Annotated in this window: 57 protein-coding genes (2 of these 57 only partly in view); 23 read left to right on the forward strand and 34 right to left on the reverse strand. The window is 61.7% G+C overall.

Annotated elements, in window-relative coordinates; all coding sequences use genetic code 11:
* The 4 genes from BM160_RS00820 to BM160_RS00835 all read left to right on the forward strand — a co-directional run.
* Window positions 1-550: the 3' portion of an EamA family transporter gene (locus BM160_RS00820; RefSeq protein WP_091998878.1), read on the forward strand. The gene continues 332 nt to the left of window position 1, outside the view; the window shows 550 of its 882 coding nt (coding positions 333-882); its start codon lies off the left edge, out of view; it ends in the stop codon at window positions 548-550.
* A gap of 11 nt (window positions 551-561) precedes the next feature.
* Window positions 562-1,380: a DUF429 domain-containing protein gene (locus BM160_RS00825; protein WP_091998881.1), complete on the forward strand. Its 819-nt coding sequence runs from the start codon at window positions 562-564 to the stop codon at window positions 1,378-1,380.
* 239 nt (window positions 1,381-1,619) lie between these two features.
* Window positions 1,620-2,159, forward strand: coding sequence for a thermonuclease family protein (locus BM160_RS00830; protein WP_091998885.1), 540 nt, complete (start codon window positions 1,620-1,622; stop codon window positions 2,157-2,159).
* 83 nt (window positions 2,160-2,242) lie between these two features.
* Complete coding sequence (locus BM160_RS00835; protein ID WP_369821732.1) at window positions 2,243-2,857, forward strand: BON domain-containing protein; 615 nt, start codon at window positions 2,243-2,245, stop codon at window positions 2,855-2,857.
* Between the two features lie 129 nt (window positions 2,858-2,986).
* On the opposite strand, the gene BM160_RS00840 is transcribed toward BM160_RS00835, so the two are convergent.
* From BM160_RS00840 to BM160_RS00855, 4 genes are all read right to left on the reverse strand, one after another.
* A complete protein-coding gene (locus tag BM160_RS00840; protein WP_091998893.1) occupies window positions 2,987-3,301 on the reverse strand; it encodes a BON domain-containing protein in 315 nt (104 codons plus the stop codon).
* A 133-nt stretch (window positions 3,302-3,434) separates the two neighbouring features.
* Complete coding sequence (locus BM160_RS00845) at window positions 3,435-3,764, reverse strand: DUF883 family protein (RefSeq protein ID WP_091998896.1); 330 nt, start codon at window positions 3,762-3,764, stop codon at window positions 3,435-3,437.
* Between the two features lie 85 nt (window positions 3,765-3,849).
* A complete protein-coding gene (locus BM160_RS00850) occupies window positions 3,850-4,014 on the reverse strand; it encodes a DUF1328 domain-containing protein (RefSeq protein WP_091998900.1) in 165 nt (54 codons plus the stop codon).
* Window positions 4,015-4,224: 210 nt separating this feature from the next.
* The gene (locus tag BM160_RS00855) at window positions 4,225-5,565 is read right to left on the reverse strand and encodes a sensor histidine kinase (protein WP_255368505.1); all 1,341 of its coding nucleotides are present in this window, start codon (window positions 5,563-5,565) and stop codon (window positions 4,225-4,227) included.
* A 130-nt stretch (window positions 5,566-5,695) separates the two neighbouring features.
* Here BM160_RS00855 and BM160_RS00860 point away from each other — a divergent pair, with 130 nt between their 5' ends.
* Window positions 5,696-6,328, forward strand: a complete 633-nt coding sequence (locus BM160_RS00860; protein WP_091998908.1) for a response regulator — start codon at window positions 5,696-5,698, stop codon at window positions 6,326-6,328.
* Between the two features lie 2 nt (window positions 6,329-6,330).
* Here the strand turns inward: BM160_RS00860 and BM160_RS00865 are convergent, their stop codons facing one another.
* From BM160_RS00865 to gpmA, 4 genes are all read right to left on the reverse strand, one after another.
* Complete coding sequence (locus tag BM160_RS00865) at window positions 6,331-6,711, reverse strand: response regulator (protein ID WP_091998911.1); 381 nt, start codon at window positions 6,709-6,711, stop codon at window positions 6,331-6,333.
* A 153-nt stretch (window positions 6,712-6,864) separates the two neighbouring features.
* Window positions 6,865-7,614, reverse strand: coding sequence for a HesA/MoeB/ThiF family protein (locus tag BM160_RS00870; protein ID WP_091998915.1), 750 nt, complete (start codon window positions 7,612-7,614; stop codon window positions 6,865-6,867).
* A 101-nt stretch (window positions 7,615-7,715) separates the two neighbouring features.
* The gene (locus tag BM160_RS00875) at window positions 7,716-9,155 is read right to left on the reverse strand and encodes a S41 family peptidase (protein ID WP_091998918.1); all 1,440 of its coding nucleotides are present in this window, start codon (window positions 9,153-9,155) and stop codon (window positions 7,716-7,718) included.
* A gap of 184 nt (window positions 9,156-9,339) precedes the next feature.
* Window positions 9,340-10,083, reverse strand: a complete 744-nt coding sequence (gene gpmA / locus BM160_RS00880; RefSeq protein WP_091998921.1) for a 2,3-diphosphoglycerate-dependent phosphoglycerate mutase — start codon at window positions 10,081-10,083, stop codon at window positions 9,340-9,342.
* A 120-nt stretch (window positions 10,084-10,203) separates the two neighbouring features.
* Between gpmA and BM160_RS00885 the strand changes: the two genes are divergently transcribed.
* The 5 genes from BM160_RS00885 (at window position 10,204) to BM160_RS00905 (ending at window position 13,519) form a co-directional block, all read left to right on the forward strand.
* Window positions 10,204-10,614 (forward strand): rhodanese-like domain-containing protein, encoded by a 411-nt coding sequence (locus BM160_RS00885; RefSeq protein ID WP_091998926.1) that lies wholly within the window; start codon window positions 10,204-10,206, stop codon window positions 10,612-10,614.
* A gap of 107 nt (window positions 10,615-10,721) precedes the next feature.
* Window positions 10,722-10,991, forward strand: a complete 270-nt coding sequence (gene grxC / locus BM160_RS00890; protein WP_091999403.1) for a glutaredoxin 3 — start codon at window positions 10,722-10,724, stop codon at window positions 10,989-10,991.
* A gap of 135 nt (window positions 10,992-11,126) precedes the next feature.
* Window positions 11,127-11,594: a protein-export chaperone SecB gene (gene secB, locus BM160_RS00895; RefSeq protein ID WP_091998929.1), complete on the forward strand. Its 468-nt coding sequence runs from the start codon at window positions 11,127-11,129 to the stop codon at window positions 11,592-11,594.
* 40 nt (window positions 11,595-11,634) lie between these two features.
* On the forward strand, window positions 11,635-12,654 hold the full coding sequence (locus BM160_RS00900) for an NAD(P)H-dependent glycerol-3-phosphate dehydrogenase (RefSeq protein ID WP_091998932.1): 1,020 nt from the start codon (window positions 11,635-11,637) through the stop codon (window positions 12,652-12,654).
* Window positions 12,655-12,823: 169 nt separating this feature from the next.
* Entirely contained in the window at window positions 12,824-13,519 is a 696-nt protein-coding gene (locus BM160_RS00905) for a hypothetical protein (RefSeq protein ID WP_091998935.1), read from the forward strand.
* 47 nt (window positions 13,520-13,566) lie between these two features.
* Here BM160_RS00905 and BM160_RS00910 read toward each other — a convergent pair whose 3' ends face one another.
* The 4 genes from BM160_RS00910 to argE all read right to left on the reverse strand — a co-directional run bounded on the left by BM160_RS00910 (window position 13,567) and on the right by argE (window position 18,179).
* Window positions 13,567-14,571, reverse strand: a complete 1,005-nt coding sequence (locus BM160_RS00910; RefSeq protein ID WP_091998938.1) for an ornithine cyclodeaminase family protein — start codon at window positions 14,569-14,571, stop codon at window positions 13,567-13,569.
* Window positions 14,568-15,572 (reverse strand): threonine/serine dehydratase, encoded by a 1,005-nt coding sequence (locus BM160_RS00915; protein ID WP_091998940.1) that lies wholly within the window; start codon window positions 15,570-15,572, stop codon window positions 14,568-14,570. Before BM160_RS00915 ends, BM160_RS00910 begins: the two co-directional genes overlap by 4 nt.
* 36 nt (window positions 15,573-15,608) lie before the next feature.
* Entirely contained in the window at window positions 15,609-16,895 is a 1,287-nt protein-coding gene (locus BM160_RS00920) for an MFS transporter (protein WP_091998942.1), read from the reverse strand.
* A gap of 90 nt (window positions 16,896-16,985) precedes the next feature.
* Window positions 16,986-18,179 carry an acetylornithine deacetylase gene (gene argE / locus BM160_RS00925; protein ID WP_255368508.1) on the reverse strand — a complete coding sequence of 398 codons (1,194 nt, stop codon included), beginning with the start codon at window positions 18,177-18,179 and terminating at the stop codon, window positions 16,986-16,988.
* A 46-nt stretch (window positions 18,180-18,225) separates the two neighbouring features.
* Here argE and BM160_RS00930 point away from each other — a divergent pair, with 46 nt between their 5' ends.
* Complete coding sequence (locus BM160_RS00930) at window positions 18,226-18,882, forward strand: helix-turn-helix domain-containing protein (RefSeq protein ID WP_255368509.1); 657 nt, start codon at window positions 18,226-18,228, stop codon at window positions 18,880-18,882.
* 91 nt (window positions 18,883-18,973) lie between these two features.
* Here the strand turns inward: BM160_RS00930 and BM160_RS00935 are convergent, their stop codons facing one another.
* From BM160_RS00935 to panD, 14 genes are all read right to left on the reverse strand, one after another.
* Window positions 18,974-19,303, reverse strand: coding sequence for a cupin domain-containing protein (locus tag BM160_RS00935; RefSeq protein WP_091998949.1), 330 nt, complete (start codon window positions 19,301-19,303; stop codon window positions 18,974-18,976).
* 268 nt (window positions 19,304-19,571) lie between these two features.
* Window positions 19,572-20,384 carry an SRPBCC family protein gene (locus BM160_RS00940; protein WP_177218869.1) on the reverse strand — a complete coding sequence of 271 codons (813 nt, stop codon included), beginning with the start codon at window positions 20,382-20,384 and terminating at the stop codon, window positions 19,572-19,574.
* Between the two features lie 12 nt (window positions 20,385-20,396).
* Entirely contained in the window at window positions 20,397-22,760 is a 2,364-nt protein-coding gene (locus BM160_RS00945) for a xanthine dehydrogenase family protein molybdopterin-binding subunit (RefSeq protein WP_091998953.1), read from the reverse strand.
* Window positions 22,744-23,253, reverse strand: a complete 510-nt coding sequence (locus BM160_RS00950) for a (2Fe-2S)-binding protein (RefSeq protein WP_091998957.1) — start codon at window positions 23,251-23,253, stop codon at window positions 22,744-22,746. Before BM160_RS00950 ends, BM160_RS00945 begins: the two co-directional genes overlap by 17 nt.
* A gap of 1 nt (window position 23,254) precedes the next feature.
* Window positions 23,255-24,118: an FAD binding domain-containing protein gene (locus BM160_RS00955; RefSeq protein WP_091998960.1), complete on the reverse strand. Its 864-nt coding sequence runs from the start codon at window positions 24,116-24,118 to the stop codon at window positions 23,255-23,257.
* Between the two features lie 12 nt (window positions 24,119-24,130).
* Window positions 24,131-25,126: an ABC transporter substrate-binding protein gene (locus tag BM160_RS00960; RefSeq protein ID WP_091998963.1), complete on the reverse strand. Its 996-nt coding sequence runs from the start codon at window positions 25,124-25,126 to the stop codon at window positions 24,131-24,133.
* Window positions 25,127-25,137: 11 nt separating this feature from the next.
* Window positions 25,138-26,127, reverse strand: coding sequence for a tripartite tricarboxylate transporter substrate binding protein (locus BM160_RS00965; protein WP_091998966.1), 990 nt, complete (start codon window positions 26,125-26,127; stop codon window positions 25,138-25,140).
* Between the two features lie 666 nt (window positions 26,128-26,793).
* A complete protein-coding gene (gene panC / locus BM160_RS00970) occupies window positions 26,794-27,642 on the reverse strand; it encodes a pantoate--beta-alanine ligase (protein WP_091998971.1) in 849 nt (282 codons plus the stop codon).
* 32 nt (window positions 27,643-27,674) lie between these two features.
* Complete coding sequence (gene panB, locus BM160_RS00975; RefSeq protein WP_091998974.1) at window positions 27,675-28,580, reverse strand: 3-methyl-2-oxobutanoate hydroxymethyltransferase; 906 nt, start codon at window positions 28,578-28,580, stop codon at window positions 27,675-27,677.
* A gap of 68 nt (window positions 28,581-28,648) precedes the next feature.
* Entirely contained in the window at window positions 28,649-29,668 is a 1,020-nt protein-coding gene (gene bioB / locus BM160_RS00980) for a biotin synthase BioB (protein ID WP_255368512.1), read from the reverse strand.
* Window positions 29,669-29,729: 61 nt separating this feature from the next.
* Entirely contained in the window at window positions 29,730-30,926 is a 1,197-nt protein-coding gene (bioF, locus tag BM160_RS00985; RefSeq protein ID WP_091998979.1) for an 8-amino-7-oxononanoate synthase, read from the reverse strand.
* Window positions 30,923-31,615: a dethiobiotin synthase gene (gene bioD, locus BM160_RS00990; protein WP_091998983.1), complete on the reverse strand. Its 693-nt coding sequence runs from the start codon at window positions 31,613-31,615 to the stop codon at window positions 30,923-30,925. The genes bioF and bioD overlap by 4 nt, the downstream gene beginning before the upstream one ends.
* A gap of 14 nt (window positions 31,616-31,629) precedes the next feature.
* A complete protein-coding gene (bioA, locus tag BM160_RS00995) occupies window positions 31,630-32,964 on the reverse strand; it encodes an adenosylmethionine--8-amino-7-oxononanoate transaminase (protein ID WP_091998986.1) in 1,335 nt (444 codons plus the stop codon).
* 72 nt (window positions 32,965-33,036) lie between these two features.
* Window positions 33,037-33,417: an aspartate 1-decarboxylase gene (panD, locus tag BM160_RS01000; protein ID WP_091998988.1), complete on the reverse strand. Its 381-nt coding sequence runs from the start codon at window positions 33,415-33,417 to the stop codon at window positions 33,037-33,039.
* Window positions 33,418-33,579: 162 nt separating this feature from the next.
* On the opposite strand from panD, the gene nadC reads away from it, so the two are divergent.
* The 3 genes from nadC to pabB all read left to right on the forward strand — a co-directional run bounded on the left by nadC (window position 33,580) and on the right by pabB (window position 37,377).
* Complete coding sequence (nadC, locus tag BM160_RS01005) at window positions 33,580-34,455, forward strand: carboxylating nicotinate-nucleotide diphosphorylase (RefSeq protein WP_091998990.1); 876 nt, start codon at window positions 33,580-33,582, stop codon at window positions 34,453-34,455.
* Complete coding sequence (nadA, locus tag BM160_RS01010; protein ID WP_091998993.1) at window positions 34,455-35,561, forward strand: quinolinate synthase NadA; 1,107 nt, start codon at window positions 34,455-34,457, stop codon at window positions 35,559-35,561. The genes nadC and nadA overlap by 1 nt, the downstream gene beginning before the upstream one ends.
* Window positions 35,562-35,628: 67 nt before the next feature.
* The gene (gene pabB, locus BM160_RS01015; protein WP_091998996.1) at window positions 35,629-37,377 is read left to right on the forward strand and encodes an aminodeoxychorismate synthase component I; all 1,749 of its coding nucleotides are present in this window, start codon (window positions 35,629-35,631) and stop codon (window positions 37,375-37,377) included.
* Window positions 37,378-37,466: 89 nt separating this feature from the next.
* Here pabB and BM160_RS01020 read toward each other — a convergent pair whose 3' ends face one another.
* Window positions 37,467-38,255 (reverse strand): IclR family transcriptional regulator, encoded by a 789-nt coding sequence (locus BM160_RS01020; RefSeq protein ID WP_091998999.1) that lies wholly within the window; start codon window positions 38,253-38,255, stop codon window positions 37,467-37,469.
* A gap of 176 nt (window positions 38,256-38,431) precedes the next feature.
* On the opposite strand from BM160_RS01020, the gene BM160_RS01025 reads away from it, so the two are divergent.
* The 5 genes from BM160_RS01025 to pssA all read left to right on the forward strand — a co-directional run bounded on the left by BM160_RS01025 (window position 38,432) and on the right by pssA (window position 43,863).
* The gene (locus BM160_RS01025; RefSeq protein ID WP_091999002.1) at window positions 38,432-40,141 is read left to right on the forward strand and encodes an FAD-dependent oxidoreductase; all 1,710 of its coding nucleotides are present in this window, start codon (window positions 38,432-38,434) and stop codon (window positions 40,139-40,141) included.
* A gap of 57 nt (window positions 40,142-40,198) precedes the next feature.
* On the forward strand, window positions 40,199-41,161 hold the full coding sequence (locus tag BM160_RS01030) for an MBL fold metallo-hydrolase (RefSeq protein WP_091999006.1): 963 nt from the start codon (window positions 40,199-40,201) through the stop codon (window positions 41,159-41,161).
* A gap of 109 nt (window positions 41,162-41,270) precedes the next feature.
* The gene (locus BM160_RS01035) at window positions 41,271-42,227 is read left to right on the forward strand and encodes a Bug family tripartite tricarboxylate transporter substrate binding protein (RefSeq protein WP_177218870.1); all 957 of its coding nucleotides are present in this window, start codon (window positions 41,271-41,273) and stop codon (window positions 42,225-42,227) included.
* Window positions 42,228-42,242: 15 nt separating this feature from the next.
* A complete protein-coding gene (locus BM160_RS01040) occupies window positions 42,243-43,085 on the forward strand; it encodes an amidohydrolase family protein (protein WP_255368515.1) in 843 nt (280 codons plus the stop codon).
* Between the two features lie 151 nt (window positions 43,086-43,236).
* Window positions 43,237-43,863, forward strand: coding sequence for a CDP-diacylglycerol--serine O-phosphatidyltransferase (gene pssA / locus BM160_RS01045; RefSeq protein ID WP_091999012.1), 627 nt, complete (start codon window positions 43,237-43,239; stop codon window positions 43,861-43,863).
* Between the two features lie 22 nt (window positions 43,864-43,885).
* On the opposite strand, the gene BM160_RS01050 is transcribed toward pssA, so the two are convergent.
* A complete protein-coding gene (locus BM160_RS01050; RefSeq protein ID WP_091999015.1) occupies window positions 43,886-44,134 on the reverse strand; it encodes a DUF3297 family protein in 249 nt (82 codons plus the stop codon).
* Here BM160_RS01050 and BM160_RS22475 point away from each other — a divergent pair.
* A complete protein-coding gene (locus tag BM160_RS22475) occupies window positions 44,133-44,282 on the forward strand; it encodes a hypothetical protein (RefSeq protein WP_177218871.1) in 150 nt (49 codons plus the stop codon). The two genes, BM160_RS01050 and BM160_RS22475, sit on opposite strands and share 2 nt — an antisense overlap.
* Here the strand turns inward: BM160_RS22475 and BM160_RS01055 are convergent.
* From BM160_RS01055 to BM160_RS01070, 4 genes are all read right to left on the reverse strand, one after another.
* The gene (locus BM160_RS01055; protein WP_091999018.1) at window positions 44,261-44,620 is read right to left on the reverse strand and encodes a 5-carboxymethyl-2-hydroxymuconate Delta-isomerase; all 360 of its coding nucleotides are present in this window, start codon (window positions 44,618-44,620) and stop codon (window positions 44,261-44,263) included. The two genes, BM160_RS22475 and BM160_RS01055, sit on opposite strands and share 22 nt — an antisense overlap.
* Window positions 44,621-44,644: 24 nt before the next feature.
* On the reverse strand, window positions 44,645-46,285 hold the full coding sequence (gene nadB / locus BM160_RS01060) for an L-aspartate oxidase (RefSeq protein ID WP_091999021.1): 1,641 nt from the start codon (window positions 46,283-46,285) through the stop codon (window positions 44,645-44,647).
* Window positions 46,286-46,330: 45 nt separating this feature from the next.
* Complete coding sequence (locus BM160_RS01065) at window positions 46,331-47,200, reverse strand: segregation and condensation protein A (protein ID WP_091999025.1); 870 nt, start codon at window positions 47,198-47,200, stop codon at window positions 46,331-46,333.
* 94 nt (window positions 47,201-47,294) lie between these two features.
* The gene (locus BM160_RS01070; protein WP_091999029.1) at window positions 47,295-47,513 is read right to left on the reverse strand and encodes a DUF3460 family protein; all 219 of its coding nucleotides are present in this window, start codon (window positions 47,511-47,513) and stop codon (window positions 47,295-47,297) included.
* A 118-nt stretch (window positions 47,514-47,631) separates the two neighbouring features.
* Here BM160_RS01070 and bamE point away from each other — a divergent pair, with 118 nt between their 5' ends.
* Entirely contained in the window at window positions 47,632-48,153 is a 522-nt protein-coding gene (bamE, locus tag BM160_RS01075) for an outer membrane protein assembly factor BamE domain-containing protein (protein ID WP_091999032.1), read from the forward strand.
* Between the two features lie 177 nt (window positions 48,154-48,330).
* Here bamE and BM160_RS01080 read toward each other — a convergent pair whose 3' ends face one another.
* Complete coding sequence (locus BM160_RS01080; protein ID WP_091999035.1) at window positions 48,331-50,001, reverse strand: SulP family inorganic anion transporter; 1,671 nt, start codon at window positions 49,999-50,001, stop codon at window positions 48,331-48,333.
* 201 nt (window positions 50,002-50,202) lie between these two features.
* Between BM160_RS01080 and BM160_RS01085 the strand changes: the two genes are divergently transcribed.
* Window positions 50,203-52,023, forward strand: a complete 1,821-nt coding sequence (locus BM160_RS01085; protein WP_255368516.1) for a sensor domain-containing diguanylate cyclase — start codon at window positions 50,203-50,205, stop codon at window positions 52,021-52,023.
* Here BM160_RS01085 and metG read toward each other — a convergent pair.
* Entirely contained in the window at window positions 52,020-54,128 is a 2,109-nt protein-coding gene (gene metG, locus BM160_RS01090; RefSeq protein WP_091999041.1) for a methionine--tRNA ligase, read from the reverse strand. The two genes, BM160_RS01085 and metG, sit on opposite strands and share 4 nt — an antisense overlap.
* A 189-nt stretch (window positions 54,129-54,317) precedes the next feature.
* On the opposite strand from metG, the gene apbC reads away from it, so the two are divergent.
* On the forward strand, window positions 54,318-54,747 hold the beginning of the coding sequence (gene apbC, locus BM160_RS01095) for an iron-sulfur cluster carrier protein ApbC (protein ID WP_091999044.1). 662 nt of this gene lie beyond the right edge of the window; 430 of the gene's 1,092 nt are visible here — the first part of the coding sequence; its start codon is at window positions 54,318-54,320; the stop codon falls past the right edge of the window.

The following is a 54,747-nucleotide window of genomic DNA, read 5'->3' on the forward strand; positions in this document are numbered from 1 at the left end:
GTTGCTGGGCGAGCAGATTTCCGCGCTGGGCCTGGCGGGCATTGCCGGCGTGGTCGGCGGCGTTTTTCTGATTGCCGGAGGTCCGGGCTTGTGGCGTGCCTCACATGAGCCGTCCAAGCGTCAGCGGGTGCGCAAGGGCATGATTTACGGCTTGCTGACCGGCGCCTTTATCGCCAGCTATACGGTGGTGGATGGCTATGCGGTCAAGCTGCTGTTGATGTCGCCCATACTGCTCGACTACATCGGCAACTTCGTGCGTCTGGTGTTTTTGCTGCCTACGGTTTTGCGCGATGTGCCAGCGGCTGCGGTGCTCTGGCGCCGTCAATGGAAATATGCCCTGGTGGTCGGCATCATCAGTCCCGTCTCTTATGTGCTGGTGTTGTATGCCATGAAGACCGCGCCGCTGTCGCATGTCGCGCCGGCGCGTGAGGTTTCCATGCTGTTTGCGGCGCTGCTGGGCGGGCATTTGCTGGGCGAGGGCGAGCGCAAGCTGCGCCTGCTGGGCGCCGCCTGCATAGGCGCCGGCGTGATGGCGCTGGCCTTGGGTTGAGGTGGGCGGCGATGAGCTCCGAACTTTTGGTGGGCTGCGACTTCTCCAGCAGCCCCAGCCGCCGCAAGCCGATTGTGCTGGCCCAGGGTTCGGCCGCCAAGGGGCGGGTGCTGCTGGCCGGGCTTGAGCGTATCGAATCGCTGGACGGTTTTGAGCAGTGGCTGCGCCAGCCGTGTGCCTGGATCGGGGCCTTTGATTTTCCCTTTGGCCTGCCGCGCGAACTGGTGGCGCAACTGGCCTGGCCCGAGGCCTGGCCAGATCTGATCCGCCATTACGCGGCCCTGAGTCGGCTCCAGATTCGCGACACCTTTGCCGCCTTTTGCGATGCGCGCCCGGTCGGGCAAAAGTTTGCGCACCGCGCCACCGACATCCCCGCCGGCTCCAGCCCCTCCATGAAATGGGTCAATCCGCCCTTGGCCTATATGCTGCACGCCGGCGTGCCGCGCCTGCTGGCGGCCGGCGTACATCTGCCTGGCCTGCACCAGGGGGATGGCCAGCGCGTCGCGCTGGAAGGCTACCCAGGCTTGCTGGCGCGCGAAATTCTGGGCCAGCGCTCCTATAAAAGCGACGACAAGGCGAAACAGACGCCAGAGCGCCTGATTGCACGCAAGGACTTGATCACCGCGCTGGAACACGGACAGTCGCGGCTGGGCCTGCGCCTGAAGCTGAGCCACGCCCAGCGCGACGCCCTGGTTGACGATGCCAGCGGCGACAGCTTGGACGCCGTGCTGTGCCTGTTGCAGGCGGCTTGGGCGCAGCAGCAGGGCGCCCCGCGCTATGGCTTGCCAGCGGCCATGGACCCGTTGGAAGGCTGGATTGTGACGGCCTGAGGTGACTTGCGGTCACTGATCGCAGGCCTGGGCTGGCCAAGGATGATTGGCTATCGATGCTGTTGATTTGTACAGTATATTGAGGCCATCACTGTCTATCAGGCCACGCTCATGACGCTTCAAGAATATCCGTTGACATCGCCACCAGTCTTGCTGGCCGAGTCACTGGCGTTATTAAGGACGATTTAGGCCTCTAGCCCAATCAGGTCAAGCGCCAAACGCTATTGATTCCATAGTAAATGAAAAGCCAACGACTGCTTTGCAAGGTCCAAGCATTGGCGCTGTTTGGCTGTACCCTGCTGTTGGCCTGGGGTGCGCCGGCCTGGTCGGCCGCAGCGCTGCCGGCGAAGTGGTCGGGTGTGGTGACCCAGGTGCTGGACGGCGACACCGTTCAGGTGCGCCCGTCCGGTGGCGGCAAGCCGGTCAGGGTTCGTATCGATGGCATTGACGCGCCCGAGATTTGCCAGACTGGGGGCTATTTGTCGCGCGACGCGCTCAAGCGCCGAAGCTTGGGCCAGCGCGTGATGGTTCATGGCAGGCGCCATGATGACTATGGTCGCCTGCTGGCGCGGATTGTGTTGAAGGGTGAGGACCAGGGACAGTGGATGGTCGCGCAAGGGCTGGCCTGGTCTTATCGCTATCGTGGCCATGCTGGCCCCTATGCTTTGCAGCAAGGCCGGGCGCAGGCGGCGCAGCGCGGCTTGTTCTCGCCAACTGGTGCGGCGCCTGCCATTCACCCACGCGTGTTTCGACAACAGCACGGTAGCTGCTACTTTTAGGTGGCTGACGCCGGGGCCTAGGGTATTTTTCCTACGGCCATTTCGGCCAATGCTGACGTGCTGTCGTCAGCAGACTGGCTAAAGTGAAAACGCGTGATGTCAGCATCACCGCTTTGAGCCGCACGCTGTGCCTGTTTGAGAGGCGGCGAGGCGTGTGTCTATTTTTCACTCCCAGGAGGTTACCCATGAAACAACAAGCTTCAAACCATTCGCCAACCCACGGGCTTGACAGCAAGCCACTGCTGGTAATCAGTTCATTGGCCTTGGCGCTGGTCTTGAGTGCCTGCGGCAAGCAAGATCAGGCTACATCTTCATCAGCAGGTCAGCAAGTTGACTCGGCCATCGCGAAAACCGAGCAGGCCGCCGAGCAAGCCAAGGCCAAAACCGAAAGTACCCTGGCCAACGCAGAGGTGGCGCTGAAAGATGCCGCTCAGAAAGCCGAGACAGCGACTAAAGAGGCCGCCAGCCAGGTTGGTGACAAGGTGGATGACATGAGCATCACGGCTGCTGTTTCTGCCGGACTGGCCAAAGACCCTGACCTGAGTGCCTTCAAGATCAATGTGGACACAAAAAATGGCGCGGTCACCCTTAATGGCACGGCCCCCACAGACGCCGCCCGCGATAAGGCCGGCAGCCTTGCCAAAGCGGTCAAGGGCGTGAACTCGGTGGATAACAAGCTGGTGGTGAACGCAGGTTAAGCCTGCCACTGGCCGGAACCTCTTGGCTCCTGGCCATGCCAGCCCCCATGAAAAAGGCAAGTGATGGAAAGTTCCATCGCTTGCCTTTGTTTCTGGCCACTTCAGGTGGCGCAAGTGTGCAAGACGTGCTTAAGGACGAACGACGATGTCGTTGCGCACGTTCTTGACGTTCTTCACGCTACGGGCCAGGGACTCTGCCTGATTTTTCTCGGCCAATGTCTTGGAAAAACCGGACAGCTGAACCGTGCCATTGAGCGTTTCAACGCTGATGGACATGGCTGACACCGTTTTGTCGCTAACAAACTTGGCCTTGACGGCGGTCGTGATGGCCGCATCGTCAACATAGGCTCCGGCGGTTTCCTGGCCTCGCCCAACGGCACAGCCGCTGCCGATGATGGTGATGCCTGCCAGGGCGGCGAATGCAATTGCGCGAGCATATTTCATGTTATTTTTCCTTTTTGATTCGATTGAACTGAACTGGTGCAAAGTTGTAATAGCTTGTCGATTAACGGCACCACGCTGATCGACCTGCGCCCTTTTTTTAGTCTTTGAAGTCTCGGCCAATCAGCCTGAGCCGTCAATAACGGTTTTGACGACGCTGGCGTGAACTGGCAATCAGCCAAGCCAGTCCGGCACCCACTGCAGCGGCAATCAGCACCGAGCGCAGGGGCTGGTCGGCCACATAACGTGTGGTGGCCCGGCTGGCGTGTTTGAGGGATCGTTCTGCGTGGTCCTTGGCGTCCGAGGCCATGTCCAGGCTATGGCGTGCCAGCGATTGCGCTGTTGACGCCAGCTTGTCCACCACCGGGTCTATGGCTTTGCCGGCGCTTTGCAGCAAGTCGTCGGAGGCATGGCGCATGGCGGGCAGGATGTCACGGGCGGTTTGGGTGGCGCTATGTGTATTCATGTTGAGGTCCTTGGCAGGTTGATTGAACGCTTGTGGCGCAATAAAGAGGGTTGGAGGCCGGCAGGCAACTCGCTATCAAGGGCGCTCAGTTCTTTTTGAGCAAGCCCATGACAAAGCTGACGATGGCCATGATCGCGAAGATGAAGAAAAGAATTTTGGCGATCTCAACGGCACCGGCCGCAATACCGCCAAAGCCGAACACGGCGGCGATCAGTGCGACGATCAGAAAAACAACGGAATAGTGCAACATCTCAATCTCCTTGGTGGAAGCGCTAGCAGGGGCTTCTTTTTCGAGAGGCCTGCTGCCAGCTTAAGGAGCTTGTTGACTTTCCCTCATCGGCTGCGGGCTTGTGCCCCTGTCAGTTTCAGGGGGGAGGCACTGTAGGAGGCGGCTGACATTTTGTTACGTCACCTTGAGCTCATAGCTGGTGCTATGGTCCTGAATCAACGCTTCGGCGGTTCAACTGGACTTGGGCAGCACGGCCGCAATCTGCGTGCCGCTGCCCACGGTGCTGGTGACGGTCAGCCGGCCACCGGCCGCATCGACGCGGTGGCGCATGCCTGCCAGGCCGTGACTCGTTGGTCCTACGCTGTTCAGCTTGAAACCCTTGCCGTTGTCCTTGACCTCAACGCGGATGTAGCCCTCGAAGTTGTGCATGCTGATTTCTGCCTGGCTGGCTTGCGCATACTTGCCGATATTGGTCAGCGATTCCTGCACCAGTCGGTAAATGGTCAACTGGGCCGAGCCGCCGAGTTCGACCGGTTCCAGATCGGTCGTGATCAGCAATCCTGAGCGTTCCTCAAATTCCCGGGCCAAAATTTCAAGCGAAGCCATCAGCCCGAGGTGCGAGAGCGAAGAGGGGCGCAAGTCCTCGACAATCCGCCGCGCCAGGGCAATCCCGCTGTTCAGCGTGCCGGTCAGATGCACCAGGCGCTCGGCTGCCTCCGGTACGGTGCCTGCCAGGCGCGACTTCAGTCTGGCCACGTCCAGTTTGGCGGCGGTCAGGAGTGAGCCCAGTTCGTCGTGCAGTTCGCGTGCCAGGTGGCCGCGTTCATCCTCGCGTACGTTTTGCAAATGGGTCGCCAGCTTGGCCAGCGCGGCAGTGCGTTCCCGCACTTGCGTTTCCAGCAAGTCGCGCTCTCGCTGCAGCGTTTCCTGCTCGCGCAGGCCGGCGGCGAGCAAGGCCTTGGTTTGCAGAAGATACATGTAAAACGCCAGCAAACCGGCCAGGGCCATGGTGGCAATGCCGATGCGGGACAGCTGCAAAGTTTTTTTGATCTGGGTTTGTCCCAAGGCCATTTTGCTGCTGCTGGTGGCAGCCAGCTTGGCGGCTTGTGCACGGATGGCCTCCATTTGCTCCTTGCCGACATCTGTGGTCAGGACAAATTTCCAGGCGTCTTCATTGCCCTCTTTGCGCATGCGTACGCTCAGGTCCATTTCGGCCAGCTTGCGCGCGACATGTCGGGTCAAGACGCCAAATTCGGTGAGCTGCTCGGGGTAGGGGGTGAAAAGCTGGCGCAGGGTGTCCACATTCTGATCAATGTCTGCAGTGGCGGTGTTATAGGGCTCCAGATAGCGCGCATCGCCCGTCAACAGATAGCCGCGCTGTCCGGTTTCCGCGTCCAGCATGTGTTCCACCAGCGTATTGATGGCCACCCGGGTTTTTTGCGCCTCTTCGATGGTGGCAGTGGCCGCCGTGGATTGTCTGAAACTTGCCTCATTGATGAAAATAAGGATGGCTGCAGCCAACACGGCCAGGGGCAGGCTGATGGCCATTCTGGGTAGGGTAAATGGACTCATGGGGAACTCCGGTTAGCGCCAGGCTGGGCAACTCGTCAATAATGGGTGCTGGGAATCAATACAACTGTTTGGGTGGGCTGTTTTTCGCATTGCGTGGCCCGCTTGCACAGGCTTTAGGAAAGACTGCGACATGATAAAAATTGGAATTGTGGATGACCATGCCATTGTGCGATCGGGACTCAAGCAGTTCTTTTCGGATCAGGTCGATCTTCGCGTCGTCGGCGAGGCCGCCAGCGGCCGCGAGGCGATTGATCTGGTGCGCAATGTCGAGCTGGATATTTTGGTAATGGACCTGTCGATGCCGGGCCAGAGCGGTATTGATGCGCTAGCCATGATTCGCGCCAAGGCGCCCGATGTGGGCATTTTGATTTTGAGCGGCTACCCGGAAGAGCATTACGCGGTGAATTTGATTCGCCAGGGCGCCAGCGGCTACCTGAACAAGGAATGCGATCCGTCGGAAATTGTCGATGCCATTCGCGTGATTTCCCTGGGCAAGCGCTACATCACGCCTGCAGTGGCCGAACTGTTGGCGCAACAACTGAACCGCCCCAAGGATGTGGCTGCCCATGAACAGCTGTCCGAGCGGGAGTTTCAGGTCTTTCTGAAGTTGGCCAAAGGGGAAACGGCTGGCGATATTGCCAAGGCGCTGTCGCTGAGCGTGAAAACAGTCAGCACTTATCGAACCCGTGTTATGGAAAAGATGAGCCTTGCCTCCAACAGCGATCTCACCTACTACGCCCTCAAAAACGGGCTGATCGACTGATGTCAATTGGGATTGGCGCTCTGCAGAAGGCAGTAATCCACCAGCGCGTCAATTTCATTGGATTTGTCGAACACCGCATCAACGCCCAATTGGGCGCAGCGCTGACGGATATCTGACGTGGCATAGTTGCTGAGCACCACGACTTTTTGTCGGGCGGGGCGGCCTTTACAAGCGGCAATCACGCCCAAGCCACTGCCTTGCTTTAGAAACAGGTCAACGATGGCCAAATCCCATTCGTTGCGATTTTCGGTCAGCCAGGCCTTGCCATCATTTTCGGTGTCGGCACTGCCTACGGCGTGAACGCATGCCAGCTCCTCAAGCGTACCAATCAGATTTTCCCGAATGGTAGGGTTGTCTTCGATGATGTAAGTTTTCAGTCGCACTGCTCAGATCCGTGTGGGGGCGCGGTTTGCCGACGATGAGAAATAGCTCTCAATTCAGATCCGCCTAGTTTCTTAATGTATCTGGGCTTTGCAGCTTACTGTGCCAGCGGGTAAGGCCTGTGCTTGTAGGAATATTCCGATGTTGTGATTAATTTAAGGCGTGCCGCAGACTGTGCACCCAATATTGCGTGCCAGCTTCATTTCGTTCCACTCCATGCCGCGGCCGTCCAGCAGCAGCAGGCGCCCGGTCAGCGGCTGCCCGATACCGCACAGCAGCTTCAATGCCTCGGCTGCCTGCACGGTACCCACGATGCCGACCAGCGGGGCAAAGACGCCCATGGTGGCGCAGGCGGTTTCTTCCAGCGAGTCCGACTCCGGAAAAATGCAGGCGTAGCAAGGCGATTGCGCGTTGCGTGCGTCATAAACCGACACCTGTCCGTCAAAGCGGATGGCCGCCCCCGAAACCAGCGGCTTGCGGTTCCTGACGCAGGCGCGGTTTATGGCATGGCGGGTGGCAAAGTTGTCGGTGCAGTCGAGTACCAGGTCGGCCTCCTGCACCAGTTTGTCAAGCAAGGTGTCATCAGCCCGCTCGGTGACGGGGATGACTTTCACGTCGGGGTTGATGGCGGCGACTGACTGACGCACCGATTCGGCCTTGAATTCACCGATGCGCGCCAGATTGTGGGCGATCTGCCGCTGCAAGTTGGTGGCGTCCACCCGATCATGGTCGACGATGGTGATGCGGCCTACGCCTGCACTGCCCAGGTACAGGGCGACCGGAGAGCCCAGGCCGCCGGCGCCGATGATGAGCGCGTGAGAAGCCAGCAGTTTTTCCTGGCCTTCGATACCGATCTCGTCGAGCAGGATATGGCGGGAATAGCGGAGCAGCTGTTCGTCGTTCATGAGGTAAAGCGGCTCAAGGCAAATCCATGACCGCCCCACGGCTGTGTACAGGCCGATGCGAGGGTCACGGAGGTGGATGGGCCGTCAGCCCGCTTCGGTTTTTAGTTTTCTTTTTTCTCGTTCTTGGGCTCGACCACGGCGGTCTTGCTGACCAGAACGGGGCGACCCTTGAGCTGATTGATGGCTTGCGCCAGCGGGAAGTCCTTGTCACTGCCAAGTTCCGGTGGCCGACGCAGCTCAGGCGTTTTTTTGGCTTCTTCTTCCAGCCGCTTCAGTGCTTCTTCTCGGGCTTTTTCCCGGCCAGCATCCTTGACCTCCGCACCTTGACCGCTATTGAGGTGTTTATCAAGGTCGGCTTCCCGGGTGCGCAACGCGGCAAACGGACTGCCTTCGGCGGTTTCGTCGACCATCACATCGGGCACAATGCCGCGCGCCTGGATCGATTTCCCGCTGGGGGTGTAGTAGCGCGCGGTGGTCAGCTTGATGCCGGTGTCGGGACCTAGCGGACGAACGGTTTGCACCGAGCCCTTGCCAAAGGTCTGATTGCCCATGACGGTGGCGCGTTTGTGGTCTTGCAGGGCGCCGGCCACGATTTCGCTGGCAGAGGCCGAACCTTCATTGACCAGTACCACCAGCGGCACCGTCTTGAGCGCTGCGGGCAGGCCCTTGAGCGGGTCGGTACCACTGCGGAGTTGGTAGAACTCGGGCGAAGCTTTATAGGTGAATTTGCTTTCGGCCAGCTGGCCGTTGGTGGAGACCACGGTCACGTTTTCGGGCAGGAAGGCCGCTGATACGGCAACGGCGGCATTGAGCAAGCCGCCCGGGTCGTTGCGCAGGTCCAGCACCAGACCCTTGAGGTTGGGCTCCTGCTTATAGATTTGTTCCATTTTGGTGACGAAGTCGCCTACCGTGCGTTCCTGGAACTGACTCAGGCGAATCCAGGCGTAGCCGGGCTCTATCACCTTACCGCGCACTGACTGGGTGCGAATCTCTTCGCGAACAATCGTGACCGGAAAGGTGCGGTTTTCATCCTTGCGGAAAATTGTCAGCAGCACCTTGGTTTTGGGCTCGCCGCGCATTTTCTTGACCGCTTCGTTCAGGCTCAGGCCCTTGACGGCGGTGTCATCGATGCGGGTAATCAGATCGTTGGGCTTGAGGCCGGCGCGATCGGCGGGTGAGCCTTCGATCGGTGACACCACCTTGACCAACCCGTCTTCCTGGGTGATCTCGATACCGACGCCGACAAAGCGACCGGAGGTGCCTTCCCGGAATTCCTTGTACGACTTCTTGTCGAAGTAGACCGAATGCGGATCCAGGCTGGAAACCATGCCCGAAATGGCGTCGGTAATCAGTTTCTTTTCGTCAACCGGCTCGACATAGTCGGTCTTGACCATGCCGAAAACGGCTGCGAGCTGTTGTAGCTCTTCCAGCGGCAAGGGCGCAAGACCGCCGCGCGCGACAGCTTGTAGTTGCACGGTGGCGAGAGCTCCCGCCATGGCACCGATTGAAATCCAGCCTGCTGCCTTGAGCTTTTGACCCATAAAAATACCTTCGTAAGCCTGTTAAGGAGCCCTTGCTCCTTCGTATCTGGAGCAATATACACCTTGGAGAATAGCCCCGCGACACAGTTCCGTCGCCAGCGCTGTGTGAGCGCCGCAAATGTGTCGTGAGCGCCGATATTTACAGGATTTTTACAAAAAACGACGCCAAAACGCCGGCCTGCAATCAGGCTTTGCCCTGTGCTCCCACGGCCGCTGCGGCTTTTGCCGCCGCTTCGGCGTCGCCCAGGTAGTAGCTGCGCAGCGGCTGGAGGTCTGCATCCAGCTCATACACCAGCGGAATACCGTTGGGGATGTTGAGGCCGACGATGTCGCTGTCCGAGACCTTGTCCAGGTATTTCACCAGCGCGCGTATGGAGTTCCCGTGCGCCGCCACCACGACGCGTTTGCCGAGCTTGATGGCCGGTGCGATGGATTCGTTCCAGAAGGGCAGCACGCGTGCCACGGTGTCTTGCAAGCACTCGGTCAGAGGGAGCTGCTCGGGCGTCAGCTTGGCATAGCGCCGGTCGCCGCGCTCGCAGCGTTCGTCGTTGGCGTCCAGCGGCGGTGGCGGCGTGTCGTAGCTGCGGCGCCAGACCAGTACTTGCTCGTCGCCGTATTTTTTGGCGGTTTCAGCCTTGTTCAGCCCCTGCAGGGCACCGTAATGCCGTTCGTTGAGTCGCCAGCTGTGCACCACGGGCAGCCAGGTGCGGTCCATCTCGTCGAGCGTGTGCCAGAGCGTGCGGGTGGCGCGCTTGAGCACGCTGGTATAGGCCAGATCGAAGTCATAGCCTTCTTCCTTGAGCAGTTTGCCGGCATTTTTGGCCTGGGCAATGCCGGTTTCGGTCAGATCGACGTCGGTCCAGCCGGTAAAGCGGTTTTCAAGATTCCAGGTCGATTCGCCGTGGCGTATGAGCACAAGTTTGAACATGGTGTGGGGCGTTTGAGAGAAATTGGGTGGAAGTGGGAAGGGCTAAAAAATCGCTTATCAAGCGCTGACTGCCTACATTCTAAAATCAGCGCTTGGTTGCAAAACATACAAAGGTTTAAAGTGAAATTTCTGATCGACAACTGGATGCTGATTTCGATAGCGCTCGCCTCGGGTGGCATGCTGGTTTGGCCCATGATTTCAAGCGGTATGAATGCGGGCGCCCTGACGCCCAGCGGGGCCGTGCAGCTGATCAACCGTGAAAAAGCCGTGGTGGTGGATGTGTGTGATGAGGGGGAATTCGCCGCCGGTCACCTCACAGGCGCTAAAAACGTGCCGCTCAATGAGCTGGAAGCGAAACTGCCGGGCGTGGTGAAAAACAAGACCCTGCCGCTGATTCTGGTTTGCGCCAGTGGCGCGCGCTCCAGCCGCGCGGTGGCGATTGCCAAAAAACTTGGTTACGAGCAAGCCCAATCGCTGGGCGGCGGACTCAAAGCCTGGAAAGAAGCTAATCTTCCCATCGAGAAGGCCTGAAAAGGCCTGACGTCGAGTCACCCGACGGAGCGTTGTTGAACAGCGTTTCGGCGGGTTCTGACCTTTCAATACCCTGCCGGCGCTTGTCGGCACGACCCGAAGAGACCATGCAAACCGTCAAGATTTACACCACTGGCACCTGCCCTTACTGCATTCATGCCAAACAGCTGCTGAAGGCACGCGGCGTCACCGAAGTTGATGAAATCCGTGTGGATATGGTGACGGGAGAGCGCCAGAAAATGATGGAAATCACCGGAAGACGCACGGTGCCGCAGATTTTCATCGGCGACACCCATGTTGGCGGTTGTGATGATCTGGTGGCGCTCGATGGCCGGGGTGGCCTGCTGCCCTTGCTGAACGCGCAAGCCACGACCTGAACCGGCGCCTGAGAAGGGGCTGTGGCCCTGAGATAATGCGCCTCAGCCTGCCTGCCATTTGGCGGCAATGTGCCAGTACATGCCGCAGGCTTTGCTTTACTTTTCGATTTTTTAGCACCCTGACGAAAGAACACCATGGCTGAAGCCAATCTTGATCCCGTATTCCAGATCCAGCGCGTTTACCTCAAGGACGTGTCGCTGGAGCAACCCAATTCGCCGGAAATCCTGCTGAACCAGGAGCAGCCAGGCGTGGATATTCAGTTGGGTGTGGATGCCGCCCCGGTTGCCGACGGCCTGTTTGAAGTCAGCGTCACGGCCACTGTGCACACCAAGATTGGCGACAAGACGGTGTTTCTGGTGGAAGCCAAGCAAGCCGGAATTTTTGAAATCCGCAACATCCAGGCCGAGCAGATGGGCGCTCTCTTGGGCATTGCCTGCCCGCAAATCGTTTACCCCTACCTGCGCAGCAATGTGGCCGACGTGATTCAGCGCGGCGGTTTCCCGCCCGTGCACCTGGCCGAAATCAATTTCCAGGCCATGTACGAGCAGCAGCAACAGGCGGAGGCAGCTGCTGCGCCGGCCGCACCGCAAATCATCGTCTGATGCGTCGTCCCGGGTATTCCGGGCGAACCGGTTTGCCGTCATGAACATACTGATTATTGGCGCGGGCGCCTTTGGCACGGCACTCGCCGTCAACAGCGCGCCGCGGCATCAAGTCACGCTGTGGGCCCGCGATGCGGCGCTGATCAAGGCGCTGAAAACAGAGCGGACCAACAGCCGCTACCTGCCTGGCGTCGCGCTGCCGGATCGCCTGCTGCTGCAGGGCGGTGAAGCTTCGTTTGCCCAAGCCCTGGCCGGGCAGGATCTCGTCATCATGGCCACGCCGGTTTCTGCGGCGCGGACCATGCTGCAAAGCCTGCAGCACGCCGCTGTGCCGGTCGCCTGGCTGAGCAAGGGCTTTGAGGCCCCGGTCGCCTCGTCTACCCCCAATTCAGCATCTTTTGGCCTGATGGTCCATGAGGTACGGGCGCAGGTAGCTATCAATTTGAGAGCGGGCGTGCTGAGCGGCCCGAGCTTCGCACTCGAAGTGGCGCGTGGCCAGCCGACCGCGCTGGTCGCCGCCAGCGAGCATGCCGAGGTGCGCGATGCGCTGGTCGCCGCTTTTCACAATGCCAGCCTGCGCGTCTATGCCAATGACGACATCGTCGGCGTCGAAGTCGGCGGCGCCGTCAAGAACGTGCTGGCGATTGCCACCGGCCTGTGTGACGGCCTGCAACTCGGACTGAACGCCCGTGCCGCGCTGATCACGCGCGGCCTGGCCGAAATGACCCGTCTGGGCGTGGCGCTGGGCGCTCGTGCCGAAACCTTTACCGGCCTGTCCGGTCTGGGTGATCTGGTGCTGACCGCCACCGGCGATCTGAGCCGCAATCGCAAGGTCGGTTTGTTGCTGGCCCAGGGCAAGACGCTGGCCGAGGCGGTCGAGTCGCTGGGTCATGTGGCCGAGGGCGTTTATTGCGCCCGCACGGTGGCGCAACGCGCTGCCAGCCTGGGCGTGGACATGCCTATTGCGCAAAGCGTGGTAGCGCTGCTCGATGGGCGGCTAAGGCCGGACCAGGCGGTGGCCCTGCTGATGGGCCGCGGCCCCACCGCCGAGCTGAGCTAGCCTCGGCGGCTGGCTGGCTGGCTGGCGGCCGCCGCAAGGTCTTTTTCTTGGGCCCAGAGGCAGCGTTGCGGAACTCCGTGGCGCTGGGCCTATTCAAAGGCAGACTGGCCGCTGCTGATCGCCTTGACACTCTGCCAGTCCTTTTCATCAAGGCCTGAGGAGCAAAAACATGAAGAATAGGCATCCAGCAGAGGCATTTTCAGCATTTCCACGGCTCGTGATACTGGCCGGTATGCTGGCTTTGAGTGCTTGCGCACAAACCCCCTCTGGCGGTGCGGGAGGTGTCAGCAGCATGTCATTTTTCGTCACCAGCGGCAATCCTGGCAAAGGCGCCGATCTTGGAGGCCTGAGCGGCGCTGACCAATATTGCCAGCAGCTCGCCAGCAGCGTCGGGGCGGGCAGCCGAACCTGGCATGCCTACCTGAGCAATAGCGCCATGGATGGTGCTCCCGCCGTCAATGCGCGCGACCGCATTGGCCGCGGCCCCTGGAGAAATGCCAAGGGCGAGGTGATTGCCAACAATGTGGACGAACTGCATGGCGACAACAACCTCAACAAGCAAACCGCCTTGACCGAAACCGGCGAGCTCGTCCCTGGCCGCAGCGACCCCGTCAACACCCATGACATCCTGACCGGCTCGCAGGCCAATGGCCGCGCTTTTGCGGGCGACAAGGACATGACCTGCGGCAACTGGACCAAGAGCGGCGAGGGCTCGGCCATGGTCGGCCACCATGATCGTCAAGGCCTGCGCGACGATGCCGAATCCAAATCATGGAACGCCTCGCATCCCACAAAGGCCTGCGACATGGAGTCGCTGAAAAGCACGGGCGGCGCCGGACGGCTTTACTGTTTTGCGGTGAATTGAGTGGCGCTGCGGCTGGCGCTTGGGCCAGCCCGCGCCTCTAGGCCTGCTTAGGGCTTGATCCAGGTGCCGCTTTGCTGCTCGCGGGCACGCTGGTACAGCCAGCGGGCCGCCGCCACGTCTTCCAGCGCCATGCCCAGCGACTTGAACAGGGTGATTTCCGCCGAGCGTGTGCGGCCGGGATGACGTCGGATCTGCAACTCGCCGATTTCAGCCAGCAGGCTGTCGGGCGTGACAAAACCGGCGTGCGCCGCATTCTGATAGTCGCCGGATTCGTTGAGGGTGGATTCGCGGCGATCGACAAACAGCGAGGCCTGACCCATCAGCGCCGGCTCGATCTCGCAGTGCGAGGGCGTGCTGGAGCCGACCGCATTGATGTGGGCGCCCGGTGCGATCCAGTCGCGCCGCAGTATGGGCTCGCGGGCGCTGGTGACGGTGACGATGATGTCGGCATCGCGCACCGCCGCCTCAACCGATGCCACCGCTTCCAGTTCAAATTCATAAGCCGGCTGCTGCGCCGCGACGAAAGCCTGGGCGCTGGCCAGGCTGCGGCCAACCACCTTGACCGAGCTGAGCGGCCGCACCGCCGCCATCGCCTGCAACTGCCAGTGCGCCTGGTGGCCGCAGCCTATCAGCGCCAGGCGGTGCGCCTCGGGCTGGGCCAGCAGGCGGGTCGCCAGACCGCTCATGGCCGCCGTGCGCAGGCCGGTGATCTCGGCGGCGTTCATGACGGCCAGCAGGGCGCCGGTCTCACCGCTGAAAAGCAGCACGCAGCCCTGATGGGGATCCAGGCCGATGGCGCTGTTGGAGGGGAAAAAACCGCCGGTTTTGGCGCCGTAAACCGGGTCACTGCCGCCGATATAGGCCGGCATCAGGCCGAGCAGACCCTTGGCATCGGGCGGGCGAACAATCTGCCGCAGCGGCTGGTGAACCTCGCCGCGCGCCAGCGCTGCCATGGCCTCGGCCATCACCTCTATGCAGTCGGCCACGCTCAGCAGGCGGGCCACATCCTGCTGGGACAGAAACAGGACAGAGGGCAGGCTGGCCGTGCTCATGCCAGGGCGCGGGCCGCGTCGAGATGGCGCGTCAGCGTGGCCAGATCGGTGTTGGTGCCGCACAGCAGCACGCCGACGCGCTTGCCTTCCAGCTCGGAGCGCAGCGGCCCCAGCAGCGCTGCCGTGGCGGTGGCGCAGGCCGGCTCGGGCGAGAGCTTGAGTTCCTCAAACAAAACGAGCATGGCGCGCCGGATCTGGTCGTCGGACACAGTCACCAGCTGGTCTATATTCTGGCGGCACAGCTCATAGCTGTAGGCTTCGGTGTGCGGCGCCATCAGGCTGTCGGCAATGCCTTGCAGTGGCCCCAGCTTGAGGGGGTGGCCGGCCCGGAAGCTTTGCCCCATGCCGTCGGCACCTTCCGGCTCCACGCCATAGACCTTGCAATGGGGTTGCAGCAGCTTGAAGGCTGCCGACACGCCGGCCGCGAGGCCACCGCCGCCAATCGGGATGATTACCGCGTCCAGGTCAGGGGCTTGCGTGGCCCACTCCAGCCCCAGCGTGGCCGTGCCCAGCACCGTGCGGTAGCCATTGAAGGGATGGACAAAAAAGCGGCCTTCCTCTTGCTCGATCTGGCGCACTTTCTCGAAGGCCTCGGGGCCGTTGTCGGCCATCACCACTTCGGCGCCGTACTGCCGGCATAGCGCCACGCGAAAGGGGCTGGCGGTCTTGATCATCACGACCTTGGCGCTGATGCCGAACTTCATCGCCGCATAGGCCACGGCCACGGCATGGTTGCCGGCGCTGACGCAGGTCACGCCGGCCTGACGCTGGGCTTCGCTCAGGGCCAGCAGGTTGGAAAAGGCGCCGCGCGCCTTGAAGGTGCCGCTGGCCTGCAACAGTTCGAACTTGAAGTTGATCCGCGTATCGACCAGTGTGGACAGCTCGTTCTTGTCCAGCACTGGGGTGCTGAAGACATAGGGGCGCAGGGCCGCGTCGAGTTCGCGGATGGCGTCCAGCGTTGGCGCAGGCTGGCCGTCAATCAAAGTGGAGGCAGTAGACATGTCAGGATTTCGAAAGGGAAGTTGGGGTGTAGTGGCTTACTTGAAACCCAAACGCTTGCGGGTGAACAGCAGCGCGGTAATGCTGATGATGGCCGCAAAAATCAGGTAGTAGCTGGGCGACAGCTTGTCGTTGGTCACGCTGATCAGCCAGGTCAGGATGAAGGGCGCGAAGCCACCGAAAATCGTCACCGCGGTGTTGTAGCTCAGGGACAAGCCGGTGGTGCGGGTCTGGGTCGGGAAGATTTCCGACAGGATGGCTGGCACCGGGGCAAAGTAGGCGGTCATCAGGCAGCCAAAAATGATCTGCACCATGAGCAGCGTGCCAAAGCTGGGCTGGCGGACCAGCAGCGCAAACATCGGGTAAATCGCCAGCAGCAAGAGCACGGCGGCGATCAGCATGATGCGCACCCGGCCAAAACGGTCCGACAGATGGCCGACAACGGGCGCCAAAAACATCTGGATCACGCCCACCATCATGGTGGCGGTGAACACCACCGAGGCCGGAAGGCCCAACTGCTTGACGCCATAGACCGGCATGAACAGCACCAGGTAGGTCGATACGGTGCCCAGGATCACGATGCCTATGGCCAGCAGCAGGCGCTCCTTTTGGTGGCTTAGCGTGTCGCGAATTGGCGTGCTGGTGGCCTTGATGCTGGTGAACTCCGCGCTTTCATCCACATTGCGCCGAATGTAATAAGCCACCGGGCCTATCAGCAGGCCGAAGATGAAGGGAATGCGCCAGCCCCAGCCCAGCATCTGTTCCGGCGTCAGAGTGCTGGTCAGCACCGCGCCAAAGCCGGCAGCCAGCACCGTGGTCAGGCCCTGGCTGGCAACTTGCCAGCTGGAGAAAAAGCCGCGCCGCTTGGGCGCATGCTCGGCCAAAAAGGCCGTGGCACTGCCGAACTCGCCGCCGGCCGAGAAGCCCTGGATCATGCGCGCCACCACCAGCACGGCGGGTGCCAGCAGGCCAATGCTGCTGTAGGTGGGGACCAGGCAGATCATCAGGGTGCCCAGAAACATCAGGGCGATGGAGAGTGTCAGCGCGGCCTTGCGACCGACGCGGTCGGCATAGGCGCCAATCACGATGGCGCCCAGCGGCCGCATGAAAAAGGACACGCCAAAGGTGCCCAGGGTCAGCATCAGGGAGATGGTGTCGTCGCCGGATGGAAAGAACAGCTTGGAGATGGTGGCGGCAAAAAAGCCATAGACCACCAGGTCAAACCATTCCAGCGCATTGCCTATGGAGGCCGAGATGACCGGGCGCCAGGGCGGTGAATCGACTTTGGCGGTGCTGCCTGGTGAGGCGACTTGATCTCGGGCCATGGAATGCTCCTGTGCTTTTGTGTTGAACAAAGGGTTTGAAAACTCAAGCGGACAGGCCGGTGCAATCACCGGCCCGGCGAACGGGGTTGCTCAGCTGGCCTGTGCCAGGCTCTGGATCAGCTTGCGCATGAATGATTCGCACTGGGACAGCTGCTCCAGCGTGACATATTCATTGGCCTTGTGGGCCTGCTCGATACTGCCCGGTCCGCAGACCACGGACGGAATGCCCAGGGCCTGGAACAGGCCGGCCTCGGTGCCGTAGGCCACCTTGCGGATCGCCTGATCGTGTGTGAGAGCGCGCACCAGCTGCGTGATGGCGGCCTGCTCGGAAGCGTCGAAAGTAGGCGCGCTGGCCAGCAACTCAAAGTCGATGTTGGCGTTGGCGTGTTCTTTTTTCATGCGCGGCAGCAGGGTGTTGGCCGCGTAGTCCTTGATGCGGGCGATGATGGGCCCGGTGTCCACGCCCGGCAGGTTGCGGTATTCAAAGCTGAACTCGCAATTGGCCGGAATGGTGTTGATCGCATTGCCGCCGCTGATGATGCTGGTCTGCAGCGTGGTGAAAGGGACGTCAAAAGCCTCGTCGAACGGGCCGTCGGCGCGGAACTGGTCGGCCTGGTCGCGGATGAAGCAGATCAGTCTGGCCGCGTATTCAATGGCGTTCAGGCCTTGCGGCGTGAGCGAGGAATGCGCCGCATGGCCGTGCACGCGGCAGCGGTAGGCGTTGATGCCCTTGTGCGCTACGATCACCCGCATGTCGGTCGGCTCGCCGACGATGCAGCCGCTGGCTGTGATGCCGCGCGCTTTCAGGTCGGCCAGCATATAGGGAGCACCGACGCAGCCCAACTCCTCGTCGCACGAGAACGCAAAATGAACCGGCTGTTTGAGTTTGGCGGCCTTCATTTCCGGCAGCAGCGTCAGCGCCACGCCGATAAAACCTTTCATGTCGCAGGTGCCGCGGCCGAACAGCTTGCCGTCGCGGATTTCCGGACTGAAGGGATCGCTGTCCCAGGTCTGGCCCTTGACCGGCACCACGTCGGTGTGGCCGGACAGCACGATGCCGCCCTGGGTTGTGCCGTCGGCCGCCGGCAGGGTGGCAAACAGATTGGCTTTTTTGCCGCTGGGATCGTAGGTCAGCGTGGAGCTCAGGCCGTGCGTCTGCAGGTAGTCCCTGACGGTTTCGATCAGGCCCAGATTGGACTGAAAGCTGGTGGTGTCAAAGCGGATCAGGCGCTCAATCCAGGGAAGGGACAGCGGGCCGGCTGTGTAAGCTTCAGATAGATTCATATAAATTATCATATACGAAAATTTTCAGATATGAAATACTGCTCTTATGACCGCTGACCCTGCTGAACCCCTGCCCGTGGCCTCTTCTATCGTGCTGGACAAGGCCGAGTTGGGCGCGCGTTTGCGCAGCGCCCGGCAGGCGCAGCAACTGACCCTGGCCGAGCTGGCCCGGCTGTCGCGGGTGTCGGTGGCCTCGATTTCCAAGGCCGAGCGCGGCCTGCTGGCGCTCAGCTACGAGAAATTCGCGGCCCTGGCGGCGGCCTTGCAACTGGATTTGTCAACGCTGTTTGGCCGCCAGCCGGCGGAGAGTGTGAGCGGCCATGCCGTGGTGACGCGGCGCCACGATGTGGTCGCCTACCACTCCGAGCGTTACCTCTACGGCATGCTGGCGACCCAGGTCGTGTCCAAGAAGATGACGCCCATGATTGGTCGCGTCGACGCCAGCACCGTACTCAAGCCGGGTGAGTTCAGCCGCCATCCGGGGGAGGAGTTCATCTTTGTGCTGGAGGGCACGCTGGAAATGCATTTCGCCGACGGCCGTCTGGAGCGGCTGGAAAAGCATGACAGCATTTATTTCGACAGCAATCTGGGCCACCTGTATGTGAACGGTGGCGAGCGGGGAGCGCAAATCCTGGTCGTGGTGTGCGGCCAGGCGCAGGACGCTGGTGCTCGCGAGGGTGAAGGCGTGCTATCGAATCAGTAGCTTCAAGCGAGCGACCTGTCTGTGCTAAAGGCCTGAATGATGCCTTAACTTCGGGCGCCAGGCAGGTCTGTCCCGGCGCCTCCTTCCCTGCTTACTTGCGCAACACCAGCGTGACCAGCACCGAGGAATCGCGCACCGCCGTCAAGCCATGCGCGATACCGCCGGCCAGGTACAGCAACTGGCCGGCCTGCATCAGCTGCGTTTGGCCGTGGGCGGTGAATTCAAATTCGCCTTCCAGGCACTGCACCGTGATCTCGCCCTTGACCTGGTGCGAGGGCACGCTTTTGCCGGCCGGCACGATCAGCCGCATGACCTCCAGATCGTCTGTTTTGAACAGGGCAACGGTTCGGGCTTCGGTGAGCTTGTCGACCAGGGGGTAGACGGCAATCAGTTGCCCTGATGCGGCGTGTGGAAGGGCCATGTTGGAACTCCATAAGGCGGCGTGCCTGAGGAGCTTTATACCCCAAGGGTAAAAAGCCGGGCAAGCAGGCTGACGCGCCTCGATGCAGCTGGCGTGCCGCGCATTTTCAAGCTAAATTGGCCTCTAGCCCAGCAGGAGCATGCGCTGACAGCTATGAAAACAGGAGTGTTCCTGCGCCGCCTCAAGTTTCCAGCTTGTCAATCAGGCGCGTGTGACCCCGCTTGGCGGCACCCGCTCCACGTTCAGTGCGACGGCCAGACAACAACAGTCAGCGAGGTCGACCAAATAGGCCGCTGATAGAAAACTTGATCTGTGACCACAAAGCCTTCAGACCAATACTCAACATATTGAGCTCTTGCTGGGGCTTGGGTTTGGGCGCCTTTGTCGTAGCGTTTCCAGCTTGAAATCGCAAAAGCATCTCCTGCGTCGATGCCATGACCGATTGGGCCTGGCCCAAGACGGCTTGTGCCTGGTAGAGCAGCGTTTGTGCGTCCAGCGCCTGCCCGCCAGATGCTAGCGGCGGCATGGCGAAATTGGCAGGAGGCGGCGCAATGGCGGCACCCACCGGGTTCGGCGGCACGGAGGCATTGGAAACTGCTGCGTGCGTGGCCGCGGGATTGGGTAAGTCGTCTTGTGACAGTGAATCTGCCAGATTGCTCTCAAACTGCTTGAGGATGTGGGATGCCACCTCTGCGATCATCCCGCTGCCTCGCCCATATTGCGCTACCGCACCGGAAAGCTGCAGTTGGGTGGTTACCGTGACCGCCGTGCCGCTGCCTTCCGGCTTGAGCGCAAAGCTGAACTCGGACTGAGCCGCTCCGCGCCCTTTGGGATCCAGTCCCGAACCCTTTAGCCACGCAATGTGATTTGCGTCGTCTTTTTTGACGAGTTCGGCTTGCCCGTCAAAAGCGAGTTTGATGGGCCCCAACTTTACGGATACAGATCCACGGTATTTATCCGGGCCCAGAATTTCGGTTAGCTTGGCACCAGGCAGACACGGCATGATGCGCGGGACGTCGAGCATCAGCTTCCAGGCATCTTCCAAGGGCAATGGAACGAAAAAATGATTGCTGAACTCCATGGAGTTTTCCTTTTAAAGTATTTTTTTCGCGTGTCCGTCAGCGTCCGCCGCCTTGCCGATTAACTCGAGCAAGCGCACAGGCGTCAACGGAAATTCGTTAATCTTTACCCCGTAATCTTTAAGGGCGTCCTCCACGGCGCTGATAAGCGCGGCGGCAACCGGAATCGTTGCGCACTCTCCAATGCCCTTCACCCCCAGGGGATTGAGCGAAGTGGGTGAGGGCGCAAAGATCACTTCTATATTGGGAACTTCCGGCGCGGTAGGAAGCAGATATTCCGCGAAAGTTGTGGTCAGTGGCTGGCCGTTGGGGTCATAGCCCATCCACTCGAACAGGGCATTGCCCATACCGTGAACCACGCCCCCATGCACCTGTCCTTGCGCCAGCTGTGGATTGATGATGTTTCCGCTGTCCTGCACGGCAACATAGCGTGTGATCGTGATGCCTCCCGTCATGGGGTCAACCTCTACCTCGCACGTATGCGATGCGCCCGCATAGGTCTGCGCGTCACAATGAAAATGCACCGTCTCATCCAGTCCGGGGTCCACCGCAATGGGCAATACATAACCCGGAACACCCTTTAAAAGCATGGCCAAACGAGCCAGTGCGATCCTGTGGGAGTGGTCTTTGGTGTGTACCTCACCATTTGACAACATGAGCTCGTCTTCGGGGATGTTCAATATTGCGGAAGCGGCAGATACCGCTTTACGACTGACCTTGAACGCAGCTTCGTTCACGGCGGTTCCGGCCATGATCGATTGGCGACTGGCAAATCCGCCCATCCCATAGCCAATGGCGGAGGTATCTCCGGCAATGACGTCTATCGCCTGTGCCGCCAGTCCAAAATGGGCCGCGCAAATCTGGGCCAGCGTGGTTTTGATGCCCTGACCCATGGCAAGGGCGCCGGTATAGATTGAAATCCGGCCAGACGGCTGAACCCGTACCCGGGCCGACTCAAAAGGACCGCGCCCCGTTGGCTTGACACTGTTGGCAAGGCCAATGCCTTTAAGCAAGTGCGGACTGGAACTCTCTTTTCGGCGCGCAGAAAATCCGTCAAAGTCAATGGCTTGCAGTGCTGTGCCGAGCAGGGCCGGAAAGTCTCCGCTGTCTATCGTCAAGGGCATGCCGGCCCGCGACTTGAGAGGCTTGGTGTACGGTATCTTGGTGGGCGGAATGAGGTTGCGACGCCTGCATTCCGCACGATCCATCCCAAGTTTTGTGCTCAGCATGTCAAGCAGCCGCTCCATGACGAAGGCGGCCTGCGGATAACCCGCGCCGCGCACCGTAGCGACGGGTACCTTGTTGGTGTAAGCGACCTTCACGTCCAGCTTGTACGCTGGAACGATGTAGGGTCCGGTCATGGACGATGCGGCGTTGTACGGAACGTTGGTGCCTTGGGGGGTGTAGGCGCCGTGATCGTGAATGAAGCTGCCCCGGATTCCAAGTACCCGTCCGTCCTGGTCTGCCGAGAGAGATACTTTCCAGTACTGATCGCGCTCCTGAATCGAGGTGAGAAAGTGTTCCCGGCGGTCTTCCACCCATTTAACGGGTCGCCCCAATTTTCGGGCCACCGCAGGAATAACGATTTCCTCGGGGTAAATCATGAATTTCGCCCCGAAACCGCCACCGACATCGGGCGTGATGACCCGCAAAAGATCCTCGGGCTGTCCCAGCATCAAGGCGATGGTGTAGTGCAGCTCGTGCGCCATCTGGGTCGAGGACCAAACAGTCAGCTCGTTCGTTGACTTCTCGACAGTAGCCAGTACGCCACGCCCCTCCATGGGATGCGCACAACCACGATGGACCCAGAATTCCTCGTCGATGGTGACGGCAGACTTCGCGAAAGCCTCGTCGCAGTCGCCGTAAGCCAGCGAATAGTCCTGAAGGATATTCGATTGAATTCCGGTTCGTACCAGGGGCGCGCCATCAACGACAGAATCTCGGCAGTCGACAACGGCTTGCAGCACTTCATATTCAATGTCGACGCGAGCGGCCGCATCTTCGGCCTGGTGCCGGCTGTTCGCAATCACCACGGCCATGGCCTCACCGACAAAGGCGACCTCCTTTGAAGCCAGCACAAATGGGGTGGTGTCTTCGGGAAGGGCTGCCAAGGGAAAACCAAGAGGCATTCGCCAGGAGGTAATTTCACCAAACAGATCCTGCTCCGCAAAAACAGCGACAACGCCTGGCATTTCGCGTGCTGCGGTCAGACTCATGGAAGTGATTTTGGCGTGTGCCTGAGAGCTGCGGACAAAACAGGCGTGCAGCGTTCCCTCAACCGGTATGTCATCCAGAAAGCGGGCTGTCCCGGTGAGCAGCGCCTCATCCTCCAGCCGCTTGGTCTGAAGACCAACGCCGGGACTAGTTATTGCCAGCATCGCTCGCCCTTTCGCGCAGCTGGCTGGCCGCGTCCAGAATCGCAGCCACGATATTTTGGTATCCGGTGCAGCGGCATATATGGCCGGAAAGTACGTCGCGAACGATGGACTCATCGGGCTCGGAATTCGCCGCAAGCAACTCTGTCGCCGACATCAGAATTCCAGCGGTGCAGAAACCGCATTGCAAGGCGTGATGCTTGTGAAAGCAGGCCTGCAAGATATCGAGCACGCCGTCCGTCGCAAGTCCTTCAACGGTCCGGATTTCGCTGCCTTGGGCCTGCACGGCCAGCATCAGGCAGCTCCTGGCGGAATATCCGTCAACCAGGACGGTGCATGCGCCGCAGACGCCGTGCTCACAACCAACATGTGTGCCCGTCAACTTCAAATCAGATCGCAGAAAGTCCGCTAGATTGACGCGCGGCTCTGCATGGCCTGCATACTTCAGCCCGTTGACGTGAAGGGTAATGGGGCGGGAACAGGAGTGGTCCGTCATGTCATCTCTCCGCGCGCTCAAGCGCGATATTCAAGGCCCGTTGCGTGAGAACGCCGGCCAATTTCTGTCGGTACCAACTGGGCGTATAGGTGTCTGAGGTCGCATCAATCTGGGCGCAGATTGCGGCCGCCGCCGCGATATCTTCTGGCGACATGCGGGTTTTAAGCAGCGACTGTTCGGCTCGGCTCATACGAACCGGGGCGGAAGCCACGCCACCAAGGGTGATCGACACCCTCTCAAGCAGGCCATCTGCCCCGAATAAAAGCATCACCGCGACAGACACGATGGCGAAATCGCCATGGCGGCGCGCAAACTCGAGGAAAGCATGTCCGTGCTGTTTCGGCCAGGGCTCCATGGACATGCCGACAAGCATTTCATCGGACTCGATCGCCGGTGCCATGTAACCAGCGGGGAAATCCTTCATCGGAATCGTCCGCTGCCCTCGAACGCTGGCGACATGAATGTCCGCATCCATGGCCAGCGCGATCGTTGGGATTTCCGCGGAAGGATCCAATTGACAAAGGCTTCCGCCCACCGTGCCCCGGTTGCGTGTTTGGCGATGCCCCACATTCAAGATGGCTTCTTTGAATACAGGGATGCGGGCCGCGATGAGTTCCGAAAACTCAACATGGCGCTGCCGCGTAAGCGCTCCAATTTCTATCCGTTCCCCGCCGTCCCTGATATAGGAAAGCTCTGCAATGCGATTGATGTCAACCAGACAGTCCGGAAACGCGAATCGCATATTGAGCATGGCCATCAAGGACTGCCCCCCCGCCAGCACGCGGGAATTTTCCCCGTTGCTCAGATGCGCGAGAGCCTCTTCCAAAGTATGGGGAGCGAGGTATTCGAAAAGGGGAGCTTTCACGGCAGCGCTTTGTTAAATTTTGGACAGATCCAGCGCAGATGCGGCGAATAGCTCCTCTGGCGCCACCTTTCTCTTCGAAAGCCCCTGCTCGAAGTGATAGCGGGAAAAGGTCTCGATCACATGCCTGTTCGCGTCCAGTCCGTAGGGCCAATAGTCTGAGCCCATCAAAGCCTTTGCTTCATTGTGGTGATGCACCATCCACGGCAGGGTAACCGCCAGGTGGCATAACTCATCCAGCTCCTTCACGGCCAGAGCTTTCGCTTTCAGGAAGGCTTTATAGACGCTGACAGCCAACCAGGGATGCTGCTCCACCAGGGTGCGGCGGATGCCAACCATGTGCATGATCGGAAATATTCTGGTCCTTCGGAAGTAATCCTTTTCCGCTTCAATGTAGTTGTCAAAAAGTCTTCCGACGTTGGGGGCGCCACGCAAGAAACAGGAAGGTGCACGCGCACCGATGTAGCCATCTATTTCGCCAGCCTCCAACATGTCGGACAGCGTTTTGTCATCCGGGATTTGGACAAGACTGATGGCCGGATCAAGGTCTATGGGCGCGCGCTCGCCCCGGCCTGGTTCTTCAATGCCACCCCGCACCCATTTGATGTCGCTGGGCTTGACGCCATACTCATCGTTGAGGATGCCGCGGATCCAGACATTGGCGGTGATTTGGTATTCCGGCACACCAATCGTTTTTCCGCGCAAATCCTGAGGGGTATTGATGCCTCGGTCGGTACGCACGTAAATTCCTGATTGCCTGAAGACGCGAGACAGGAAGGCGGGAATGGCCACATATTGGCTGTCGCCCCGGGCCGTCGTCATCATGTGGCTGCTCATCGAGATTTCGGTCACATCGAATTCGCCGTAACGGAAGGCTCGGTGAAATGCCTCTTCCGGCTCCAGCGATACCGCGTTGACTTCGCAGCCTTCTATTGGCGCACGCCCATCAAAGATGGCTTGCGTTCGGTCGTAATTGCCACAGGAAAGGCTAATTTCAAGTTTTTTCATCATTACTCCTTTTGTCAGTCGAGATTCAAGCCGATTTGTTTTGCCAGTTTTGAGAATCGGTCAATGTCGCTATTGACGATCTTCTGAAATGCTTCGGGTCCATCGTTTGCGGGCATGTAACCGAGCTCCAGTAATTTGCTCTGGGTTGCCGGGGTTTGCATTATTTTGGAGACGGCTTCGTAGATGGAATTTTTGACGTGTGCCGGCGTATTCGCGGGTACGGCAAGGCCCTGCCATTGACTGAGGTAGAAGTTGGGCGCGCCGCTCTGGGCCAGTGTGGGGACATCCGGGAATATTTGTGAGCGTTCTTTCGCCGTGATCGCCAAAGCCTTCATCTTTCCTGATTTGACATAGGGAATTGCGCCCGTGATTGTGACGAAGCCCAGCTCAACTTGTCCACCCAGCACATCGACAATGGCCGGGCCACATCCTTTGTAGGGGATGTGAGCGAGCTTGGTTTTAAATGTAATGTTGAAGAGCTCACCCGCCAGGTGTGGATCTGTACCCGTTCCGCAGGATGCATATGAAAGTTTGGCGTCCTTCATTTGTGCCGCTTTAACGACGTCTGCCACGGTCTTGTAGGGAGACCCCTCTGATGCGACCAGCAGCATCGGTGCGTAGGCCACATTGATGACGGCCTCCAGGTCTTTTTTAGGGTTGTAGGGAAGACTTTTGAATACCCCTGGCGCAATCGCATAGGCGTCGTTCATCATCAAAAGTGAATGCCCGTCTTTGGGCCGCCCCGCCACATAACGCGTACCGATGGTGCTTCCAGCGCCGGACCGATTTTCAATAATGACAGATTGACCGGAAGCGCTGCTTAAACCTTGACCAATCAGTCTCGCCAGCAGATCTACACCGCCGCCGGGCGGATAGGGAACCGTTATGTCTACCGGTTTTTCAGGGAAACGAGACTGCGTTTGAGCAGCGGCGCCCATGGCGGTGAAGGCCGCCATGAACGTCAATGCCACACTTGCAAGCTTTGAAAATTGAAGGCTTTTCATCAAGTACTCTCTTTAAGAAAATTGACAGAAACAAAAATAATCAAGCAGCGGGCACCTCGATTATTTATCAGTGTACTGAGTGATCTTCTCTTGGGTTACCCGGGAAAACCCTTTGTTTTTGCGATTCTCCTAGCGAACGATGAACGACCAACCTCAAAGGTGGTTGAGCTCTGTAACAGTGTGTCATTTGGGATGGCCCGCGCCTCTTTATTTTCTAAAGTCCCTCTTGAAAGTCCTCGAGCAGCGGGGCACTTTTCAATGCCTGGATCTTTCGCTGACAGCTAATAAAACTGGGAAGAATAGAAAATCTTGACTGGAATGCTGCTCATGGATATGTGATCAGCATGCTGATCACAATAGGTGCGCAACGCGCCTCTATACGCTTAGCGTCTTAGAGGGTTTAGAGCGCCAAAGCATTGACTTGGCCAGGCGGATCAATGTCCTTTGAAGCGTGTCGTGACGAAACAGCTGTGAGCGTGGCGCTTGGACTTGATCCCACCACCACCGCCCGCAGATGGTTTAAAAAGCCTTGAAGGCAAAGGCTGGCTTTGCGCCACTATCAGAACCGCTACAGCTGGCTCATTCAGGTCGTCTGAAGATGCTGTATCTGAGCGCTCTGTTATTTGTTGGCCGTCAAGTCGGTCACATGGGCCTTACAAAGAGGCCTCAAATTTCCAGGTTGTCAATCAGGCGCGTGTGACCCAGCTTGGCGGCGCCCAGCACCACCAGTGACTGGTCGGCCAGCGCGCCATGTGGCGGCTGCAGGTCGGCGCGACGGCGCACCGTCAGGTAATCGGGTTTCCAGCCGCGCCGTGCCAGCGCCTGCATGGCTTGCGCTTCCAGCGCCGGCAGCTCGGCGGGCTGGGCCGCTTTGGCGGCTATGCCCAGCGCTTTCAGGGCGACGGAGAGTTGCGCAGCTTCCGCGCGTTCGGCCGGGCTTAAATAGCCGTTGCGCGATGACAGCGCCAGCCCGTCTTCGGCGCGCTGGGTTTCGCCGGCCAGAATCTCGATGGGCAGGGCAAACTGCTGCACCATGCGGCGCACCACCATCACTTGCTGATAGTCTTTTTTGCCGAAAGCGGCCACGCCCGTGGGCATGCCGGCAAACACGCAGGAGAAAAGTTTCATCACCACCGTGCTCACGCCAATGAAGAAACCGGGTCGGAAGTGGCCTTCCAGAATGTCGGCGAGGTCATTGGCGGGGTGAACCTTGTAGCTTTGCGGCTCGGGGTAAAGGTCTTTCTCGCGCGGCGCAAACACCAGATCGCAGCCGGCCGCTTCCAGCCTTTGGGCGTCGGCATCCAGGGTGCGCGGATAGCTGTCGAAGTCCTCGTGCGGCGCAAACTGCAGGCGGTTGACAAAAATGCTGGACACCGTGACGTCGCCCAGCGGTTTGGCCTGTTTGACCAGGGCGATATGGCCGTCGTGCAGATTGCCCATGGTGGGCACAAAGGCCGGACGTTTGAAGCCGCTGAGTTTCTCGCGCAGGTCGGCAATGGTGTGAACGATTTGCATGGAGTGTTCCTTTGTTTTTTTGAGCGGAGGGCTTACCACGCGTGGCTGGCATTGTCCGGAAAGCTGCCGTCTTTCACGGCGCGCACATAAGCCTCCATGGCGCCGCGCACGCTGGCGGTGTTGCCGTCCTGGTCATCCATGAAGTTGCGCACAAACTTGGGCATCTTGCCCAGGTTCATGCCCAGCATGTCGTGCAGCACCAGCACTTGGCCGGCCGTGCCATTGCCCGCGCCTATGCCAATGGTGGCGCAGTGCGTCAGCAACTGGGTGACTTCGGCCGATAGCGCCGCCGGCACCATTTCCAGCACCAGCATGGAGGCGCCGGCATCCTGCAAGGCGCTGGCTTCGCGCCGCAGCTGGGCCGCGGCTTCGTCGGTTTTGCCCTGCACCCGGTAGCCGCCCAGGGCGTGCACGGTTTGCGGCGTCAGCCCCAGGTGGGCGCAGACGGGAATGCCGCGCTCGACCAGGAAACGCACGGTATCGGTGGTCCAGCCGCCGCCTTCGAGCTTGACCATGTGGGCGCCGGCCTGCATCAGCACCACGGCGCTGCGCAAGGCCTGTTCCTTGGACTCGTGGTAGCTGCCAAAGGGCAGGTCGCCAATCAGCCAGGCCGTGGCCTGGGCGCGGCGCAGGCCGCGGCTCACGCACTCGGTGTGGTGGCGCATGGTGTCCAGCGTCACGCCGACGGTGCTCGACAGGCCCTGGCAGACCATGCCCAGCGAGTCGCCCACCAGGATGCACTCCACGCCGGCGGCATCGGCCACGGCGGCAAAGGTGGCGTCATAAGCGGTCAGCATGACGATTTTCTCGCCCTGGGCGTGCATTTCGCGCAGGCGCGGCAGACTCAGCGGCTTGCGTGCCGAAGGCGTAGAGGCGGCTGGCAGCGTGCCATAAGGCGTGGCTGCGGGCGCAGCGGAGGAGGCGTTGCTTGTGGTCATGGTGTGGTCCGTAGTCTCGCCAGAGTCTAACCATCTGGCCCGTGTTTTAGAGTGCCCAGGTAGCCCGCTCAGCGGACCTGCGGCGCGGCGCGGTTCATGCCCAGACGCTCCAGCAGTTGCACATCGGCATCGGTGTCAGGATTGCCGGTGGTCAGCAGCTTGTCGCCGTAAAAGATGGAGTTGGCGCCGGCCAGAAAGCACAGCGCCTGGATACCGTCGCCCATTTGCTGGCGGCCCGCCGACAGGCGGACCCGGGCCGTCGGCATGGTGATGCGCGCCACGGCAATGGTGCGGACAAACTCGAAGGGGTCCAGGTCGACCTGATCGGCCAGCGGCGTGCCTTCGACCTTGACCAGGTTGTTGATGGGCACCGATTCCGGGTGGGGCGTGAGGTTGGCCAGTTCGGCCACCAGGCCGGCGCGCTGGCGCCGGGTTTCGCCCAGGCCCACAATGCCGCCGCAGCAGACCTTGACGCCGACCTTGCGCACGCGCGCCAGGGTGTCGAGACGGTCCTGGTAGTCGCGCGTGGTAATGATGTCGCCGTAAAAGTCGGGCGCGGTGTCCAGGTTGTGGTTGTAGTAGTCCAGGCCGGCTTCTTGCAGCGTCTGGGCATGGCCTTCTTCCAGCATGCCCAGCGTGGCGCAGGATTCCAGGCCCAGGCTTTTGACGGTGCGGATCAGCTCGGCGACCTTCTCAACGTCACGGTCCTTGGGCGAGCGCCAGGCCGCGCCCATGCAAAAGCGCGTTGCGCCGGCATCCTTGGCGCGCTGGGCGGCGGCTAGCACTTCGGCCGGCTCCATCAGCTTGCTGGCTTCCACGCCGGTGTCGTAGCGCGCCGCCTGTGGGCAGTAGCCGCAGTCTTCGGCGCAGCCACCGGTCTTGATGGACAGCAGGGTGGCGAATTCCACCAGTGTCGGGTCGAAGTTTTCGCGGTGCACGGTTTGGGCGCGGTGCATCAGCTCGGGGAAGGGCAGGTTGAACAGCGCTTCGATCGCGTCAACGCTCCAGCGCTGCTCGCCGCTGGCGGGGGCCGGGGCGGCGGGACGGGGGCGGTGCAGGGTGACGACTTGTTCTGCGGGTGTGGACATGGTGGATTTTCCTTTGGGAAATCGGGGGTGGAGTCTAGCTGAATCTGGCTGGGGAAGGGGTTTAGCGCAAAGCCCTGGCCAGGGTGGTTAAGGTTTCAATCAACAGGTCGACATCGGCTTCGGTGTGGGCGGCCGACAGCGCGATGCGCAGGCGGGCCGTGCCCTCGGGCACCGTGGGCGGGCGAATCGCCGGCACCCAGATGCCGCGCTCGCGCAGGCCTTGCATGACGGCCAGCGCCTTGTCATTGGGGCCTATCAGCAGCGGCTGGATGGCGGTCTGCGATTCGGATAACTGCCAGCCGCTGCCCTGCAGGCCGGCCGTCAAGCCGCTGCGCAGGCGGGCAATCAGCTGGTGCAGGTGGCTGCGCCGCCATTCGTCCTGCGCGATCACGCGCAGGCTGGCGCTCAGGGCGCTGGCCAGTAGCGCTGGCGCGGCGGTGGCAAAGATGTAGCTACGAGTTTTTTGCAGCAGCCATTCCACCAGCGCCTCGTCGCCGGCCACAAAAGCACCGGCCGCACCGGCGGCCTTGCTCAGCGTGGCCATGTAGAGCACGCGGCGCGAGGCCTGGGCACCGAACAGCCCGGCCTCGGCCAGGCTGCCGCGGCCTTGCGGGCCCTTGACGCCAAAGCCGTGCGCATCGTCCAGCAGCAGCAGGGCGTCGTGGCGTTCGCACAGGGCCAGCAGGGCGGGAATGTCGGCGCAGGTGCCATCCATGCTGAAGACGGCATCGCTGATGACCAGTTTGCGCCGTGCGCTGCTGTGCGCCAGTTCGTGCTCCAAGGCGGCCAGGTCCATGTGCGCGTAGCGGTGAATTTGCGCGCGCGAGAGCCGGGCGCCGTCAATCAGGCAGGCATGGTTTAGCGCATCCGAGAAGATGGCGTCACCGGCGCCGACCAGCGCCGGAATGATGCCGACATTGGTGGAAAAACCGGCGTAAAAGTAGAGCGCGCGCCTCAAGCCGACAAAGGCCGCCAGTTCCTGCTCCAGCGCCTCGTTGGCGGCGCTGTGGCCGCTTACCAGCGGCGAGCCGCCGGAGCCCACGCCATAGGCCTGGGCGCCCTCGCGGGCCGCCTGTATCAGCTCGGGGTGCTGGGACAGGCCCAGGTAGTCGTTGCTGCAAAAGGCCAGCATGCTGCGGCCATCCACCATGAGGCGGGCGCCACCGTCGGGCGTGACCACGGCGCGCTTGCGGCGCAGGTGGGCGTGGTCCAGCTCGGCAATGCGCGCCGGGAAGTCGTCTAACCAGGAGGTAGTCATAGCCATGTTTGTGGAAGGTTGAAGGCCAGCGCCCGCGGGTCGGGCGTGGCTTGAAATGGAATGGTGGCCAGCAGCGGCGCCTGCAGCGCCTGCTGCAAAAAGGCGATGTTGTCGTCCTGCGCCAGCATGCTGGGGTCCACATGGTTGGCGACCCAGCCGGCCAGCGTGAGCCCGCGTGCGCGTATGGCTTCGGCCGTCAGCAGGGCATGATTCAGGCAACCCAGACGCAGGCCGACCACCAGCACCACCGGCAGGCCCAGGGCCTGCGCCAGGTCGGCGCCGGTTTCGCTGGCCGAAAGCGGCACCAGAAAGCCGCCCGCGCCTTCCACCACCACGGAGTCGGCCAGTTTGGCCAGCGCGCTGTGGCAGGCGACGAGGTGGGCGATGTCAATCTGCACGCCGGCGCGGGCTGCCGCGATGTGCGGCGACACCGGGTCGGGCAGCAGCACCGGGTTGTCGAGTTCGGGCGGCACGGCGCAGGTAGCGGCGGCGCGCAGCGCAACCACATCCTCATTGGCCTGTTGGCCGTTGATGAGCTCCGTGCCGGCGGCCACCGGCTTCATGCCCACCACGCGGGTATGGTGCTTTGCCAGCGCGTGCAGCAGGCCGGTGCTGACCAGCGTTTTGCCGACGCCGGTATCGGTGCCGGTGATGAAAACAGACAGGGTTGGGCGCGGGCTGTCGGTCATATTCGTCTTGTTCGTTAGGTGTCGGCCAGCGTGGCCTGCAGCGCGGCCAGCGCGCCCTTGGCCAGATGGTCTGCGGTTTCGGCGTCCAGCGCATAGGGCGGCATGGCGTACAGCGTTTGGCCTATGGGCCGCAACACCACGCCCTGGCTCATGGCGTGCTGCGCGTAGCGGCTGGCAAATTTGGGCTGCGGGCTGGCGCCGGCATGGCCTTCGTCAATGTCCCAGGCCCAGATCATGCCGAGGCGGCGCGCATTTCTGACGGCGGGGTGCTGCGTCAGCGGCGCAAAGGCCTGGTCCAGCGTCTGCGCCATGTCGGCGTTGCGCGCCAGCACGTCGGTCTGTTCGAACAGCTCCAGCGTGGCCAACGCGGCGCGGCAGGCCAGCGGGTTGCCGGTGTAGGAGTGCGAGTGCAAAAAGCCCCGTGCCACCTCGTCGTCGTAAAAAGCTTCGTAGACCCGGGCGGTGGTCAGCACGGCCGACAGCGGCAGCGTGCCGCCGGTCAGCCCCTTGGACAGGCAGATGAAATCTGGCCGTATGCCGGCCTGCTGGTGCGCAAACATGGTGCCGGTGCGGCCAAAGCCGGTGGCGATTTCGTCGACGATCAGGTGCACCTCGTAGCGGTCACACAGGGCCCTGGCCTCGCGCAGGTAGGCCGCGTCGTACATGGCCATGCCAGCGGCGCACTGCACCATGGGCTCCAGAATCAGCGCCGCGGTCTGCGCGTGGTGTTGCTCCAGCCAGTCATGCAGGCCGGCGGCGGCGCGCCAGGCGGCATCGGCGGCGGTTTCACCTGGCTGGGCGGCGCGGGCATCGGGGCTGGGCACGGTGGCGGCCAGCCGCACCAGCGGCGCATAGGCTTCCCGGAAGATCGCGATGTCGGTGACGGCCAGCGCGCCCACGGTTTCACCGTGATAACCGCCGGCCAGGCCGATGAAGCGGCATTTTTCAGGCTTGCCGCTGTTGCGCCAGAAATGCGCGCTCATCTTCAGCGCGATCTCGGTGGCGCTGGCGCCGTCGCTGCCGTAAAAGGCGTGGCCCAGGCCGGTCAGCGCGCCCAGTTTTTCCGACAGCTGCACCACCGGCTCATGGGTGAAACCGGCCAGCATCACATGGTCCAGCCGTTCCAGTTGGTCGCGCAGCGCCGCCTTGATGTGCGGATGGTTGTGGCCGAACAGATTGACCCACCAGGAGCTGATGCCGTCCAGGTAGCGCCGGCCTTCAAAGTCATGCAGCCACACGCCCTCGGCGCGGGCGATGGGCACAGGCGGCTGCGCCTCGTGCAGCTTCATCTGCGTGCAGGGATGCCACACATGGCGCAGGCTGCGCTGGATCATCGATGCGTTGTCCATGGGCTCTTGGCTGAAAAAATGTAAGGCCGGGCTGCGCTGTGGCGCTGCTGCTGGGCTGGATGCGCTGACGACTCAGGCCATCTGCACCGGAATGGTCGAACGCTCTTCCTGGATGCGGTTGTTGGCGTCGGCAAACACCAGCTTGGGCACGAAGCCTTTGACATGCTCCTCATGGACCTGGGCAAAGGTGGCAATGATGACCAGGTCGCCGACGGAGGCGCGGCGCGCCGCCGAGCCGTTGACCGAGATGATGCGGCTGCCGCGTTCGGCGCGAATCGCGTAGGTGATGAAGCGTTCGCCGTTGTTGATGTTCCAGATGTGAACCTGCTCGTTGTCGGCGATGTTGGCGGCGTCCAGCAGGTCTTCGTCGATGGCGCAGGAGCCTTCGTAATTGAGCTCGCAGTGGGTCACGGCGGCGCGGTGGATTTTCGATTTGAGCAGGGTTCTGAACATGGCGGGAACGGATTGAGGTCAACGAACATGGACTGCCCAAGGATGGTCGGCAGGCCACAATGGAGCTATCGGTTTCCCTGGGGCTGTAACATTGGCGACAGCAACCTAGGGTTTTTAGTTAGTTTAGTGCACTGAACGGTGTGAGTTTTTTTTGAGTGCTTTATGAAAAAGTCTTTTGATTTCTCGGCGCAGGCGGTTGAAGAGCTGGCCCGGGCCGACGTGATGCGTGCGCTGGCCGAGGATGTAGGCAGCGGCGACTTGACAGCCGCCCTGATAGCCCCGGACCGCCAGGCGCGAGCCCGGGTGCTGGCACGGGAAAGCGCCGTGATTTGCGGCGCGGCTTGGGTAGAGGCCGCCATCAGGCAACTGGATCCGCTGGCTACCTTGGTCTGGCATGTGCGTGACGGTGAGCGCTGCGAAGCCAACCAGGTGGTGTTCGAGGTGCAGGCCCAGGCCAGAGCGCTGTTGTCGGCCGAGCGCACAGCGGTAAATTTTTTACAACTTTTAAGCGCTGTTGCAACCAAGACGGCGGTCTATGTTGCCATCGTGGCCGGCACGCGCGCCAAAATTGTCGATACCCGCAAAACCCTGCCCGGCCTGCGGCTGGCGCAAAAATACGCGGTATGTATGGGCGGCGGCACCAATCACCGCGTTGGCCTGTATGACGCGGTACTGATCAAGGAAAACCACATCGCCGCGGCAGGCGGCATCCCGCAGGTTTTGGGGCAGGCCGCCCTGGTGGCGGCAAAGGCAGACTTTGTCCAGATTGAAGTCGAGACGCTGGAGCAGCTGGCCGAGGCGCTGGACGCAGGCGCCCGCATGGTATTGCTGGACAACATGGACCTGGCCACGCTGCATGAAGCGGTGCGCATCAACCAGGAGCGCGCCATTCTGGAAATTTCAGGTGGCGTGACGCTGGACGGCCTGCGCGCGCTGGCTGAAACCGGCGTGGACCGCATTTCCATAGGCACGCTGACCAAGGACGTGCAGGCGATTGATTTTTCTATGCGTCTGGACACCAGCATCGGAGTACTGTGATGACCACCATCAGTGTTGACTATGAGCAACCCGCTGCCGACGCCGTTTGCAGCACCCGCCATGCCTGGGCTCGCGTGCCGGTCGAGCCGACGCAGCCCGAACGTGCGGCGCTGAAGGAGCGCACCCGCGGCCTGCTGAAAAGCCGCAACGCCGTGATGGTGTCGCATTTTTATGTGCATCCGGATCTGCAGGATCTGGCCGAAGAAACCGGCGGCATTGTGTCTGATTCGCTGGAAATGGCGCGCTTTGGTCGCGACCATGCGGCGCAGACGCTGGTGGTGTCGGGCGTGCGCTTCATGGGCGAGACGGCCAAGATATTGTCGCCCGAAAAGCGTGTGCTGATGCCCGATCTGGACGCGACTTGTTCGCTCGATCTGGGCTGCCCGATTGATGAGTTCAAGGCCTTTTGCGATGCCCACCCCGACCGTACCGTGGTGGTCTATGCCAACACCAGCGCCGCCGTGAAGGCGCGCGCCGATTGGGTCGTGACCTCCAGCTGTGCGCTGGACATCGTGCGGGCGCTGAAGGCGCAGGGGCAGAAAATCCTCTGGGCGCCCGATCGCCACCTGGGCGGCTATATACAGCGCGAGACCGGCGCCGATATGGTGTTCTGGAACGGCGCCTGCATCGTGCACGACGAGTTCAAGGCCTTTGAGCTCGAAGCGCTGAAGAAGGAGCACCCGCAGGCCAAGGTGCTGGTGCACCCCGAGTCGCCCGCCGACGTGGTGGCGCTGGCCGATGCCGTGGGCTCGACTTCCGCCATCTTGAAGGCGGCCAAAGAGATGGATGCGCGCGAGTTTATCGTGGCCACCGACAGCGGCATGATGCACAAGCTGCGCACGCTGAATCCCGGCAAGACCTTTGTCGCGGCGCCCACCGCCGGCAACAGCGCCACCTGCAAAAGCTGCGCCCAATGCCCCTGGATGGCCATGAACGGTTTGGCCGGGCTGGCCCAGGTGCTGGAAAGCGGCGCCAACGAAGTGCAGGTTGACCCGGCGCTGGGATTGCGGGCGCGCCTGCCGATTGACCGCATGCTGGCTTTTACGGCGGCGCTGCGTGCGGGACAGGCGACTGCCGCTTTGGTGCCCCATATAGGCGCGGCTTAAAAGGTTTTCTTAGGCGCTCATGTTTTGATAGCTGTCTGCGCTCGTCTGTAAAGCGCTAGAGGCCAATTTGACCATTACTTCACTGATTGACTTCGTGGATCCGCACGACAGTGCGGCGCCACGCCTGCGCCAGGCTTTCGGTGCGCCACGCGAGTTGCTGGTGGCGCATCAGCTGCATGAGGTGCGCGCCGTGCTGGACGCCGTGCAGGCCGCCGCAGAGCAGGGTGCTTGGGTGTTGGGCGCGCTGCGCTACGAAGCCGCGCCGGCCTTTGACGCCGCTTTGCAGACCCGGCCTGCCGATGGCCCGCTGGCCTGGTTTGCGGTGTACGACGAGGCCATGCCCTGGCCCGAGACCAGCGAGCCGCCGCCGGAGCCCACGCTGCACTGGCAAAGCCGGCAAGAGCGGGCCCAGTTCGACGCGGCCTTTGCCGCCATCCAGCAAGCCATCGCCAGGGGCGAGTTCTATCAGGTCAACTACACGGCGCAGCTGCAGGCCACGCTTGAGGGCGGCGGCGCCGCGCCGGCGCGTGCCCTGTTCGCTGCGCTGCAACGCGCGCAGCCGGGCGGCTATGCGGCCTATATCGACATGGGCGACGAGCAACTGCTCAGCGTCTCGCCCGAGCTGTTTTTCGACTGGCGCGGCGCCAGCCTGCTGACCCGCCCTATGAAGGGTACGGCGCCGCGCGGCGCCACGCCCGCACAGGATGCCGCGCAGGCCGAATGGCTGCGCAGCTCGCCCAAGGAGCGGGCCGAAAACGTGATGATCGTGGACTTGCTGCGCAATGACGTCTCGCGCATCGCCCAGCCCTTTAGCGTGCAGGTGCCGGCCTTGTTCCATACCCAGGCGCTGCCGGCGGTGTGGCAGATGACCTCCGATGTGCAGGCACGTACCCGCGCCGGCTGCAGCCTGGCCGAGGTGTTTGCCGCGCTCTTTCCCTGCGGCTCCATTACCGGCGCGCCCAAGGTGCGCGCCATGCAGGCGATACGCGCACTGGAAGCCGAGCCGCGCGGCATTTATTGCGGCGCCATTGGCGTGATGCGACCCGGCGGGGCGGCCACCTTTAATGTGCCGATACGCACCGTCACGCTGCGCGGTAGAGAAGCCCGCTGCGGCATAGGCAGCGGCATCACCTCTGGCGCCGAGGCCGACAGCGAATGGCAGGAATGGCGCCACAAGCGGGCTTTTCTGGAGCGCGCCAGCATGCCTTTCGAGCTACTGGAAACCCTGGCGCTGCAGGACGGCCAGCTTCGTCACGTCAGTGCTCACTTGCAACGCATGGCCGGCGCAGCAGCGCATTTTGGCTACCGCTGGGATGAGGCGCAGGCGCGGCAATGCCTGGAGCAGCTGGCGCAAACCCATCCGCAAGGCCTGTGGCGGCTGCGCTTGCTGTTGGGGGCGGCTGGTCAGTTTGGCGCCCAGGCCTACGCCATGGAGGCCTCCGCTTCGGAAGTGTTGCTGCGGCTGGCCGGGCATCCGCTGCTGGAAGCCCACGGAGAATTCGTGCGCTTCAAGACCACCCGCCGCGCCCATTACGAGGCCTTCACGCCCAGCGCGCCCGAGGTGTTTGACACCGTGCTTTGGAATGAGCGGGGCGAGATCACCGAATGCACACGCGGCAACGTCGCCATGCTGATCGACGGCCGCTGGGTTACGCCGTCACTGGCTTGCGGTTTGCTGGCAGGCGTGGGCCGGGCCTTGGCGCTGCAAGAGGGCCGCTTGAGCGAGGCCGTGGTGCGGGTAGAAGATGTGCCCAGGGTGCAGGGTTGGGCCTTTGTGAACAGCTTGCGCGGCTGGATAGCGGCGCGGCTGGTCTGATTCCTGGGGCCGTCATCGCTTTGCTGCGGCGGCTTTGAAGCCGACATCAGGGTTGGCCGGCAACAAGACGGCGGAACCCGAGGCGCCCGCTATTTCGCTGGCGCGGTGACCTGCCCAAGGCGGCGCGAGACCTCTGTGGAGCAAGCCAGCAGCGGCTTGGCGATCGCTCCGTCCCAATTGCTGTCAAACGATGCGGAAGGGCCCATGACCATGATTCCGAGCACGATATGCCCGTCGGCATCAAAGACGGGCGCGCATAGTGCATCGATGCCGGGAATGGGTTGGCCACGGGTGCGGGAAAGGCCGTGCAGACGGGTCTCCGACAGCATTTCTTCGAGCACCTTGCCGGCCAGCGGCGTACCCATGGCCGTGCCATAACTCAAGCGCGTCAGTTCGTCGCTCAACAAGCGCTCAATCGCTTTGGGTGGCATGTAGGCTGCGAACAGCCTTCCCGTTGCCGTGTTGGCGAGCGACATCACGGTGCCGGCCCGCAAGTTCACATGCAGGGGTTGAACCGGCTCCTCCAGGCGCACGATGGTGGGCCCAAGATTGCCCCACACGGCGAGCGCCACGCTCTGCCCGGTTTCCTGTGCCAAGTTCTCAATGAACAGGGTGGCCTCCTTGACCGGGTTCATGCGTTGCAGCCGGGTCAGGCCTAGCTGCAGCGCCAGCGGGCCTAGCTCGTAGTGCCCGGCTTCATTCTGGGTGACGAAGCCGACTTTCAAGAAGCTGACCATATAAGGATGCGCCTTGCCAGCGCTCATGGATGCCGCCTTGGCCAGGTCCTTCAGGGCGACCGGACGCACCTTGCGCGCCAGCTCCAGCAACAAGGCGCTGCCGATTTCGATTGATTGAATGCCGCGCCGGTCTTTTTCCATGGTGGGGATAGGTGTTGAGCTTGAAGCCGCAAGTGTATTCATTTGTATTCATTCGGGTTTTCCCGATTAGATCACGCGTGACATACATAGTCTTATTGATTGATAATATCTAATCAATCGGTAATTATCGAATGAATTTTCAGGCTCAAGCTATTGCACCTAACGGAGTAAACGCAATGACAGAGGAAAGCAGCACTGTTGACGTGCTTGTTGTGGGTACCGGCGCTTCGGGCATGGCGACTGCCATCACGGCGGCTTCGCAAGGGCTCAAGGTGCTGGTGGTCGAAAAAGAAGCTCAATACGGCGGAACCACCGCGCGTTCGGGCGGCTGGCTGTGGGTTCCCGGCACCCATCTGGCGACCGAGCAGGGCATCAACGAAGCCCCGGGTGCGGCCAAGCGCTATCTGAAACATGAGGCGACGACCCACTTTGACGAGGCTCGCGTGGATGCCTTTCTCGAAAATGGTCCCAAGGCTATCGACTTCTTCACGCGTAAGACCTGCGTTCAGTTCAACATGCCTGCCGTATTTCCGGACTACCACGCAGAGGCAGTAGGCGGTCAGATGGGTGGGCGCTCCATGGTGACGCGGCCATTCAACGGACGCGAGCTCGGTCCCCGCATCAAACAGCTGGCGCCACCGCTGCCCGAGTTGACGGTGTTCGGGATGATGTTGGCCTCGGGGCCTGAAATCAAGCATTTCATGCGCGCCTTCAAGTCCGTGGAATCGTTCGCCTTCGTCACCAAGCGCCTGTCCAAGCATTTGCTCGACGTGCTGCTTCATGGACGCGGCATGACCTTGACCAATGGCAACGCGCTCGCCGGCAGGTTGGCGAAGGCGGCCATGGACCTGGAGATTCCGGTCTGGCTTTCGTCGCCGGTCAAAGAGTTGGTGGTCGAAGCCGGCGGCGTGGTGGGGGCGCTCATCCAGCACGAAGGCAAGACCGTCAGGGTCAATGCGTCGCGCGGCGTGGTGCTGGCCTGTGGTGGCTTTCCGCACGATGTGGCGCGCAGAAAGCAGCTGTTTCCGCATGCGCCAAGCGGCAAAGAGCATTATTCGCCTTCACCTGAAAGCAACACAGGCGATGGCCTGCGCCTGGCCGAAGCCGTGGGCGGCCAGGTTGACGGCAGCATTCCGCACGCTGCCGCGTGGGTTCCGGCCTCGGTGACGATACGGGCCAACGGCGGCAAGGGGGTGATGCCTCACTTCATCGATCGCGCCAAGCCGGGGGTGATTGCCGTGGCGCCCAATGGGAAACGCTTCACCAACGAAGGCAATTCCTATCACGACTTTGTGCAGGAGATGGTTGTTGCCTGCCAGGGCGAGCCGGAAGTCGCGGCCTGGCTGTTGTGCGATCACAAGGCGCTGCGCGACTACGGGCTGGGCTGTATCGGCCCGGCGCCCATGCCCATAGGTCGCCACCTCAAGAGTGGCTACTTGAAACGCGGCGCCACCGTGGCAGAACTCGCCAAGAACATCGGTATCCAGCCGGTAACGCTTGAAGCCACCGTGCGGGAGTTCAACCGCAGTGCCCGCACCGGCGAAGACCCGGCCTTCGGCAAGGGCAGCAAGGCCTACAACCGCTACCAGGGCGATGCCCTGGTGACGCCCAACCCCTGCGTCGCCCCACTTGAAATGGCCCCTTTTTACGCCATCAAACTGGTGGTTGGCGACATAGGCACGTTCGCCGGCCTGGTGACGGATGAAAAGACGCGGGTGCTCGATGCAGCACGCCAGCCGATCAAGGGTTTGTATGCCGTCGGTAATGACGCGGCCAGCGTGATGGGCGGCAACTACCCCGGAGCGGGCATCACCCTAGGGCCGGCCCTGACCTTTGGCTATGTGGCCGGGCGGCAATTGGCCATGGCCGCCCCCGGCGCCGCTTGAAACCTGTATTGCATCTATTGATTTCTTTCCATTCAACCCACTCAAAGGATTTAGCCAATGACCACCACTAAAAAATTCGCCAGCCAGGCCGACCTGGAAGAAAAGAAAGTCACCTTCAGCCAGATCTCGGAACACGCTTGGGCCTATACCGCAGAGGGTGACCCCAACACCGGCATCATCATCGGCGATGACTGCGTGCTGGTGGCCGACACCCAGGCTACCCCGGCGATGGCGGCCGACGTGGTGCGCCGCATCCGCGAGGTGACCGACAAGCCCATCAAATACGTGGTGCTGACCCACTACCACGCCGTGCGCGTGCTGGGCGCCGCCGCCTATCAGCCGGAACAAATTCTTGCCAGCCAGGATACCTACGACCTGATCGTCGAGCGTGGCGAACAGGACAAGGCCAGCGAGATCGGCCGCTTCCCGCGCCTGTTCCAGAATGTCGAGACCGTGCCGCCAGGCATGACCTGGCCCACCATGACCTTCACCGGCAAGATGACGCTGTGGCTAGGCAAGCTGGAAGTGCAGCTGCTGCAGCTGGGCCGCGGCCACACCAAGGGCGACACGGTGGTCTGGTTGCCGCAGGAGGGCACGCTGCTCGCTGGCGATCTGGTCGAGTTTGGTGCGACACCCTATGCCGGCGATGCCTATTTCAAGGACTGGCCGCAAACGCTGGACAACCTGGCGGCGCTCAAACCCAAGGCGCTGGTACCCGGCCGCGGCGCGGCGCTGACCACCCCCGAAGCAGTGGCCCAGGGCCTGGCCGGAACGCGCGACTTCATTGCCGATGTGTACGCCAGTGTCCAGCAGGGCGTGGCTGCGGGCAAGGACCTGAACGCGGTCTACAAAGAGACCTTCGCCAAGCTCAAGCCCAAGTACGGCCACTGGGTCATCTTCGACCACTGCATGCCTTTCGACGTGACGCGCTGCTACGACGAGGCCACCCAGTACACCGACCCGCGCATCTGGACCGCCGAGCGCGACGTGGAGATGTGGAAGACATTGGAAGGCCAGTAAATCCAAGCCCAGGCCAGGCGCCGTCGGATCGATGGCGCATGACCGAGCGTCACGACAATTCGTAATTATTTTTCCGGATCAGGCAACTCAACCTAGAGGAGATATTGAAATGAGGTCACTTGTAAAAACCCTGCTGGGTTTACTGTTCACCAGTGCTTGCACTATGGCTATGGCTGCGGCTTATCCGGAGCGACCGGTCAAGCTGATCGTGCCGTTTCCCGCTGGCTCACAAACCGACCTGGTGGCGCGAATGGTGGCGCAACAACTCACCACGCAGCTCGGTGGTGCATTTATCGTGGAAAACAAGGCAGGCGCCTCCGGCACCATTGCTGCCTCTCAAGTGGCCAAAGCGGCGCCGGACGGCTACACCCTGCTGGTGACCTCGGCTGCGATACAGGCCATGAACTACAGCCTGCTCAAGGATCCACCCTATAAACCGAATGACTTTGTGGCGCTGGGGCGCGTCGCCTCCACCGGCATGGTGTTGATGGTCAAGTCGGACAGCCCTGTCAAATCCGTCTCGGACCTGGTCGCGCTGGCCCGCTCAAAGCCCGGACAACTGAACGCGGCCTATGGCTCGCCAGGGGCGCAGATTGCGCTGGCGACCTTGGCGCACCATGCCAAGATAGCAACCACCGATGTTCCCTACAAAGGGATTCCCAACGCTGTCATCGACATGTTGGGCGGTCAGATTGACTTCACTTTCGTGGATTTCGGCACCGCATTGGCGCAACTCAAGGGGGGCGGGCTGCGTGCCCTGGCGGTGACGCCGGCGGACGGTTCGGCCCTGATGCAAGACGTGCCGGCATTGGCCAAAATCTATCCGGGTTATTCCTTTACCAGCTGGTATGGCGTGATGGCTCCGGCGAACACCCCCAAAGCCATCCAGGACACGCTCAGCAAAGCGCTGGCGAAATCCATGAGTGATCCGAGTCTGGTGCCAAAAATGGCCACACTGGGGGTGGAACCCGCCATCATGGATGCGGCTCAATTCAGCCCCTACATCGACCGGGAAATCAAGTCCTGGGCCGAAATGATCAAAATCGCAAAAATTCCGAAACAGTAAACAAGGAGAAATAAGTTGTCCAATATCATCGATTTCCGTACCCGTCCGCCGGCCCTGTCGTTCCTGAACGCACGCATCTACACCCGCCCGGATATTCGCGACCGCTTTACCCGGCAGATCGGCTACGAGCCGGCACCCTCGGCAGAAGCGCAGTCCATGGAGCTGTATTTCAAGGAAGCCGAAGAAGCCGGCATCAAGATGGGCGTCTGCGTCGGCCGCAACACCACACTGCTGGGCGCGGTGTCCAACTCGGACGTGGCCTTGTTGGCCAAGCAGCATCCGGGCAAATTTCATCCGGTCGGCTCCATCGAGAGCCAGACTGTGCGCGGCATGTTGGAGCAGTATCAGGAAATGCTGGATCTGGGCATGCGGGTTCTCAATCTGGAGCCCGGCGTGTGGGGGCAACCGCTCTACGCGGACGATCGCATCCTGTACCCGCTGTATGAGCGCTGTGAGGCGGCCGGTGTGGTCGTGCTGATCATGACGGGCGGCAATGCGGGTCCGGACATCACCTACAGCAACCCGGAGCATATTGACCGGGTGGCGGCTGATTTTCCCAAGCTCCAGATCGTGGCGACACACGGCAACTGGCCGCATGTGCAGGAGATTATTCATGTGGCGTTTCGGCGCCCCAATATCTGGGTCAGCCCGGACATGTACCTGAACGAGGCCTTGCCGGGCATGCAAGAGTATCTGGCGGCAGCCCGGGGCTTTCTCCAGGATCGTTTCCTGTTCGGCACGGCTTATCCCATGGCCCCCATGGTTGAGTACACCAAGTGGTTTACCGGTCTGCCTATCCCGGCCCCGGCCATGGACAAAATCTTGCACGGGAATGCGACCCGGCTGCTGGGTCTTTGAGCACCCGGCACGCTTAAGGCAGGCGGGCAAGTGCGGGCGAATTTGAAATTTGACCGAGCTTGAAACCGCTGCCTGGTGCACAGGAAATCGGGCGCCCGCCTGTGCCCGCCAGCTGACATTGTTTGGGGAAAACTAGGGTACGCTGTCTGCCATGAGCTTACCTAAACTGAACAAACCCTTCTCGATGATTCGGGAGTTCCACCTGGCCGACTGGTTCACGCTGGCCAATGCGGTCTGCGGAACCGGGGCCCTGTTTTCCATGATGACCTACCTCCAGGTGGAGGATGTCATGCATGTCTACTTCGCGTGCGGCCTGGTCTTGGCGGCTTTTATCTTCGATGTACTGGATGGCCGGATTGCCCGCTGGCGGCAGAAAACCTCGGCCATGGGGCGCGAGCTTGATTCTCTGGCCGACGTCATTTCCTTTGGCGTGGCCCCGGTGGTGATTGCCTATGGCTGCGGCATGCAGGGCTTGTACGACCGTATTGTCCTGATCTGTTTTGTGGCCTGTGGCGTCTCGCGTCTGGCGCGCTACAACGTGACGGCGGAGTCGCTGTCCGGCGGCAAGGACAAGGTGAAATACTTCGAGGGAACGCCCATCCCCACGTCCTTGTTGCTGGTCCTGGTGATGTTTATCGCGGCCTGGCAAGGCGCGCTGCATGAGTCTTTGTGGTTTGGCAAGTGGTTGTTGGGCGGCTTCACCCTGCACCCGCTGGTGCTGTTGTTCGCACTGTCCGGCTCATTGATGGTCAGCCGCATACGCTTTCCAAAGTTCTGAGCCGGACTTCACCGCAGGTCAATTAACGGTAAAAAGCCTCGACCTTGCCCTTGAGCTTGATCAGCAGCGGATGACCCTTGCGATCCACCGTCTTGCCTGCGGGCACCTTGACCCAGCCTTCGCTGATGCAGTACTCCTCGACATTGAGAAGCTCCTTGTCGTTCAGGCGAATACCCACGTCGCGCTCGAAAACGGCAGCGACGTGATGGGGGCTGCGGGGGTCAACCGACAGGCGATCGGGCAGGGCAGGGGATGGGGTGGTTTCGGTCATGGCTATTTTCTTTATCAATAAAGGTGGACTGCCCTCCATTTTCCAGGATTTGGCCCTGGCCTGGAGCGGCAGCAAAACGGTGAAGGCGTGCGGCGGGGTGGCGGCTTATGGCCGATTTCTGGCCGACTACAGCCGCTCTTTTACGTAGGAGCCCCGGTCCATGTCCACCAGCTCCACGCTCAGCTGCACCATCACGCCTTCGGGCTTGGGTGTCAGGCGGCGCAGCACGGCGGCAATGCGTGCGGCCAGATCTTTTTTGACCTCGGGCGTACGGCCCGACAGCAGGCGCAACTGGGCGTGCACGAAGGCGCGGGCTGTGGGCGCGGTGCCGATTTCAAAATGTTCCACGGCCAGCAGGCGGGTTTTCAGATCGGTTTCGTTCAGCACTTCGGGGCTGCTGGCCACGGCCTGGTTGAGTTCCTGAAGTAACTGTGCCTGCGGCAAGCCAGTCAGGTTGTTCGAGTATTCGACGATCAGATGGGGCATGTGGGCTCTCCTGGTAATAGTTGACTAAGCCACGGCTGGCGCCAGCACGGTAGGCAGCGCCTGCGGGGCCAGTACGGGATAGTCGCGGCTGAAATGCAGACCGCGGCTTTCATGCCGGCCTTGCGCCGACCGCACGATCAGGTCTGCCACCTGCAACAAATTGCGCAGCTCCAGCAAATCGCGTGTCACGCGGAAATGGGCGTAAAACTCCTGGATTTCCGCGTCCAGCAGGGCAATGCGGTGGGCGGCGCGCTCCAGCCGTTTGCTGGTGCGCACGATGCCGACATAGTTCCACATGAAGCGGCGCAGCTCGTCCCAGTTGTGCGAGATCACCACGGCCTCGTCGGCATCGGTGACCTGGCTTTCGTCCCAGGCGGGCAGCTCGGTGACGCGGCCGGCTGCGCTGGTTTGGGAGGAGGGCGCCGCTTCCTGTGCCTGAATCGCGTCATGGGTGGCACGCGCCAGCACCACGCATTCGACCAGCGAATTGCTGGCCAGTCGGTTGGCGCCGTGCAGGCCGGTGCAGGCGGTTTCGCCAATCGCATACAGGCCGCTCAGGTCGGTGCGCCCGGCCAGGTCGGTCAGCACGCCGCCGCAGGTGTAATGGGCGGCGGGCACCACCGGAATCGCTTGGCTTGTGATGTCTATGCCGAGCTCGGCGCAGCGCTGCAGGATGTTGGGGAAATGCTCTTGCAGGAAGGCCGGGCTCTGGTGCGAGATGTCCAGGTAGACGCAGTCCACGCCGTGCTTTTTCATCTCGAAGTCAATCGCCCTGGCCACCACGTCGCGCGGCGCCAGTTCGGCGCGCGCATCGTGCGCCGGCATGAAGCGCGTGCCACCGGCCTCGGGCGGCAGCAGCAGCTGGCCGCCTTCGCCGCGCACCGCTTCGCTGATCAGGAAGGACTTGGCGTGCGGGTGGTACAGACAGGTCGGGTGGAACTGGATGAACTCCATGTTGCTGACGCGGCAACCGGCGCGCCAGGCGCTGGCAATGCCGTCGCCGGTGGCGGTGTCGGGGTTGGTCGAGTACAGATAGACCTTGCCGGCGCCGCCGGTGGCCAAAATGGTGTGGCCGGCGCTGAAGGTGCGAACCCGGCCGCTGGCCACGTCCAGCACATGGGCGCCGTGGCATTGCTTGCCCTCGCGCTTGAGCTGGCGGTCGGTGATCAGGTCGACCAGCATGTGGTGCTCGAACACCGTGATGTTGGCTGTGCGCCGCAGTTGCTCAAGCAAGGTGCGCTGCACGGCGGCGCCGGTGGCGTCGGTGGCATGCACGATGCGGCGCTGGCTGTGGCCGCCTTCGCGCGTCAGGTGCAGCTCGCCGGGCTTGTCGCTGTCTTCCGAAAAGGGTACGCCGAGCGCGCGCAGCCAGGCGATGGCCTCGGGTGCGCCTTCGACCACGGCGCGCACGGCGGCCGCATCGCACAGTCCGGCGCCGGCAATCAAGGTGTCGCTGACGTGCTGCTCCAGCGTGTCGCCTTCGGCCAGCACGGCGGCCATGCCGCCCTGGGCCCAGCCGCTGGAGCCGTCGCTGAGCTCGCGCTTGGTCAACAGTGCCACGCGGTGCGTGGGGGCCAGCAACAGGGCGGCGGTCAGGCCGGCCAGGCCGCTGCCAATGATGAGGACATCAAAATTGAGTTGTGCCGGAGCTGGCAAACGGGTCATGGCAGGGAGGTCCGAAAAAAGGGTTGGCGTGGCGGCCGGGTCAGGTCAGGTCGGTGTATAGGCCAGGCGCACGTAAATCGGCGCAAAGGACTCGGCCTGGGTGATTTCAAGCAGGCATTCCTTGGCCAGCTCAAGCATGGCAATAAAGGTGACGACCAGCACCGGCATGCCGCGCGAGGTGTCAAACAACTCTTCGAATTCCAGGAACTTGCGGCCCTGCAGCTTGCGCAGCACGATGCTCATGTGCTCGCGCACCGAGAGTTCTTCCCTGGAGATGACATGGTGCTGGACCAGCTTGGCGCGCTTGACGATGGCCTGCCAGGCTTCCTGCAGATCGACCAGGTGGACATCGGGAAAGCGCGGCACCAGCGCCTGTTCCACATGGACTTGCGCGCGCAGGAAGTCGCGCCCGTATTGCGGCACCTCATTGAGCTGCCGGGCGGCCAGCTTGATCTGCTCGTAGACCAGCAGGCGGCGCACCAGCTCGGCGCGCGGGTCTTCGGCCTCTTCGCCTTCGGCGGTCTTTTTGGGCGGCAGCAGCATGCGCGACTTGATCTCGATCAGCATCGCCGCCATCAGCAGATATTCGGCCGCCAGCTCCAGGTTGGTGGCGCGGATTTCATCGACATAGGTCAGGTATTGGCGCGTCACCGCCGCCATCGGGATGTCCAGAATGTTGAAGTTCTGCTTGCGTATCAGGTAGAGCAGCAAGTCCAGCGGGCCTTCAAAGGCCTCCAGAAACACCTGCAGCGCGTCCGGAGGGATGTACAAATCCTGCGGCATGGCAAACAGCGGCTCGCCATACAGGCGGGCCAGGGCGATCTGGTCAATCAGCGTCGGCAGGTCGGCAGACAGCTCCGATTCGACGGCCGGTGGCAGCTCCTGGGGCGCTGGCGGGAAGGTGGTGTGGGACATGAAGGCTGCGGTTTGGGCCAGGCTGGGTCAATAGTTGCTATTAAAAATATAGCTTCTAACGACCGACCTGTATGGGTTGCAGGCCTTTTTTATCTTATTTTCCGTTGGGGTGGCTGCTGGTGCCGTAGACATAGGGCTGCTGCGGCACGCGGGCTTCGCTGTACTCGGCCTGCTCGCTCAGGCTCAGCTTTTTGTCCCACAGCAGGGCACGGCCGGCGCGCTGCTCGGCTTCCAGTGTGGGCTTGTTGGTTTTGAGCTGTTCAATGAACTGGGTGACTTCCGAGGTGTAGTCGGGACGGCGAAAAATGGACATGGGTCTAAACTGCCTTAAACGTATAGTGTGCTGATTTTACCGGGGGACTGCCTTGCACTTGCTGTTACGCCCATCCGTGGATTTTTCATTGGCTTATTTACTCAGGACGTTTGTCTGTATGGGACTGTTGTCATTGGTGTTGGGCTTGCTGGGCTGCGACTCGCAGCGCATTGCCGAGCTGGAGGAGGGCGTGTCCACCGAGGCCGATGTGCGGGCCCGCTTTGGCGAGCCGGAGAAAATCTGGGAAGCGGCCGACATGGCTTCGCTGCCGCTGCCCGGCGCGGCGGCCGCAGCCGGCGCCCGCACCTTGGAATACAACCGCCAGCCGCAAGGCCAGGTCAATTACATGATCACCATTGGCCCTGACGGCAAGATGAGCGCGCTGCGCCAGGTCTTGAATCCGCAGAACTTTGCCAAGGTGCTGCCCGGCATGTCCATGGAGCAGGTGCGAAAAATGCTGGGCAAACCGATGAAGATAACGCCCTATGCGCAGAAGCAGGAAACGCATTACGACTGGCGCTATCTCAGCCCGCCGTCCACCGCCAGGATATTCACCGTGGTGTTTGACCCGGACTGGCGCGTGACCGCCACGATGTCGGTGGATGAGGAAAGCATCAGCCCCAAGGGCGGCAATCGCTAAGAGCCGCTAGCAAAACCCTCCTGGCGTCGTTGTGCCGTCTTGCCGTGCTGCAGCACTGTCTGCGGCGACACGCCTAGCCAGGACCGCTGCGCTGGGTTTTGTTAGTGGCTCTAAGCCGAAAATTCAAGAAAAATATGGCCGTAGCCCTTGATGGCTGGGCGGTACTAGCTACTATTTTTATAGTGACTCAACCTTGGCCAGAAAGCCGGAACGTTCCATCTTGGCCTTGGGCTGCGCATTGAGCCCGGCCAGCACCAGACGGCCGCCGCGCGCCACGATGGCCTTGTGCAGTTGTTCCAGCACATCCAGCCCCGAGACATCGAGTGACTGCAGCGACTGCAGATCCAGCCGCACCCGCAGCCCTTGTGGCGCGTTTTCCACCGCCGTCAGAATCGGGTCCAGCTTGGCCACCGCGCCAAAAAACAGCGAGCCATAGAGCTCAAAGCTGACCGCGTCCGCGCTGCGCGAGGTTTCCACCACCTGGAACAGCGAGCTCATGCGCCGCACAAACAGCACGCAGGCCAGGATCAGGCCGACCTGCAGGGCCACGGTCAGGTCAAAAATCACCGTCAGCAAAAACGTTCCCAGCATGATGAGCCGGTGGTGGCTGCTGGCGCGCCGCAGCCTGGCGAACTCGCGCCACTCGCCCATGTTCCAGGCCACGTACAGCAAGATGCCGGCCAGCACCGCCAGCGGCACATGCACGGCCAGCGGCGCCGCCACCAGTACCACCGCCACCAAGGTGAGCGAATGCACCAGGCCGGCAATCGGCGAGGTGGCGCCGGCCCGCACATTGGTCACGGTGCGGGCAATCGTGCCGGTGGCCGGCATGCCGCCAAAAAACGGCACGACAAAATTGGCCAGGCCCTGGGCCATCAGCTCCTGGTTGGGGTCGTGCCGGGGCAGGCCCGAGATCTGGTCGGCGACGCGCGCGCACAGCAGCGACTCGACCGCGCCCAGCAAGGCAATCGTGATGGTGGGTGCCAGCAACAGCCTGACCGTCGCCCAAGAGAAATCCGGCAATGCAAAGTCGGGCAGGGCGCGTGGAATGCCGCCAAAGCGCGTGCCTATGGTTTCCACCGGCAAGTGCAGCAGATAGGCCAAGAGCGTCAGCGTGAGCAGCGCCACCATGGGGCCGGGCAGGCGCGAGGCCAGGTGCGTGGCGCGCTTGAGCGGCAAGCCCTTGCCGGCCTGAAGCAGCTGGGCCAGGCGTGCGGTGAAGGGGCTGGCCTGGCGCGTTGCGGTGTCAAACAGCCGCTGCCAGAGCAGCAGGCCGAGCAGGCAGGCCAGGCCCAGACCGAGCGCGTAGAGGTTGAGCGTGTCGATGTGTTCGCCAATGGCGCCCAGCTGTGAGAAGAAATCGGCCGGCATTTTGGCGATGCTCAAGCCCAGCAAGTCCTTGATTTGCGACAGCGCGATCAGCACCGCAATGCCGTTGGTAAAGCCCACCACGATGCTGATGGGCACATAGCGCACCAGCACGCCGAGCTTGAAAAAGCCCAGCAAAAACAGCAACACGCCGGCGCAGGCCGTGGAAATCAGCAAGTTGGCCAGGCCGTAGCGCTCAAGAATGCCATAGACGATGACGATAAAGGCGCCCGCCGGCCCGCCTATCTGCACCGCCGAGCCGCCCAGCAGCGCGATCAAGGCGCCGGCAATGATGGCGGTCCAGATGCCGGCTTCGGGTTTGAGCCCGGAGGCAATCGCAAAGGCCATGGCCAACGGCAAGGCCACAATGCCCACGGTCAGGCCAGCGCCGGCATCCTTCCAAAGTCGTTCACGGGTGTAGCCGCTCAGCGCAGACGGCAGGCGGGGGCGAAACGCTGCGAGATAGTCGGGTAATGGCATGAGCGGTCATTGTGCACCCTGGGCCCCCGCCGGCCAGAGGCCTGGCCCCGCAGATGGCAAGCTTGTTGGACACGTAGATGTTCGTTACATTGTTTTCGAGGTGTAAAGTTAAGGCGTCAGGCCTGTGTCACCTGGCGAGGCGAGGCTTGGGGCTGATTTTGGGTTGGTTTTGGGCTCTTTTTTGCCGGTAAGCAGTTGTTATTGGGGAACGTTTTGCGCGGTTTTTGGCATTTGGTTCGCGTATTTTCAGCCTGTCTTGCGGCCGGCCTGCTTGGCTTGCTGCTGCATGGCAGCGCGTTTGCGCAGGCCGCCGGCACAGGGGCTGAAACGCTGGAGCCGCAACTCATTGCCCTGGGGCGCGATACCCATCCATTGCAAGGCACCCGGGGCGAGGGCTGGGTGCTGGTGGATGCGTCGGGCCAAATGACGTTTGAGCAGGTTCGCGCCCAGTTTGCGGCGGGCCAAGGTCGGCGTTTCGCCCTTGGCGAGATCATGCCCACTGGCGGCGGGCGTGTGCTCTGGTTTCAGCTCAAGCTGCCTGCGGTGGCATCGCCCACGCCGCTGCTGCTGTCGGTGCCGCACCCCAATATGGACGGCGTCGATCTGTACCGCCCCATCCCGCCAGCAAACGGCGTCGCACAGTGGCAGGTGCAACGCTCGGGCGACCTGATTCCCGTGGCCCAATGGCCGGTGCGAAACCTCTATCCAGCCTTCGAGCTGGTGCTCATGCCCGGGGAAAGCCAGCCCAGTTATCTGCGCGTGATTCACAGCTATCCGCTCAGCCTGTACTGGACGCTTTCCGAGCCGGACAGTTTTCAGGAAGTCAGCAAGCAAACACATCTGCTGCTGGGCATATATATCGGCCTGGTGCTGCTGATGGCGCTGATCAGCGCGATTCAGGCCTTCGCCTGGTCTGACCGGGTTCATCTCCTGTATGCCGCTTATGTGCTGCTGGTGGCCCTGGGCCAGCTGTCCTTGATGGGGCTGGGCGGTGAATACCTCTGGCCGGCCAATGCCTGGTTGAACGACCACGCACCGGTCACGCTGACGCTGCTTGGCGCCGCCATGCTGCATCTCGTGTTGCGCCAACTCATCGTGAACCGCGATGTGCCCTGGTTGTCCCGCTGGCTGCTGCTCATGGCCTTGCTGGGCGCTCTGGTGGCGCTGGCTTTTGTCACGGTAGGCCGGCATTTTTTGGTGATTTATTCAACGCCGTACTACGTGGCCAGCATGCTGAGCTGGATAGGTGTCGCGGCTTGGTACGCACGGCGCAGGCCCAGGGTGGGCTTGTGGGTGCTGGCGGCCGTGGTCTGCCTGGTGGGCGGCTCGACCTTTCCGGTGCTGCGCATGCTGAGTCTGTCGCCCATGAGCGCGGCCACCCAATATGGCGTGCAGATAGGCGCGGCCCTTGAGCTTCCCCTGCTGCTGATTGCCCTGTATTTTCGTAGCCACGAGAGGCGCAACAACCAGCTGCGGGTTGGCTCCCTGACCCGGGTCGACCCGCTGACCGGCGTGGCCAGCCACAGGGTGCTGTTGCAACGGCTGGCCCAGCTACTGCAGCGTCAGCAGTACGATCCGGCCGTCGGTGCGGTGCTGCTGATTCGCATCAGCAATGCCGCCAGCATTCGCCAGGAATATGGCATGGAGGGGGCGCAAAACGCCGAAGTGCATGCCGGCGACTGCATCACCGGCGTGGCCCAGGAGGGCGATACCGTGGCGCGGCATCGCGACGGCGATTTTGTGCTGCTGCTGCAGGGGCGCGTCACGCATGAGCAACTGAGCACCATAGGGCAGCGCCTGATCGCCCACGGCCTGGCCGATATCCCGGGGCTGCCGTTCAAGACGGCGCTGCAGTTCAAGCTGGCGGTGGCCGAGGCGCCGTTCCAGGTGGCCGATGCCACCCACTTGCTGCTGCTACTGGAGGCCGTGCTGGACGAGCTGGCTGCCCGCCCGGGCACGGCGCTGCGCTTTGTCCGCTGGCCCGATGCCAAGGACACGGCGCCCGCTGAAGCGCCGGTTTAGTGAATCCGCATGCCGGGTGTGGCACCCGGCACCGGCTCCAGCACATAAATGCCGGGTTGGGCTTTTTCGTCGGCGTGGCTGGCGGCCAGCACCATGCCTTCGCTGATACCGAACTTCATCTTGCGCGGCGCCAGATTGGCCACCATGACCGTGTGTTTGCCGATCAGGTCTTCGGGTTTGTAAACCGAGGCGATGCCGCTGAAGACATTGCGCATGTGGCCTTCGCCAGCGTCCAGGGTCAGGCGCAGCAGCTTGGTCGAGCCCTCCACGGCTTCGCAGTTGACGATTTTGGCGATGCGCAAATCGACTTTGGCAAAGTCGTCGATGGTGATGGTGGGGGCAATGTCTTCGCCGCCTGGTGCTATGGTTTCGGTAGCTGATTCCGCAGTGGCGACGGGCGCTGGAGGCTCAAACAATGCTTCAAGCTGCTTGGCGTCGACACGCTGCATGAGGTGTTTGTAATCGCCAATCAGGTGGCCGTTGCCCAGGCTGCTGGCGGCGTCGGCAAAGCACAGCGGGGAGATGTTCAAAAAGGCTTCCACCTGGGTGGCCAGCGCTGGCAGCACCGGCTTGAGGTAGAGCGTCAGCAGGCGGAAGGCCTCGATGCAGACACTGCAGACGTCATGCAGGCGCGCTTCCATGCCTTCCTTCTTGGCGAGTTCCCAGGGCTTGTTCTGGTCCACGTAGGCGTTGACCTGGTCGGCCAGCAGCATGACTTCGCGCTGGGCCTTGGCGTATTCGCGGCTTTCATAGAGCTGCGCTATGGTGGCCGACTGGGCGCGCAGGCTGGCCAGCAGTGTCACGCCGTCGCTTGAGACCTCGCCCAGCTTGCCGTCAAAGCGCTTGGCGATGAAGCCGGCGGCGCGGCTGGCGATGTTGATGAACTTGCCCACCAGGTCGCTGTTGACGCGTGCCATGAAGTCGTCGGCATTGAAGTCGAGGTCTTCGTTGCGGGCATTGAGCTTGGCCGCCAGGTAGTAGCGCAGCCATTCGGGGTTCATGCCCAGGCTCAGGTACTTGAGCGGGTCCAGGCCGGTACCGCGGCTCTTGCTCATCTTCTCGCCGTTGTTCACCGTGAGGAAGCCGTGCACAAAGATGTTGTCGGGCGTCTTGCGGCCGCTGAAATGCAGCATGGCGGGCCAGAACAGGGTGTGGAAGGTGACGATGTCCTTGCCGATGAAGTGGTACTGCTCCAGGCCGGGCTGGGCCATGTAGTCGTCATAGCTCTGGCCGCGTTTTTCCAGCAGGTTTTTCAGCGACGCCAGGTAGCCGACCGGTGCGTCCAGCCAGACATAAAAGTATTTGCCCGGCGCGTCGGGAATTTCGATGCCGAAGTAAGGCGCGTCGCGGCTGATGTCCCAGTCGCCCAGGCCCTCGGAGGTGCTGCCGTCGGGGTTGGTGCGCACCGAGAACCACTCCTTGACCTTGTTGGCCACCTCGGGCTGCAGCCGAGGCTTGCCGGACTCATCTGGTCCTTGCGTCCACTGCTGCAGGAACTCGACGCAGCGCGGATCAGAGAGCTTGAAGAAGAGATGCTCCGAGCTTTTCAGCACCGGCACCGCGCCCGACAGGGCGGAAAACGGGTTGATCAGGTCGGTCGGGGCATAGACCGCGCTGCAGACTTCGCAGTTGTCGCCGTACTGATCCTTGCTGTGGCATTTGGGGCATTCGCCCTTGATGAAACGATCGGGCAGGAACATGTTCTTTTCGGGGTCAAAGAACTGCTCAATGGTCTTGCTCTCGATCAGCGAGCCATCCGGGTTGTCACGCAGGTCGCGGTAAATCTGCCGCGCCAACTCGTGGTTTTCCGGCGAATCGGTGCAGCTCCAGTTGTCAAAGCTGATGTGAAAGCCGTCCAAATAGGGCTGGCGGCCGGCCGCGATGTCGGCGACGAATTGCTGCGGCGTCTTGCCGGCTTTTTCGGCGGCAATCATGATGGGCGCGCCGTGGGCGTCGTCGGCGCCGCAGAAGTTCACCTCGTTGCCCTGCATTCGCTGAAAGCGCACCCAGATATCGGCCTGGATGTACTCCATGATGTGGCCAATGTGGAAATTGCCGTTGGCGTAGGGAAGGGCGGTGGTGACAAACAGGCGGCGCTGGGACATATGAAGGTCTTTAAGGCTTTAGAGGGCTAACCCGCGATTTTAAGTCGTTCGGCCCAGACGGCCCCTTGGCAAGTCCCCATGACCCCATGACTGGCGCCGCGGCGTTAGACTTCCAGACAACCCCAGCGGCAGCCGCAGCATGCAAAAAGCACCGGCCTGCCTTGTCAGATTTAATCGGAGACTCCCCAGATGGCTGTAGAGCAACAGGCAATTTTGAATGCGCTGCAAAGCGTTCTAGATCCCAACACGGGCAAGGACTTTGTCAGCACCAAGGCCTTGAAGAACCTGCAAATCAGCGGCGACGAGGTGTCGTTCGAGGTGGAGCTGGGCTACCCCGCCAAGAGCCAGATTCCGGGCTTTCGCAAGAGCCTGATTGCTGCCGCCAAGGGCGTAGCCGGTGTCGGCAATGTGTCGGTCAACGTCATCAGCAAGATCGCCAGCCACAGCGTGCAGCGCGGCGTGCAGCTGCTGCCCAATGTGAAGAACATCATCGCCGTGGCCTCCGGCAAGGGCGGCGTGGGCAAAAGCACCACCGCCGTCAATCTGGCGCTGGCCCTGGCTGCCGAAGGCGCCAGCGTCGGCTTGCTCGATGCCGATATCTACGGCCCCAGCCAGCCCA

The organism is Polaromonas sp. OV174 (assembly GCF_900112285.1).
Classification (GTDB): domain Bacteria; phylum Pseudomonadota; class Gammaproteobacteria; order Burkholderiales; family Burkholderiaceae_C; genus Polaromonas.

What these genes read in the sequence shown, in the direction of transcription:
- BM160_RS00930 (WP_255368509.1), top strand. Translation starts at nt 18,226, where the DNA reads ATGACCGCTGACCCTGCTGAACCCCTGCCCGTGGCCTCTTCTATCGTG.
- BM160_RS01025 (WP_091999002.1), top strand. Translation starts at nt 38,432, where the DNA reads ATGACAGAGGAAAGCAGCACTGTTGACGTGCTTGTTGTGGGTACCGGC.
- bioA (WP_091998986.1), bottom strand. Translation starts at nt 32,964, where the DNA reads ATGGACAACGCATCGATGATCCAGCGCAGCCTGCGCCATGTGTGGCAT.
- BM160_RS00950 (WP_091998957.1), bottom strand. Translation starts at nt 23,253, where the DNA reads ATGACGGACCACTCCTGTTCCCGCCCCATTACCCTTCACGTCAACGGG.
- BM160_RS01030 (WP_091999006.1), top strand. Translation starts at nt 40,199, where the DNA reads ATGACCACCACTAAAAAATTCGCCAGCCAGGCCGACCTGGAAGAAAAG.
- BM160_RS00935 (WP_091998949.1), bottom strand. Translation starts at nt 19,303, where the DNA reads ATGGCCCTTCCACACGCCGCATCAGGGCAACTGATTGCCGTCTACCCC.
- metG (WP_091999041.1), bottom strand. Translation starts at nt 54,128, where the DNA reads ATGTCCCAGCGCCGCCTGTTTGTCACCACCGCCCTTCCCTACGCCAAC.
- BM160_RS01035 (WP_177218870.1), top strand. Translation starts at nt 41,271, where the DNA reads ATGAGGTCACTTGTAAAAACCCTGCTGGGTTTACTGTTCACCAGTGCT.
- BM160_RS00965 (WP_091998966.1), bottom strand. Translation starts at nt 26,127, where the DNA reads ATGAAAAGCCTTCAATTTTCAAAGCTTGCAAGTGTGGCATTGACGTTC.
- BM160_RS00850 (WP_091998900.1), bottom strand. Translation starts at nt 4,014, where the DNA reads ATGTTGCACTATTCCGTTGTTTTTCTGATCGTCGCACTGATCGCCGCC.
- BM160_RS00960 (WP_091998963.1), bottom strand. Translation starts at nt 25,126, where the DNA reads ATGATGAAAAAACTTGAAATTAGCCTTTCCTGTGGCAATTACGACCGA.
- BM160_RS01055 (WP_091999018.1), bottom strand. Translation starts at nt 44,620, where the DNA reads ATGCCCCATCTGATCGTCGAATACTCGAACAACCTGACTGGCTTGCCG.
- BM160_RS00830 (WP_091998885.1), top strand. Translation starts at nt 1,620, where the DNA reads ATGAAAAGCCAACGACTGCTTTGCAAGGTCCAAGCATTGGCGCTGTTT.
- bioB (WP_255368512.1), bottom strand. Translation starts at nt 29,668, where the DNA reads ATGTCCACACCCGCAGAACAAGTCGTCACCCTGCACCGCCCCCGTCCC.
- nadB (WP_091999021.1), bottom strand. Translation starts at nt 46,285, where the DNA reads ATGACCCGTTTGCCAGCTCCGGCACAACTCAATTTTGATGTCCTCATC.
- BM160_RS00825 (WP_091998881.1), top strand. Translation starts at nt 562, where the DNA reads ATGAGCTCCGAACTTTTGGTGGGCTGCGACTTCTCCAGCAGCCCCAGC.
- nadA (WP_091998993.1), top strand. Translation starts at nt 34,455, where the DNA reads ATGACCACCATCAGTGTTGACTATGAGCAACCCGCTGCCGACGCCGTT.
- BM160_RS01070 (WP_091999029.1), bottom strand. Translation starts at nt 47,513, where the DNA reads ATGTCCATTTTTCGCCGTCCCGACTACACCTCGGAAGTCACCCAGTTC.
- bioD (WP_091998983.1), bottom strand. Translation starts at nt 31,615, where the DNA reads ATGACCGACAGCCCGCGCCCAACCCTGTCTGTTTTCATCACCGGCACC.
- BM160_RS01050 (WP_091999015.1), bottom strand. Translation starts at nt 44,134, where the DNA reads ATGACCGAAACCACCCCATCCCCTGCCCTGCCCGATCGCCTGTCGGTT.
- bioF (WP_091998979.1), bottom strand. Translation starts at nt 30,926, where the DNA reads ATGACTACCTCCTGGTTAGACGACTTCCCGGCGCGCATTGCCGAGCTG.
- grxC (WP_091999403.1), top strand. Translation starts at nt 10,722, where the DNA reads ATGCAAACCGTCAAGATTTACACCACTGGCACCTGCCCTTACTGCATT.
- BM160_RS00855 (WP_255368505.1), bottom strand. Translation starts at nt 5,565, where the DNA reads ATGAGTCCATTTACCCTACCCAGAATGGCCATCAGCCTGCCCCTGGCC.
- BM160_RS00845 (WP_091998896.1), bottom strand. Translation starts at nt 3,764, where the DNA reads ATGAATACACATAGCGCCACCCAAACCGCCCGTGACATCCTGCCCGCC.
- panC (WP_091998971.1), bottom strand. Translation starts at nt 27,642, where the DNA reads ATGCAAATCGTTCACACCATTGCCGACCTGCGCGAGAAACTCAGCGGC.
- BM160_RS01080 (WP_091999035.1), bottom strand. Translation starts at nt 50,001, where the DNA reads ATGCCATTACCCGACTATCTCGCAGCGTTTCGCCCCCGCCTGCCGTCT.
- BM160_RS00860 (WP_091998908.1), top strand. Translation starts at nt 5,696, where the DNA reads ATGATAAAAATTGGAATTGTGGATGACCATGCCATTGTGCGATCGGGA.
- pssA (WP_091999012.1), top strand. Translation starts at nt 43,237, where the DNA reads ATGAGCTTACCTAAACTGAACAAACCCTTCTCGATGATTCGGGAGTTC.
- secB (WP_091998929.1), top strand. Translation starts at nt 11,127, where the DNA reads ATGGCTGAAGCCAATCTTGATCCCGTATTCCAGATCCAGCGCGTTTAC.
- BM160_RS00945 (WP_091998953.1), bottom strand. Translation starts at nt 22,760, where the DNA reads ATGCTGGCAATAACTAGTCCCGGCGTTGGTCTTCAGACCAAGCGGCTG.
- BM160_RS00870 (WP_091998915.1), bottom strand. Translation starts at nt 7,614, where the DNA reads ATGAACGACGAACAGCTGCTCCGCTATTCCCGCCATATCCTGCTCGAC.
- argE (WP_255368508.1), bottom strand. Translation starts at nt 18,179, where the DNA reads ATGAATCTATCTGAAGCTTACACAGCCGGCCCGCTGTCCCTTCCCTGG.
- BM160_RS00840 (WP_091998893.1), bottom strand. Translation starts at nt 3,301, where the DNA reads ATGAAATATGCTCGCGCAATTGCATTCGCCGCCCTGGCAGGCATCACC.
- nadC (WP_091998990.1), top strand. Translation starts at nt 33,580, where the DNA reads ATGAAAAAGTCTTTTGATTTCTCGGCGCAGGCGGTTGAAGAGCTGGCC.
- gpmA (WP_091998921.1), bottom strand. Translation starts at nt 10,083, where the DNA reads ATGTTCAAACTTGTGCTCATACGCCACGGCGAATCGACCTGGAATCTT.
- BM160_RS00920 (WP_091998942.1), bottom strand. Translation starts at nt 16,895, where the DNA reads ATGGCCCGAGATCAAGTCGCCTCACCAGGCAGCACCGCCAAAGTCGAT.
- BM160_RS00910 (WP_091998938.1), bottom strand. Translation starts at nt 14,571, where the DNA reads ATGAGCACGGCCAGCCTGCCCTCTGTCCTGTTTCTGTCCCAGCAGGAT.
- BM160_RS00940 (WP_177218869.1), bottom strand. Translation starts at nt 20,384, where the DNA reads ATGGAGTTCAGCAATCATTTTTTCGTTCCATTGCCCTTGGAAGATGCC.
- BM160_RS01020 (WP_091998999.1), bottom strand. Translation starts at nt 38,255, where the DNA reads ATGGAAAAAGACCGGCGCGGCATTCAATCAATCGAAATCGGCAGCGCC.
- bamE (WP_091999032.1), top strand. Translation starts at nt 47,632, where the DNA reads ATGGGACTGTTGTCATTGGTGTTGGGCTTGCTGGGCTGCGACTCGCAG.
- BM160_RS00915 (WP_091998940.1), bottom strand. Translation starts at nt 15,572, where the DNA reads ATGTCTACTGCCTCCACTTTGATTGACGGCCAGCCTGCGCCAACGCTG.
- panD (WP_091998988.1), bottom strand. Translation starts at nt 33,417, where the DNA reads ATGTTCAGAACCCTGCTCAAATCGAAAATCCACCGCGCCGCCGTGACC.
- BM160_RS01065 (WP_091999025.1), bottom strand. Translation starts at nt 47,200, where the DNA reads ATGTCCCACACCACCTTCCCGCCAGCGCCCCAGGAGCTGCCACCGGCC.
- panB (WP_091998974.1), bottom strand. Translation starts at nt 28,580, where the DNA reads ATGACCACAAGCAACGCCTCCTCCGCTGCGCCCGCAGCCACGCCTTAT.
- BM160_RS00905 (WP_091998935.1), top strand. Translation starts at nt 12,824, where the DNA reads ATGAAGAATAGGCATCCAGCAGAGGCATTTTCAGCATTTCCACGGCTC.
- BM160_RS00875 (WP_091998918.1), bottom strand. Translation starts at nt 9,155, where the DNA reads ATGGGTCAAAAGCTCAAGGCAGCAGGCTGGATTTCAATCGGTGCCATG.
- BM160_RS00900 (WP_091998932.1), top strand. Translation starts at nt 11,635, where the DNA reads ATGAACATACTGATTATTGGCGCGGGCGCCTTTGGCACGGCACTCGCC.
- BM160_RS22475 (WP_177218871.1), top strand. Translation starts at nt 44,133, where the DNA reads ATGGCTATTTTCTTTATCAATAAAGGTGGACTGCCCTCCATTTTCCAG.